The following is a 57671-nucleotide window of genomic DNA, read 5'->3' on the forward strand; positions in this document are numbered from 1 at the left end:
AGAACTCCTTCTGACAGTTTCGGCTTCATCTAAATTGAAAATAGCCTTAAAACCTGAATAGTTAAAAGTATCTTCCAATGTCCGCTGGCTAAGTCTTTCATTGTCGAGAATAGCATACAAAAGCAGGTAAAATACTTTTTTACCATGAAGCACTTTTGAATAGTGATCCACTTTAGTGCTAGTGGAGAGATGTGATAAGAGCGCTTCAGGAATAAAACCTAGCAGCTCATTTACGGATACTTTGTGATCTTTAAAATTCGCCATAAATTACTGATTTATAGCAATAAATATACAAAACCTCCATAAAATAAACAAGAAAAATCTTGTTAAAATATATAAATAAAAATGAATTATTTTGAAAATATAAAACAAAAAAAAGTCGGAAGAAAAATCTTCCGACCATGACTACCCATCTGGGAGCTTTTTTTGTAGTTATTAGTACTTGCTTAATTTAGCTTTGTGCATAAAATCTTCCGCTTTCTCTACCATATTATAGCTTCCACAGAAAAAAGGAACGCGTTGATGCAATTCTGTAGGTACAATTTCCATTATACTTCCAAAACCATCAGAGGCTTTACCTCCAGCCTGCTCTACAATAAATGCCATCGGGTTGCATTCATATAACAGACGTAATTTCCCTTTTGGAGCTTTGGAACTTGTCGGATAAATGTAAATTCCACCTTTTATCATGTTTCTATGAATATCCGAAACTAAACTTCCTATATAGCGTGAAGTATAAGGTCTCTCTCCCTCTTCAAGCTGGCAATATTTTATATAATCTTTTACTCCTTGTGGGAAATGAACATAGTTTCCTTCATTAATGGAATAAATACTTCCATCCTTGGAAAACTGCATGTTTGGATGTGATAAGTAAAAGGTCCCAATTGCCGGGTTTAATGTAAATCCATTTACGCCATGACCTGTAGTATAAACCAACATCGTTGATGTACCATAAATCACATAACCGGCTGCAACTTGATTGATACCTGGTTGCAAAAAATCTTCAATTGTAACCGGAGTACCAATTGGGGTAACGCGTCTGTACACTGAAAATATTGTTCCCACGGAAACATTCACATCAATATTAGAAGATCCATCAAGAGGATCCATTAATACCACATACTTATTGTTGTGACTTTTATCACTTCCTTCAACTGTAATAAAATCATCATTCTCCTCAGAAGCGATTCCGCACACAATTTCTCGGTTGATTAAAGTTTGAATAAAAATATCATTGGCATAGACATCCAGTTTTTGCTGATCTTCCCCCTGGATATTTTGTTCTCCAGCGGCACCAATTATATCTACTAATCCAGCTTTATTCACTTTGTAGTTAACCACTTTTGCAGCTAAACGGATGGAATTGATAATCCGGGATAATTCGCCTGACGAATATTGAAAAGCGTTTTGGTTTTCGATGATAAATTCACCTAGTGTTCTGTTGCGTTCTTCCATTAAGAAATCGTTGTAGTTAGTTTGAAGTCACAAATATCGGATTTTTTGTGAAAATGAATTGAATAATATTTACTTAGTTTACCAGTATTGTATATTTGCTAATAAAATAGTTGAATAATGAATGGAAAATGCTTTATTTTGAGCAATTCAACCATTTAAAATAAGAATCCATGAATATTAGAAAAGGAAATCGGGAAGACATGCCAGCAGTTCTAGGACTTATTCAAGAATTGGCGGACTTCGAAAAAGAACCTGACGCAGTCCTTATAACTGTGGATGATTTAGTGCGTGATGGTTTTGGCACAACTCCTTTATTTCATGTTTTTGTTGCCGAAGTAGATTCAGAAATTGTGGGTATTGCGTTGTATTATTATCGCTATTCTACTTGGAAAGGAAAAATAATCCATCTGGAAGATTTAGTGGTAAAGGACAAGATGAGAGGTACAGGATTGGGCTATGCTTTGTATTCTGAAATCATCAAACAAGGCAAGAGAGACAATGTCAGAAGAATTGACTGGCATGTTCTTGACTGGAACACTCCTGCTATCGAATTTTATGAAAAATCGGGTGCAAAGGTACTAAGAGATTGGTATGTAGCACAAATGGACGAAGCGGGAATTAACAATTTTGTAGATAATAGATTAAAATAGAATTACAAATTTTTTTGTTTAAAAAATTATGAGAGTATTCAAATTTGGTGGTGCTTCTGTAAAAGATGCAGCAGGAATTAAAAACGTATATGACGTTTTACAAAAAGTAGGTTATGAGGATGTATTATTGGTCGTTTCTGCAATGGGAAAAACCACGAATGCTCTAGAATTAGTAATAAAAAACTATTTCGACAAGTCAGCTGAATTAAATTCATCTGTTCAAGAAGTAAAAAAATACCACAATCAGATTCTGATGGATTTGTTTGAAGAAGAAAAGAACGAAGTTTTTGCTGCTGTAAACGCTCAATTTTCCGACTTAGAATATTTTTTAGCTCATAATAAATCTCCAAATTATAATTTCGTTTACGATCAAATCGTAAGTTATGGAGAATTAATTTCCACTACTATTCTGAGCCATTTCATGAGCTTTATGGGAATAAGAACGCAGTGGTTAGATGTCCGAAATTTCATAAAAACAGATGCAAATTATAGAGATGCAGAAGTAGATTGGGAATTGACACAAAAGAATATCGCCAAAAATGTAAAAAGAAAAATTTTAAATATTACGCAAGGATTCTTAGGTTCCGACGAAAACAATTTCACCACCACTTTAGGCCGTGAAGGCTCTGATTATACTGCGGCTATTTTTGCATATTGCTTAAATGCGGAAAGTGTAACCATCTGGAAAGACGTTCCTGGAGTTATGAACGCTGACCCTAGATATTTTGAAAACGCAAGTTTGCTAAACCAAATTTCGTACCGCGAAGCAATTGAGTTAGCCTTCTACGGAGCAACTGTTATTCACCCAAAAACCCTACAACCATTACAAAAAAAAGAAATTCCTTTGTTTGTAAAATCGTTTATTAATCCTCTTTTACCAGGAACACGTGTTGCCAAAGGCGCAGATTTAGAGCCTTATTTACCTTGCTTTATTGTCAAAAGAAACCAACTCTTGATTTCGCTTTCGTCAATAGATTTTTCTTTCATAATGGAAGAAAATATCAGTGAAATCTTTGCTTTGTTTCACCAATTTAAAATAAAAGTAAATCTGATTCAAAATTCAGCCATTAGTTTCTCGGTGTGTGTGGAGGACAAATTTGAAAATTTCAAAGCTTTGAACGCTATCCTTTCGAAAAAATTTAAAGTTGAATTTGACGAAAATGTTACTTTATATACCATTAGACATTTCAATGATAAAGCGGCACAAACTGTAGAAGAAAATAAAGTTGTTTTATTAAAACAAGTAAGCCGCGAGACGATGCAGGTCATAACGAAAGAAAGTTAAAAATTCTTTTTATCGTTAAATTTTGAGTTGTACCTATTGTTTTACAGAATACACTACTTTTGATGCATAGACGTTTATACCATCTATGTTGAAAAAAGTAGTGTTTTTGTTTCTAACGATGTGTTTTTCCGGACTACATGCCCAGGAAACTAATCCGCTATACAAAACCAAAAAAGAACCCGCTACGCGCGACACTCTCTATCTTGAAAATCAAAGTATAAATTCCAGCTTTTTTGAAGTGCTTGACACCAATGACAAACCTATTGACATTGCTTCTTATAAAGTAGATTTCCAAAAAGCTATTTTAATCTTCAATGAAAATTTCACTCAACAGTCCGATTCCATAACGATTAATTATCTCAAACTTCCTGAAATTCTAACCAAAGAGTATCGCATTTACGACTCGAGCCGAGTGGTCAGTAACGAAGCCGCTTTAGGGAATTTATATAAAATAGAGGCGGATATTGCTAAGAAAAACCTCCCATTTGACGGACTAAACACTTCTGGAAGCATCACACGTGGAGTTACTATTGGCAACAATCAAAATACCGTTTTAAACTCTAATCTAGATTTGCAAATTACAGGAAGACTATCTGAAAAAGTAAACCTTCGGGCTTCATTACAAGATAGTAATATTCCACTGCAAGATGGAGGCTATTCGCAGAAGTTAGATCAATTTGACAATGTTTTTATGGAACTTTTTAGTGATAAATGGAACATTAGAGCCGGGGATATCTTTCTTGAAAATAAAAAAACGCAGTTCCTCAATTTCAACAAAAAAGTACAGGGACTCGCTACCAATTTCGATTTTGAAACTGAAGATAGTAAAACCAATATTTTCGCATCGGCAGCTCTAGTCAAAGGGCAATATGCTAGAAGTAATTTTATAGGCCAGGAAAGCAATCAGGGTCCCTATAAATTAAAAGGTCAAAATGGCGAATTATATGTTCTAGTTATTTCAGGTTCAGAACGGGTTTATATAAATGGAGTTTTATTAAAGCGAGGAGAAAATAATGACTACACCATCGATTACAATGCCGGCGAAATCTTGTTTACCCCACTTTTCACTATTACTTCTGAAATGCGTATTACTATAGAATACCAATATTCAGATCGAAATTATTCTCGATTTGTTACTTATGCCGGGGGATCACATGAAAATAAAAAATGGAATTTCGGCGGTTATTTATACTCCGAAAGTGATTTAAAAGGCCAGCCTCTACAACAAAACCTTTCTCCAGAACAAGCTCAAATTTTAGTGCATGCTGGCGACAATACCGACTTAATGACGGCTCCTTCAGCTTACGCAGATTCCTATTCAGATAACAAAGTATTGTATCGAAAAACTACTATTAATTCGATAGAAATTTTTCAATATTCAAATAATCCGGAGGAGGAACTCTTTAATGTTCGATTTAGTTTAGTGGGAACGAATATCGGAAATTATATTTTGAAAAACTCGGCGGCTATTGGTCGAATTTACGAATATGTTGAACCCATAAATGCAATTCCTCAGGGGAATTATAATCCTATCATACAATTAATCTCGCCCACAAAAATTCAAGTAGCAACATTCTTAGGAAAATATAAACCAACAGAAAAAACATTTTTTGACTACGAAATAGGAATCAGCAATAATGATCGAAATCTTTTCTCTTCAATAGACGATTCTGACAATCGTGGTTTGGCTGCAAAAATAAATGCAAAACAGCGCTTATTTTCGAAAAAATGGAATGTTGATGCCTTTGCCAGTTACCAATTTGTTCAGAAAAATTTTCACTCAGTTGAACGTCTTTACAGCATTGAATTTGATCGAGACTGGAATTTAGGAACCGCAGTCATCGGAAATCAAAGCTTATTGGTCTCAGGACTACATTTCGACTTAATTCCAAGTGTGAATCCGCAAAATAAAGGACTCCTAAACTATCAATTTGAAAAACTGGATTTCTCAGAAAGTTTTTCCGGAAGCAGACATAGTCTAGACTCAGAGTTCCATCTGAAAAATTGGATCATTCAAAATCAGGGGAGTTTCTTAAAAAGTGATGGAACCGAATCCTCTTCTAAATTTTACAGGAATCAAACACAGACCCGCTATCATTTTGGTAAGAACTGGATTGGCACGAGCCTCAAATTAGAAGACAATCAGGAAAAAATAAAAACTACCAATCAATTTTCGGCTTTGAGCCAAAAATTTACAGAATATAGTCTTTTTACTGGTCGTGGAGACAGTACTAAAGTTTTTGTCGAATTAGGATATTTGAGACGAAAAAATGACAGCCTACAAAATGGATTGATCCAACGTGTAAATGCATCTCAAACGTATTTTCTAAAATCAAGACTAATACAATCAAAGAAAAGTGATTTAACTGCTTATATAAACTACAGAGTACTTGATTTCGCGGATGCAACTAAGAAAAAAGAATCTTCATTAAATTCCAGAATAGTCTATTCAGACCGTTTTTTTAATCAATTGATTCAAAGCACGACTGTTTATGAAACCAATTCAGGAAGTATTCCGCAACAGGAATTCACCTATCTTGAAGTTCCGGCAGGGCAAGGCATCTATACCTGGAATGATTACAATGCCAATGGAATTCAGGAAATACAGGAGTTTGAAGTTGCACCATTTATTGACCAGGCTAAATATATTCGAATATTTTTACCTAACCGAATTTATGTAAAAACACATCAAAATAAGTTTTCACAAGCGGTAACCTTAAATCCAAATCAATGGCAAAATGAACTTGGAATAAAAAAACTGCTGTCTTATTTTTATAATCAGACTTCTTTTATTATAGATAGAAAAATAAAAAATGAAGGCGATAATTTTGAATTAAATCCTTTTAAATCTGACAGAACGAATGTGTTAGGATTGAATTCCAGTTTCAGAAATAGTTTGTTCTATAACCGAGGAAAACAAAACCATTCTATTACGTATTCCTATTTGCAAAACAAAACAAAAAACTTGTTATCCATTGGGTATCAGGAATCCGATAACGATTCTCATCAGTTGCAGTACGTCCATTTACACAAGAAAAGTTGGCTGTTTGGTTTTTTTGCCAAAACAATAAAGACAACTATAAAATCTGAGAATTATCCCGAAAAAAACTACCGTATTGATGGCTATTCATTAATTCCAAAAATCAGCTACCTGTTTTCAAAAAACACTAGTTGGGATTTATTTTATGAATTACAAAATAAGGAAAATAAAATTGGAAATTCCGAAAGCCTCCTTCAAAATCGATTAGGAACTTCCTTTTCTTATGCGGGTGAGAAAAAAATAACCCTCAATGGAGAAGTTTCTTTTTACCAAAATAAATTCACAGGAAATGAATTCTCTTCTATAGGATTTCAAATGCTCGAAGGTTTACAGACAGGCCAAAACATGACCTGGAGATTGCTATTGCAAAAAAACATAACCCAATTTTTGGATATAAACTTAAATTATCAAGGCAGAAAAAGTGAATCCAGCCAAACTATTCATACAGGAAATATACAATTAAGGGCTTATTTTTAATTTAGTATTTAAAACTATTTTACGACATTTCGTTTTTTTAGAAAAAGACAAAAACAGGAATAGAAATATAAATCTGCCAGAATAAATTAATAGTTTGGTAATGCCTTAGAAATATGAAAAACCACATCATTGAGTAACTTTCAAATTTAAATAACGAATATATACATCGCCAAATGGATTTGAATGCTAACAATAAGACTATTTTAATTGCTCCTTTGAATTGGGGTCTAGGACACGCTACCCGCTGCATTCCGATTATTAAGGCTTTGCAAGAGAATGATTATTCACCTATAATCGCTTCAGATGGTATTGCATTGGAATTACTGAGAAAAGAATTCCCTTACTTAAGAACACTGGAACTACCGTCATACGAAATAGAATATCCACAAAACGGCAAAAATTTTAAATGGAAATTATTGAAGAATTGCCCAAAAATGATTGAAGCCGTTTGGAATGAGAAAAAGTTAGTAAAGAAATGGATTAAGAAATATTCCATTGACGGTTTAATATCTGATAACAGGCTTGGGGTCTTTAGTCAAAAAGTACCTTCAGTATTCATTACACATCAATTGAATGTAATGACTGGCAATACGACATGGATTACCAGTAAACTCCACCAGCATATTATAAAAAAATACAAAGAATGTTGGATTCCAGATTTAGAGGAAACTCCAAATTTGACCGGTAAATTAGGACATATGAAAAAAGCCGATTTTGTAACAAGATATATTGGACCGTTAAGCCGGATGCAAAAACGTGACATTCCAAAACAATATGATTTGATGATTATTTTATCTGGACCAGAACCTCAGCGAGGCTTATTAGAAGATAAATTAAAGATTGAAATATTGAAATATCATGGGATGGTGGTTTTCATAAAAGGGGTCATAGAAAAAGACCAGATCAAGGAGCAAATTAATAATGTGACGTACTATAATTTCATGAATACGCGCCAACTTGAACAAACTTTTAACGCAAGTGATAAAGTTTTGTGCAGATCCGGATATACTACCATCATGGACCTGGCAAAACTGAACAAGAAGGCATTTTTCATTCCTACTCCCGGTCAATATGAACAGGAATATCTGGCAAAAAAATTAAAAAAAGAAGGATTGGTTCCTTATGCTGAACAAAACGATTTCAGAATAGAAAACCTTGTAGAAATTGACTTGTACAAAGGTCTGCCACGATTAGATACGGCATTAGATTGGAAAACATTGTTTCAGGTTTTTGAAAACAATTAATAATTATCCTTAGGCAAGTTCCTTGTAATCTTTTACAATCAAAAAGCACCCTGATTACCTTACTTTCAAAGTATGTAATCAGGGTGCTTCTCTATAAAATCCACAATTAGTTGCAAATTATTTTTATCCAAATTAATTATCTTATTTCTTATCGCCAAATTTTTCGTGTTTGATAATTTTGGCATTAATCATAAAATATACATACTCTGCTATATTTGTACAATGCTCAGAAACACGTTCTAAATGTTTTAAAACAATAACAAGGTTTGTTCCTGAAACCACCGTCTTAGAATTAGACTTCATTTCGTCGATGATATGATGTATTGCACCATCGCATTCGTTTTTTATGGTATTGTTCAAAATAAAGATCTCACCAATAGTATTTTCATTACGAGTCAAAAAACATTCATTCGTTTTTATGGTAATAACCTCAACTTGTCTGGCTATATCCGCAATATTAAATTTTACAATTAAGTCATGTTTATCTTTTATATTCTTAGCCTTCTTTATGACACTAATCGCCAAATCGCCAATTCTTTCTATCTCATTGCTAATTTGCATTGCTGACATAATAAAACGCAAATCAGAAGCGACCGGCTGTTGCAAAGCAAAAATACTTTGACAAATTTCATCGATTTTCACATCTAGTTTATCAATCTTATTTTCTGTTTTCCTTACTTCTTTACCTTCAGCAACGGGTTCGGACAGTAAAGCGTTTACGGATTCACTCACTTGAATTTCCGCAAGCTTCCCTATTTTTTCAATTACATTTTTTAGTTTTTCTAATTCTATTTCAAAGTGTGATGCCATGTTTTTATATTTAAAAATTTAAAAGATTAAAAAATCAAAATACACTTTTTAGTCTATTTCCGTTTTTATACCTTTTATCCGAATCTTCCTGTGATATAATCTTCAGTCTGTTTTTGTTCTGGTTTGGTAAATATAGCATTAGTTTTACCCATTTCAATCAATTCACCCATATAAAAAAACCCTGTATAATCACTTGTTCTCGCAGCTTGCTGCATGTTATGGGTAACAATTATTATTGTGTACTGCTCTTTCAACTCATGAACTAATTCTTCAATTTTTGAAGTAGAAATAGGGTCCAATGCACTCGCAGGTTCATCCATAAGAATAATGTCCGGGCTTACGGCCAATGTTCTAGCGATGCACAAACGCTGTTGTTGTCCTCCTGAAAGCCCAAGTGCCGAATCATCCAAACGATCTTTCAATTCCTCCCAAATTGCGGCCTGACGTAATGAAGTTTCAACAATTTCGTTTAACTGTGCTTTGTCTTTTATCCCATTAATTTTCGGGCCGTAGGCAATATTTTCATAAATAGATTTTGGAAAAGGATTTGACTTTTGAAAAACCATTCCAATTTTTTTTCTAATATTTACTACATCTACGTCTTTATTGTAAATATCCACACCTTCAACAAGCATACTGCCCGTAATTTTCACACTCGGAATAAGGTCATTCATCCTATTGATACATCTTAAAAAAGTAGATTTACCACAACCCGAAGGTCCTATTAATGCCGTCACTTTATTCGCCGGAATTTGCATTGAAATTTCCTTTAAGGCCTTTTTATCGCCATAATATAACGATAAATCCTTAACCTCTATTTTTACATCTCTCATTTTTTCTTTATTAATTCTAATATAATTTGCTGTTATCTTTGAACCTATTTCGCTCTTCTTCTAATTCTTGATCTGATAATTACTGCCACCAGATTTAATGATAAAGTAAGAATTAACAAAACTAATGTAGTTGCGAACTGGATTGGCATTGTTTTCTCTACATCCGAAGATTGTGTGGACATAATATAAACATGGTATCCTAGATTCATAAACTGATCGCTCAAAGACTCCGGAAGGGTGGCTAAATAATAAGCCGCTCCTGTAAATAAAATAGGTGCTACCTCTCCCGCACCTCTGCTTACAGCAAGAATAGTTCCTGTCATAATTCCAGAAATAGAACCTGGAAAAACTATTTTTTTAATGGTTTGCCATTTTGTAGCTCCCAAAGCCAAACTGGCCTCCCTTAGTTCTCTCGGGATTGTTTTTAACGCTTCTTCCACAGAAACGATAATCACTGGAAGAGTAAGCAAAGCCATAGTCAAACTTGCCCAAAGAATATTTGGCTGTCCCCAATGTAATTCCCCATCATTGAAAGCGGAATCCATTCCTGTTCCAACAAATTGGATGAAAAATCCAAGTCCGAAAAGACCAAAAATAATAGAAGGTACAACTGCTAATGTTCTAATTGAAAATCGTACTGCTGCAGCAAATTTCGAATCTTCTTTGGCATACTCCGTTAAATAAATGGCCGTTATAGTTCCGAAAGGCACTGCCGCTATCGACATGACAATAACTAATATAAAAGTCCCTATCAGAGCAGGAAAAATACCTCCTTTGGTCATACCATCGGTTGGAAAAGAACTTATAAATTCCCATGAAAATTTTTCACGCCCTTGGTAAATAATAATACCTAAAATTACAAACAAGATGGCAATAATTATAAAAACTGCGATTTGTGTCAATCCGACAACTGCGCTTTCTTTTATATCTCCACCCTTTTTTTTAGTCTTAAAAAATGGATTTTCTGATACACTTATAGCTTTTTCCATGTTTACTTACCTTGGAATTTTTTAATTAATTTTCCTTTGACATAAAATTCTGCCACCGCATTTAATATAAATGAAAAAATGAAAAGCAAAGATCCAATAAAAAATAACACACTGTAGTGAGTTTCCCCAAAAACAGTCTCCGCCATTTCTGACCCAATCGTTGCCGCAAAAGTTCGCACACTTTCAAAAGGATTTGCAGACAAAAGCGCTGCATTCCCTGTTGCCATTAATGCAATCATTGTTTCGCCAAAGACTCTACCTATGCCTAACAATATAGCGGCAAAAATACCGGGAGTTGCAGCGGGAAGAATGACAAAAAATGCAGTCTGTGCCTTACTTGCTCCCAGTGCTAAACTGGCCTCGGTAAACGTTTTAGGAACTGCCGACAAAGCATCTTCTGAAATGGTGTAAATAATTGGAATAGCTGCCAATGCCATAGCAACTCCTCCTATAAAAGCATTCAAACGCGAATCATATCCAAAAATATCCTGAAAAAAAGTAGCCAAAACCATCATAGCAAAAAAACCGATTACAACTGATGGAAATGCCGCTAACATTTCGATAATAGGCTTTATGATTTCTTTTCTTCGATTAGAAGCAAAACAAGAAGTGTAAACCGCAGCTAATATTGCTAAAGGACCTGCAATCAACATGGCAATTATAGTAACTTTTAAAGTCCCGATAAGTAATGCTATCAAACCAAAACGTGGATTATCGGAAACCGGAACCCATTCTGTTGAGAAAAAAGTGCTCCAAGTTTTATCAGCGCCCTCCTTATTCTCTGTGATTTTTTCGTCAATAACAACTTCCTGATCCGTTGTTTTTTCAGGATTCAAATCTTCGACTGGAGCTCCATAGGTTTCAGGCTCTAGGTCTTCTGTAGGGGCTCCGTATGTCTCTGGCTGAATTACTTCTGTTGAAGTTTCCGCTCCGTCATAGGTTTCTACTTTTACATCTGAAGTTGTTTGTATTTCGGTCTTCACTTTGTCTTTTTTACCAAAACTAAATAATGGCAGTGATTCTTTGAAAACAAAAATAAATATCAAAAAGATAATAGCTATCGACAAGAAAGCTACTAAAGAAATGACTTTCTCAGCTAGGAACTCTGAAAACCTGAATTGTTTTTTTAAACTCTCTTTGGTGAAAGTTTGTTTACTTGGAAGTGGAGAATTCATTTAATTAATTTAAGAATTCATAAATTTTTAAAAAAAAATATCCCTCCATAATTAAAGAGAGGGATATTTTTATGCTTTTTTATTTTACAGGAAAATAACCTACTTCTGTAATCATTTTTTGTCCTTCTGGTCCCAAAACCCAGTCAATAAAAGCTTTAGTCTCACCTGTTGGCTTAGATTTCAAATACATATACAAGTATCTTGAAATAGGATATGTTTTGTTTTTTATTGTTGCTGCGGTCGGCAAAACACCTTTACTTTTAGCATCTTTCTTCACTTTACAATCTTTCACACCTTCAGCATAAGCCGCACCACCATAACCAATGCTATATTTATCTTTTTTCACTGCATTTACAATAGCAGCTGTTCCTGGCAACGTTTGACACGTTGGAGAAAAATCACCTTTCACTACATGCTCTTTAAAGAATTCAAAAGTACCTGAACTACTTTCTCTACCATACAATTGAATTTTCGCATCAGCTCCGCCGACTTGCTTCCAGTTGGTTATTTTTCCAGAGAAAATAGCACCTAACTGTTGTATTGTCAATTCTGAAACTGAATTTCCTTTGTTCAAGAAGACAGACAAACCATCTTTTGCACATGCAATCTCAACACCACTTTTTTTGTATTTCGCTTTTATTTTTTCTAATTCAGACGGCTTTATAGGACGACTTGAATTTGCGATATCAGTAGAACCATTGATTAATGCCGCAAGACCAACTCCTGATCCTCCACCAGTCACTTGAATAGTTGTTCCCGGGTGTTTTTTCATATAAGCTTCAGCCCATTGCTGTGACAAAATCACCATCGTGTCTGAACCTTTGATTGTTATTTTACTCAAAGAAGTAAATGAATATCCAATAGCCATTACGACTAACAAAATTGCTGCTATTTTTAATTTACTTTTATTCATTTTAAAGTTTATTTAAATTTTCGACAAAAATACATATCCTATATTAACTGTATGTTAAGCTAGTATTATTCAATCTTTATTATTTGAACGTTTTTTTCCTAATTAAAAGTTGAACTGCGCTTGTAATCTCAATAAATTTCCACGCTGTCTATTATTTGGAAGCGCGCTGTCTTCAAATGTTCTATCAGCAATTACCCATTCTGCTACTAATTCAAATGCTTTGATTGGCTGCCATTCTATTCCTAATTCGTAGTCTCTTACCACGTAACTTCTGGCATCTTTCTCAAATTTCTTTCCACCGTCATAATATTGGAATTTGGCAAAAGGATAAATATATTGATGTTTAGGTAAATCCCATTTGTAATTTAAAGTTATATAACCGCCCTCTAAATCGGAAGACTCTACAGTATTAGTCATTTTATCATAGCGAGGTCCTTTTCCAATATTATATTCCGCTTGAACTCCAAAAGGTTTAGGGTAAAGTATAAAAGAGGCTGCGATGCGCTGGTCCACTGTATATAGTTTATCTGATGTAGTCACCCCTGAAGAAAGTTCATTAGTAAAAGCCCATTTTCCAGTATAAGCTTGCAAACCTGGCTCTATAATTTGACCTCCAACCTCAAAAGGGTAACTTACTCTTGTCACCACATGTAAGTTTCTATTTGCTTCAGACTTGTTGGCTGTTTGACCATTATAGGCCCCAAATGCAAATACTCCATAATCTCCAGAACCTTTATATCCATCTTTTACCAGCATTGCAAAACGATCTCTGATTTTACTTGGAGCCCAGTAAAAAAACACTCCTAAATCTCTCTCGTTAGCCACAGCACTATTCAACCCATCATTACGATCTAATGTCAAACGGTTTTGACTGGATTGTAGGTTTTCAAATCCAAAAGGCACTTTGCTTTGTCCAATTCTCAAACGAAACTCTTTCTTGGCATCGAATGATAAATCAAAATATGCATCTCTAATTTGAGCGAAATTATTCACACCGGATGTCGGAGAACTTGCAAAGTCCGGCTGTATGTAGAAATATACGTTGGGATGAATTTGTCCCGAAAATACGATACGTGCTCGTCTTATAAAAAGACCATTATTCGATTTTGCATCAACATCTGTTGAAGTTGTACCCCATGATTTGTCACATTGATCGCAGGAAACTTTATCATTAGAAGAAAGCAACCCATTATAGCGTACCTGTACATAACCTCTAATTCCTATATTATCGTACCAATGTTCTTTCTTAACCTTCGTTTTTTCTTCTGCTACCTTTACTTTATTTATAGAGTCCAAAACACGAACTACTTCTTTTGTTACTTCATCTTTCTTTATATCTTGCGCATTGACAACACTTGATAGAACAAAAAAACCTGCAAATAAAATTTTTTTCATCTTTGTTATATGATTTATTTTTTTGCAAAGGTGAAGCTGTTATGTTAAGTTAATGTTAACATAGTGTTATGTTGATAATAAATTATCGTTTCGTAAAGATTAACTACCTAGTTTCGTAAGATTTTTTTTAAAATTTATTAAATTAATTATAAGATTTAAACTTTTGATATAAAGCAGTTTAACTTGCCTTTTGTTCCAATTCCGGCTTTTTCAATCTGGCCTTTTCAATTGTAAAGGAAAATTCAGATCCAATACCAAACTCACTCTCTACATATATTTTTTCTTTATGTGCTTCTATGATATGTTTTACAATTGCCAATCCTAAACCTGACCCTCCTTCTGAACGCGAACCACTTTTATTTACCCTATAAAAACGCTCAAAAAGCCTTGGGATATTTTGTTTCTCTATTCCTTCACCGTTATCTGTTATTCGAACTAAAACCTTTTTCTTCGTCAAATTAACTATAGCAACTTCTGTAAGTCCGGCTTCTTTTCCATATTTTATGGAGTTTACAATTAAATTCTCTACAACCTGCTGTACCTTATCTTTATCTCCACGCACTAGAATAGGTTGTATCCTATCATTTTCAAAAGCCAATGTTATTTTCTTTTTATCCGCTTTCATTTCCAATAAATCGAAAACGTTTTGAATAACTTCCACAATGTCAAAATCAGAAATCTCCAGATTCAAATCACCAGATTCTAATTTTGTGATCATATCTAAATCTTCAACAATGTAGATTAATCGTTCCACGCCTTTTTCGGCACGTTTTAAATATTTTTTCCGAACTGCTTTATCATCCATCGCTCCATCAATGAGAGTAGACAAATAACCTTGTACTGTAAATAAAGGTGTTTTAAGTTCATGGGAGACATTGCCAAGAAATTCTCTTCGATATTCTTCTCTAACCTGCAACATTTCTATTTCCAATTTTTTATCCGTGGCAAATTTCTTAACCTCCCGAGTCAGCGTTTCCATATCAGTCGTAATGGGCTGATTTATAAATGAACTGGATTCCAGCAAGGAGACATCATCGTATATTTTTTTGACACGTCTGTAAATAAACCTTTCAACACGGTATTGTAAAACCACAAAAGAAAACAAATAAATGATGACAAGAGAAACGATTCCAAACAACAGTAAGTTATTAACTTTAGATCCAAAGAATAGCAACACCATTAATAGGACGAATCCAGTAGCAAAAAGACTAATGAACAAAGCAGATTTTATGGCAAATTTATAGGTTTTCTTAAAATTTATTTTCATCACATTTATGCCTCACTTTTGCAGAAATTCGTATTCTTGTAAAAAAGTATATTTAGTTATACTTCAAATTTATAACCTACTCCTTTAATCGTTTTGAAAAAATCTTCTCCAATTTTTTCACGTAATTTCCTAATATGAACATCAATTGTTCTTCCGCCAACTACAACTTCATTTCCCCAAACTTTATCCAGAATCTCATCGCGTTTGAACACTTTTCCCGGTTTTGAAGCCAACAAATAAAATAATTCAAACTCTTTTCGAGGCAAAGCTATTTCAACACCGTCTTTTCTTATTTTATACTCTTCCCGATTGATCTCAATTCCTCCTACATTAAGTGTTTCACTATTTTGTTCCTGCTCTTTCAAGCGTCGCAATAATGCTTTCACTTTACTAACCAATAATTTTGGCTTAATTGGTTTTGTAATATAATCATCCGCACCAGCATCAAAACCGGCTACTTGGGAATAATCTTCGCTTCTTGCTGTCAAGAAGGTAATAATCACATTATTTAATTCAGGAATTTTTCTAATATTTTCACAAGCTTCCATTCCATCCATTTCTGGCATCATTACATCCATGATAATAAGGTCAGGCAATTCCTTTTTTGCTTTTGCTATTGCTTCTTTTCCGTTTGCAGCTGTAAATATCTGATATCCCTCCTGAGTAAGATTATACCCTACAATTTCTAAAATATCTGGTTCATCATCAACTAGTAAAATCTTTGTATTTCTTTTTTTCATAAATAGAAAAATTATTTAATTTAATTGAATTCACACCTGACAATACTCAGTGATTTTCAATTCCGATTGTAAATATAACAATAAAAGAATCGTTTAAAAATCACATTCACCGTAATTTAATATGTTAACGATTTATTAATATTCACGAAACTAAATGGTAATGATCAAGTAACTTTTACTTTACAAATCGGACTTTACTTTGCATAAAAATTAAACACACAAAAAATGAAATTTAGAATATTGTTTATAGCGTTGTTAATAACAGCTATTTCTTTTTCACAGAATAAAGGTACGATTTCTGGAATCTTAACAGACAAAGACTCAAACAATCAATCATTGCCATTTGCAAATGTACTTATTAAAGGAACAAGTATAGGGACTAATACTGACATTGATGGTAAATACGTTTTAGCAGTACTACCCGGAAACTACACGCTTCAATTTAGCTTTGTTGGTTATGAATCTGTAGAAATCCCTGTAACTGTAACTGCAAATGAAACTGTAAATTTAAATCAAGCAATTGGCTCAGGAAGTTACAAACTCGAAGATGTTGTTATAAAAAACACCGCAAGTAGAGAAAAAGAAACAGCATTACTGCTAGACCAAAAACAAGCTGTGGTAATCAAACAAAGTATTGGGGCTCAGGAAATGGCCCGTAAAGGAGTCAGCGACGTTGAAGAAGGTTTGACAAAAATAACCGGAATTACCAAAGTAGACGGTAGAGGATTATTTATTAGAGGACTAGAGGACCGATACAATAATCTATTGATAAATGATTTACAATCTCCCTCAAACAGCCCTTTCAAAAAAATCATCCCTTTGGATTTATTCCCAACGGATGTAGTGGGCGCTTTGAATATTTATAAAACTTTCAACCCTAACATTTCAGGAGATTTTGCTGGAGCAACAGTTAATATTGAAACACCTCAACCAAAAAACATCACTAAATTAAATATTGGTTTTGGTTACACTACAAACAATAATCTAGAGAAATTTCTACTGTCAAGCGATGCTAATTCCACAAACGGAGCTTTAGGGCTTATAGGTAAGGATAGAGAACTGCCAAGTGTTTTTGGATCTGTTCCAGGAGGAAAAAAACTGTCTCCATCTGAATATGAAAATGCATACGGTAAAAATTCTTTTGATGTTGACCAGACAAAAAGCCCTCTGAATTCCAGTATTGGATTTTTACATGCTCAAAAATTTAATTTGGAGAATGAAAGAAACATCAGCTACATCATGTCTTTCAATTTTGACAACAAATACTCTTTTAGAGAAGGTGTTGACAGAACTTTCAATCTTGGACAAGGGAATTACGACAACAATCTTTACAATACACAATACAGCTATCAAACGACTTTTTCCGGATTAGCAGGATTGAAATATAAAACAAAACGATTGAATGTAAACTTAAATACATTTTTAATTAAAGCTACTGAAAGTAAAATTCAAGACCAATTAGGATACACCAATAGCTTAGCGAATCAAACCAATAATCTTATTAGGTTAAACCAATATGAAGAATCAAACTATTGGAACACCCAATTATTCGGTGACTATAAATTGACTGAAGATGGAAAACATACTGTTAAAGCTGGAGGTTCTTACGTAAAAACATCTTTTCAACAGCCAGACAGAAAATTCATCACAGGCGCTAAAGTAAATGACGACGAAATAAATATGTCCTATGGTGGTAATAATTTGAATCGTCAGTATCTTGATGTAAAAGGAAATTTTTATTATTCTTCTTTTTTAGAATACAATTTGAAATTTGGAAACAAAGAAGAATTGAATAAATTATCAATAGGATACAACAGTTTTCTTAATGACATGCAATCCAGCTACCGTTTCTTTTCCGGAAGAAAAAATATTGAAAAAAACTATACGGCTAACTTAAACACTATAAGCGAGAACATCAATAACGATGTCAATAACGGAATTGTTTACGTACAAGAAGAATCGAATGGCGATTACAAAGTGAAATTAAATCAGTTCGTAAATGCCGGATATTTCAATTTATTCTTGAATCTTGGAGAAAAATGGGATGTGAATACAGGAATTAGAGCAGAAAGTTCTATTCGTGAAATAAAATACAGAGAACAAGGTGATCCTTTTGGAAGTGCTTACCGCAAAAAATCTGATGATAAAATTGACCTCTTACCATCGATAAATGCTAAACGTATTTTAAATGACAACAGTAATTTAAGACTTTCTTTGGCAAAAACCATAACTCGTCCTGTAGCCATGGAGTTGTTACCAATAAATTACATCAATGCAGATGGGACTTCAGAAAGTGGAAATCCAAATTTAAAAGATAGTGAGAATTATAATGTGGATTTCAAATATGAATTATTTCCAAACAACAAGGAATTGTTTGCTGTCGGATTATTTGGAAAAATGATTAACAATCCAATCGAGCGAGTTTTCAAACCAACTGCAAATAGTGGTGGACAAATCACAACCTTTAAAAACTCAGAACAAGCAGTTATTTTTGGAGCAGAAATTGAAATGTTATTTCAATTGGATAGAATCAGCGAATCCCTTTCTAACTTTTCTTTCGGTTTCAATACTTCATTGATGAGCACTGATGTAAAGATTGATCTTAATAAGCAAGGAAACGAATTAGAGAACGGCACAAATCGTAAATTACAAGGCGCTTCAAGCTGGTTAATAAATTCAGATTTGAAATATGATTTTATTCTAAACAAAGATTGGAAAAACTCCATGACATTAGTTTATAACGTTTATGGAGATAGAATTTTTGCGGTAGGTTCATCAGGAATTGATCACATTTATGAAAAATCTTTCAGCAAGTTAGATTTTGTCTGGTCTAATTCTATTTCAAAAAACATTGAACTTAAATTCAGCGTAGACAACATATTGAATCCAAGTTATAAAAAAGAACTGGGAAGCAAAAGCACGCTGAATATTACAGAAGATTCTTTAATTGTAAGAGAATACAAAAAGGGCGTCGGGTTCTCTGTTAATTTAGGATACACATTTTAAAAAGGATAAGAAAAGAGCTAATAGGGCTCTTTTCTTATTTTAAACAAGTAACATAAAATTTACATGAAATTCATTGTTATATAATACTTTAATAACAATTAGGTAACTGAAATAAAAAAGGTATGAAGTACTTTTGAATATAATAATTAACAAAAAAAATTATAATTTTAAAATCATTAAAAATGAAAAAATTAGTATTCAGCCTTGCCTTATTAAGCTTAGTTTTTACAAGTTGCACATCAAGCGACGACGAAGTAACAACTACTCCTCCAATAGCAACAGGTAATATAACGGGTGACGTTACAGCGGCTAAAACTTATGCAAAAGGCGTTTATACAATTAGTGGAACAGTTAGAGTAAAAAGTGGCATAACATTAACCTTTGAAGCTGGTTCAGTAATAACTGCGGATGTAACTGATGGCGCAGATGCTTTATTAGTAGAAAACGGAGGAAAATTAAATATTTCAGGTACTGCAGCAGAACCAGTTGTATTTACTGAAAAATCAAAAACTGCAGGTTCTTGGGGTGGAATAATCATGTTTGGAGACGCTCCTATCGTATCTGGAAAAACTACTACTGGAACTCCAATAGCAACAGCTACCTCTGAAGATGGTACAAACATTGTTTATGGTGGCACAAATGCAGCTCACAACGGTGGCTCTTTAAAATATGTTCGTGTAGAGTATGCAGGTAAAAAAATCCTTGATGGAAATTCTGAAATGAATGGATTTTCATTCTACTCGGTAGGTTCAGGAACAGTGTTAGAAAACCTTGTAGCTTACAAAGGAGCAGATGATGGTTTTGAATTTTACGGCGGAACCGTAAGTGCAAAAAACCTTATTTCTTATGGAAACACAGATGATTCTTTTGACTGGCAAGATGGATGGCAAGGTCAAGCGAATACTAACTGGTACGCTTATCAAACTGGAGCTGGTAATTTTGGAATGGAAATCGAAGCAAAAAGTGTGAATAATGACTTTTTTCCAAAAGTTTCTAACATCACTTTAAGAAGAGCAGCCGGAACGGTTACTGAAGCTGGAAACCCTACTGAAGTAGATGCAGTTCAATTCAAAAAAGAAGGTAACGGCGAATACACTAATATAGTAATTTCCGGATATACTTCAACGACTCCAGGCGCTGTTGCTGTTAGAATACAAGATGCCGCTACAAATACAAATCAAGTCCTAACTGGTAAAATAAAAATGCTAAACGTTAGAATCGCAGATAGCACTCCGTTAACTGGTGCTGGTGCAAGTACATTCACGGTTGCATTCCCTACTGCAAATTTCACAACAAGTACAACCGCAACTGGAGCTGCATTGACTCCTGGAGCTTGGGCTATAGTTGATGGTGTTAATTTACTAGGAAATCTATAACAAAAACTAAATTATTTTATAGCAAACATCCTGAATTTCAGGATGTTTTTTTTTGTGGTACAGTATTTGAAATATTTTTTATATATTTACAATAACAAATCAAAATCATGGCAAAAAACTACTTTTATATTATTATCTTATTGGTTTTTTTCTTTTCTATGAGCCTCACCGCTCAAGAAAACAAGCAACAGCCAAGAACACAAGAAACTGCTTCGATAGAGGGCCTAAGTTTGTACCCAAACCCCGTAAGCAATGGTAAGGTCTACATTTCTTCGAAAAACGACTTAGATAAAGAGATAATTATCTTTGATGTTTTAGGAAAAAAAGTACTCCAAACAATGATTAGTTCAAGAGAACTAAATGTCTCAAATCTTACTTCAGGTGTTTATATCATAAAAATAAATGAAAATGAAGCATCGGCAACAAGAAAATTAATTGTACGATAATACTCCATACAAAAAATTTAAAGCTCCAATAAAATTGGAGCTTTTTTTATAAAAAAATACCCTAGCATTCATTAAATTCAAGAAATTCGTTTCCAAAGCGTTTCTGTTTCTAAGTGCTAACATTTTTTTTACTTACTTTTGTAAAAAACATTTCTTGATTCCAGCTACTGATATATTTTCCATTTCGAGCCAAAAGCAATTTGAAAAAATAGCGTTAAAAGTGTTCCGTTTCCAATACGAAAACAACTTGGTCTATCAAGAATTTTGTGTTTTTTTAAAAACAGACCCGCACAAAGTAAAATCATTATCTCAAATTCCCTTTTTACCCATTCAGTTCTTCAAGAGTCATCAGGTAGTTTCTAATACAGACGCAATTGAAGAAACCTTTACAAGTAGTGGAACAACCGGGATGATTACCAGTAAGCATTTAGTCACTGATGCATCCTTGTATGAAGAAAGTTATCGCAAAGGATTTTCTCAATTTTATGGAAACATTGAAGATTATGTTATTTTGGCTTTACTTCCTTCTTATCTTGAAAGAGAAGGATCTTCGCTGATTTATATGGTCGAGGATTTGATTACACTTTCTAATCATCCGGAAAGCGGTTTTTACCTTCACAATCATGACGAGCTTATAGCCAAACTCACTGCCTTAGATCAAGCTGGACAAAATGTCATTTTAATAGGAGTTACTTACGCTTTACTAGATTTGATCGAAAAACATTCTTTTCAACTGCAAAATACCGTTATCATGGAAACAGGTGGAATGAAAGGCAAGCGAAAAGAAATGATTCGAGAAGAATTACACGAACAATTGTGTAAAGGATTTGGTGTTTCAGCTGTTCATTCTGAATATGGAATGACAGAATTACTTTCCCAAGCTTATTCTTTAGGAAATGGCGTATTTGAATGCCCTTCTTGGATGCAAATACTAATTCGCGATACCGAAGATGCTTTGACATATATTCAAGACGAAAAAACAGGAGGAATTAACATAATCGATTTGGCTAATATCAATTCTTGTTCTTTTATTGCAACTCAGGATTTAGGCAAAAAAAATCCCAACAACTCTTTCGAGGTATTGGGACGTTTTGATAATTCTGATATTCGAGGTTGTAATTTGATGGTGATTTAATATTTTAGCAACTAATTCATAATCTTTTTATTAGAACTATTACTCTTTTCTCGTTTTGAAATCAGAACCGAAAATTAACTTTTAATTTCGATGACTATATCAATCTAAAGTATTTTTATTATTGATGATTTTTATAGGTTTTCAGCAATTAGGTTTATTTAAAAGAATCTAAGGCTACTGATGGTTTTCCATCAGATTGCCACGCATTTAATTGATAGCCACTCCAACTTTTCGCTCCTTGAGGTTCCCAATAAATTACTCCAAGCCCCCTGTTTTTTGGCACATTTTTTACCGCATCAATAACGGCAACTAACATATCATGGGTGTTTTGGACTAAAGTAAAATCCCCTCCAACCTCAACAACCATAACATCTTTATTGTATCTGGAAACCATATCATTTAGATTATTGGCTAAATCTGCAATAGTCTTTGTATAATCAGTTTTTATCCAATATGGATAATAAGATAAACCAATTACATCATACTTTACGTTATTGACTTTTGCATTATCAAAAAAGGTTCTAAATCTTGCATTATTATTTCCTTCATCAAGATGGACAATAACTTTAATAGATGAATTGATTGCTTTTGTTGCTTCGTATCCTTTATTAAGCAATTGTGCCAATTGAGTCCAATTTGAAGTACTCCCTTCTGGCCATAACATTCCTCCTGGAATTTCATTTCCAACCTGTACCCATTCCGGAGTTACGCCTGCAGATTTTAGCGCACTCAAAACATCAAAAGTATGTTGATAAACATCATTTAATAATTCTAAAAAACTATGTTTGACCCAAGCTGCTGGTTTGGTTTGTTTTCCGGGATCAGCCCAAGAATCACTGTAATGAAAATCAATCATGATTCGCATTCCCATTTTTTGAGCACGCACAGCCATCGCTACAGTTTCTTCTTTACTACAATGCCCACTAGCTTTGTCATTTGAAGGGCTGACCCAAACCCTGAGACGTATAGTATTAATTCCTCTGTCTTTTAACAGTTGTAAACAATCTTTTTGAGAACCATCCGCATCATAAAATTTATATCCTGTAGCCTCCATCTGGGGCAACCAGCCAACATCAGCTCCTTTTGAAAAGGCTAAAGTTGTTGTCGCCGTAGGCACTATTACAGGATTTTCTGAATTTTGCGCAGTACTGCAAGAAAAAGTTGTTATCGTTATTAATGCTACGAAAATCAATTTAAATTTTACAAGTATTTTCTTCATATCTATTTATTAAAAGCCAACAATACAGGCAAATATTTTACTAAAATTATTGAAATCCTAATTTTAAAAACTATAACTATCACAAAATAAATTGGTTAGTAGGCATCGCATTTGAACGAAATCCATAACTGACCGCAATTCGTCTTTCCTGTTTACAGGATTTTTGCAAATTGCCGAAATTATAATTCGTTCAGACTCGTAATCTGATTGCGTTCTTCTTTGCAAATCGAAAGCCACTCAGGGCTACCTTTCTGTTCTTCAGCTTCCTTGAGGTTCTGCCTCACGATAGCTCTCTTATTATTGGCTAGCTATCTCCCATTGGCAGTCTCGTTCGGGATTTACACCCTGTAGATATGAGATCCGAAGCACACATAAAAATCCCAACAACTCTATTTCGAGATGTTGGGACGTTTTGATAATTCTGATATTCGAGTTTGTAATTTGATGGCGCTTTAAACTATACCACTCTCACTACAAAATAATTTTTCTTACCACTTTGCAACAGGACAAATTGGTTGTTAATTAAATCTTTGGCGGAAAGCACAAAATCTTCGACAACCTTCTCTTTGTTTACTGAAATCGAATTTGCAGTCAAAGCACGTCTCGCCTCGCCATTAGATTTTAGAAATCCTGTTTTTTCATTCAAAACAGCAACGATAGTAATTCCCGCTTCAATTTCATTTCTAGTAATTTCCGCTTGAGGAACACCATCGAAAACATCCAAAAAAGTCGATTCATCCAATTGTTTCAAATCCTCCGAAGTAGAATTTCCGAACAAAATATTAGACGCTTTAATAGCATTTTCTAAATCTTCCTCAGAATGCACCATCACCGTAATTTCTTCTGCTAAACGTTTTTGCAACAAACGTAAATGTGGTGCCTCTCTATGTTTTTCAGTTAAAACCTCTATTTCTTCTTTTGATAAGAAAGTAAAAATCTTAATGTACTTTTCCGCATCAACATCCGATGTATTTAACCAATATTGGTAAAATTTATAAGGAGAAGTTCTGGCGGAGTCCAACCAAATATTTCCCCCTTCTGACTTTCCAAATTTTGTTCCGTCCGCTTTTGTAATTAACGGACAAGTCAATGCATAAGCCTTTCCACTTGCTATTCTACGCACTAATTCTGTTCCTGTGGTAATATTTCCCCACTGATCACTTCCACCCATTTGTAGTGTACAATTTTTGTTTTTGTACAAATGTAAAAAGTCATATCCTTGAACCAATTGGTACGTAAACTCTGTAAATGACATTCCTTCAGCAGCTTCAGAAGACAAACGTTTCTTTACCGAATCTTTCGACATCATATAATTTACTGTGATGTGCTTTCCAATATCCCGAATGAAGTCAAGAAATGAAAAATTCTTCATCCAGTCATAATTATTCACTAACTCTGCTGCATTTGACGCATCAGAAGTAAAATCGAGAAAACGGGATAATTGCCCCTTTATAGCTTCTTGATTGTGACGCAATGTAGCTTCATCAAGTAAATTTCTTTCATTCGATTTTCCTGACGGATCACCTATCATTCCTGTTGCACCACCCACTAAAGCTAATGGTTTGTGTCCGGACAACTGAAAATGTCTCAATAACATTACTCCCACTAAATGTCCTATATGCAATGAATCGGCAGTTGGGTCAATTCCCACATACGCCACACGCATTTGTTCCATCAAATGTTCTTCTGTACCAGGCATAACATCGTGGAGCATACCTCTCCAAGTTACTTCTTCAATAAAATTCTTCATTTTTTTAATCAATTTGCACAAAGATAAAATTTATTGTGGATTCGGTTATTTGTTTATTAGGTTATTCGAAAAAAATTATTCGTATTTTCGTAGCATGATTTTAGTCACAGGAGGAACAGGTTTAGTGGGCGCACACTTATTGCTTCATTTAATTGAAAATGGAGAAAATGTCCGTGCTATTTTTCGCGATGCAAAAAGTATAGAAAAGACTAAAAACCTATTTGATTTATACAAAAAATTGGATTCATTTAGTGCTATCGAATGGATTCAAGCTGATATTACTGACATTCCTGCTTTAGAAAAAGCTTTTGAAGGAATCGATTACGTTTATCATTGTGCCGCTTTGATTTCTTTTGATCCAAAAGACGAAGATTTAGTTCGAAAAACTAATATTGAAGGAACCGCAAACATTGTCAATTTTTGTGTGGCAAACGCTGTAAAAAAACTGTGTTTTGTGAGTTCAATCGCCGCTCTTGGTGATTTAGCATCTCACGAAAAAATTATCACAGAAGAAACCGAATGGAATCCTGAAAAGCCTCATAGCGATTATGCCATTTCTAAATATGGCGCAGAAATGGAAATATGGCGTGGACAACAGGAAGGATTGCAAGTGATAATTATAAATCCAGGTATTATTATTGGCCCTGGTTTTTGGGAACAGGGAAGCGGGCGACTTTTTATAAAAGTACAAAAAGGATTGTCATTTTACACTTTGGGAAGTTCTGGATTTGTTGCCGTCACTGATGTAGTACGAATTGCAACTCTATTAATGGAAAGTAAAATTCACAATGAACGATTCACATTACTTGCAAAAAACATCCTATTCCGTGATCTATTGAACAGCATTGCCGATTCTCTTCACGTAAAAAGACCTACCATTCATGCTAGACCTTTACTTATGGAAATTAGCTGGAGGATTGAATGGATACTTTCGAATGTTTTTAGGAAAAAGAGAGAGCTGACGAGCGCTACTGCAAAAGCATCTTATTCTAAAAATGAATATTCTAATGAAAAAATTACGACGGCTTTAAAAACTGATTTTTTGGATATTCACCAATACATTAAAGAAATTTCAGCTTTATAACTAAAGCCTTTTCCTTTGATTGATTTCTAATGAATCTATTAGTTTGGTTGTTGGCGAAGCTGGTTTTTTCTTATTCTTATTCTTTTTCTTATTCTTATTCTTTTTTTCTTCAGCCTTAATCAAAGAGGCTATCTCTTCCTTCTTTTTAGTTAACCTATCTTCTAATTGAACAACAATAGCTGTATACTCCTCATAATTCGAAGCATAATAGGTATTGCTTTTAGCAAATTGCAGACTGTCAATTTTATATTTTTTATAAATATATTTTTTCGGATTTATTTTAAAGGTATCCATAGAAGCCGGATTCTGGTATTTAATAGCATCCAGCAAGGATAAATCATACATAATATTGAGCATCACTTCTTTTTCTATAAGACGATCCGGTTTTTTTAAAACTTCCTCCTTACAGCTAACAAATACTGAGATAATCGCTAAAAGTGATATTATTTTCTTCATTTTTACCTTTTATCTGTCAAATAACAATCTTTTCCCTGCACGAATTTCTTTCACTTTAAAAGCGGTATAGACTAATTGCCCGTTTACAAAAGTATGGGTTATTCTGGACTTAAAAGTAAATCCTTCAAATGGCGACCATCCGCATTTAGCAAGAATATTCTCTTTTTTAACACTCCATGGCAAACCTGAATTTATTATAACTAAATCGGCATAATACCCTTCTTTTATAAAACCACGTTTCTCTATTTTAAAAATCTTAGCAGGATTATGACACATTTTTTCAACAATTTTTTCAATGCTGATTTTACCTTGATGGTGCGCTTCAAACATTGCCACAACAGCATGCTGCACTAAAGGCCCGCCAGAAGGAGCTTTAAGATATGGTAATTTTTTTTCTTCCAGTGTATGTGGTGCGTGGTCCGTCGCAATCACATCAATTCTGTCATCAAGCAGCGCTTCCCATAATACTTTTCGGTCATTGGCTGTTTTTACCGCTGGATTCCATTTTATTAAATTTCCTTTGGTTGCATAATCATCATTGGTAAACCATAAGTGATGAACACAAACTTCAGCAGTAATTTTTTTGTCTTCCAATGGGATTTTGTTTGTAAACAAATCCATTTCTTTGGCAGTCGAAAGATGAAAAATATGCAAACGTGCTCCAGTTTTTTTAGCCAGAGCAATAGCTTTCGAAGATGAAATATAACAGGCTTCTTCACTTCGGATAAGATGGTGGACCGTTACGGGAACATCTTCGCCAAACTCTTCTTTGTATTTTTCTAAATTATTTTTAATGGTGGTTTCATCTTCACAATGAACCGCAATAAGCATTGGTGTACTTGAGAATATTTTTTCTAGAGTAGCTTCATTATCCACCAACATATTTCCCGTTGATGATCCTAAAAAGATTTTTATCCCTGCAACATTCTTTGGATTTGTTTTAAGAACCTCTTCCAAATTATCGTTTGTTGCGCCCATCATAAAAGAATAGTTTGCATAGGATTTTTCCGCAGCAATTTGATATTTTTCTTCTAAAATCTCTTGAGTTACAGCATTAGGAACGGTATTGGGCTGCTCTATGTAAGAAGTAATTCCTCCCGCAACTGCAGCTCTAGATTCTGATTCTATATCGCCTTTGTACGTAAGACCCGGCTCTCTAAAATGAACCTGATCATCTATCGCTCCCGGAATTAGATAATTCCCTTCGGCGTCAATGATTTTACATTGAGAAGATTTTGCACTGATGCTTTCTGCAATTTCAACAATTAAGTCATCTTCAATTAGTACATCGCCTTCAAAAATCGTTCCTTCATTTACTATTTTGGCATTCTTAATTAAAATCCTGTTCATCGTATCTTCTTCTTATAATGTGTTGACTAATTTTTTTAATCTAAGTGAAATAACCCCAAAAACTGCTTCAACAATTATAGAGTTACTCATTTTTGATTGTCCTTTTGTTCTATCCGTAAAAATGATGGGAACCTCGACAATTTGGAATTTCTTACAGTAGGTTCTGTATTTCATTTCAATTTGGAAGGCATATCCAACAAATTTTATCTTATTTAAATTGATACTTTCCAGCACTTGTCTTTTATAGCAAACAAAACCTGCGGTAGCATCATGAATCTTCATTCCGGTTATTAACTTAACGTAAACAGATGCGAAATAGGACATTAATACACGGCTTAAAGGCCAGTTAACCACATTTACACCCGTTACATAACGGGAACCAATTGCTAAATCAGCATCCCCAAAACGACATGCATCATATAATTTCTCTAAATCATTTGGGTTGTGCGAAAAATCTGCATCCATTTCGAAAATAAAATCATATTTACGATCCAAAGCCCATTTAAAACCATGAACGTAAGCGGTTCCTAACCCCGATTTCTTAGCTCTTTTTTCTAAAAACAATCTGTCTTTAAATTCAGACTGAAGCACAACTACTTTATCGGCAGTACTATCAGGCGAATTATCATCAATAATAAGAACATGAAAAGGCTTGTGTTGAGAAAGCACTGTTCTGATAATGCTTTCTATATTTTCAATTTCGTTATAGGTAGGAATTATAACAATACAATCGTTCATATTTTGAGTAATTTCAACGCAAAAGTAAACTTTTTATGCCATTTGATTCATAATAAATTTATAATAAAAAAGAATGATGCAAAAAATTAGTAATTTTGTATCACTATGATTGAATATGTACTTCATCCAAGAATAACCGAAAATAAAGACTGGGCCACACTTTTATTTGTGTTATCTTTTGCTATTATTGCTATTACCAAATCCGTTTTTGAAAATCGTTTTGGTGATTTTGCAAATTTAATTTTTTCAAATAAATATACCAAAATATATAGAGACAGCAGTCACCTTAAAAGCGGCTTTACCGTTGCCTTATTTTTTGTTCAGGTTATTTCCTTTGCATTTTTTATTCAACTCTCTCTGAGTTATTTTGGATTTGCTTCAAAAACAGATTGGATTTTATACATTCAAATAATTACTTTCCTTATGTTTTTTGTTTTATCAAAATATCTAATAGAAAAAATTATTGGAACAGCCTTCAATATGGAGGAATTTGTAGAACAATTTAACCTTCAAAAAGTAACGTACAGGACCTATATTGGATTATTTATACTTCCAATCAATATCATTTTGTTCTATTACGACTCAATATCAAGAAATATTCCATTATTTATTATTTCTATTGTGCTGATAACGAACGTATTGACGTATTTAATTTCAATAAAAAATTATCAAAACTTAATATTCGGTAAGTTGTTTTATTTTATTTTATATCTTTGCGCACTTGAAATAGCCCCCTATTATTTTATGTATTATTGGTTTACAAAAGGGAGTGCGTAGAAAATGTTAAAATATGAAAGTGAAAACAATTTTGGTGTCACAGCCCGAACCTAAAGTGGAAAATTCCCCTTACTTTGAGCTTCAACAAAAGCATAAAGTTAAAATTGATTTCAGACCTTTTATTCATGTAGAAGGCGTTAGTGCAAAAGAGATTAGACTTCAAAAAATTGATCTTAATCATTACACGGCAATTATTTTAACAAGCAAAAATGCTGTTGATCATTTCTTCAGAGTTGCTGACGAAATGCGTTTTAAAGTTCCTGAAGGATTAAAATATTTTTGCCAATCAGAAGCAATTGCTTTTTATCTGCAAAAATATGTAGTGTATAGAAAACGTAAAATTTACGTAGGTCCTAAAGATTTTGCCGATTTATCTCCACTGATAAAAAAATACAAAGACGAAAAATTCTTATTACCTGCTTCAGATCAATTGAACGCTGATGCGCCAATAACGCTAAATGCATTGAAAGTAGACTGGACTCCAGCCGTTTTTTATAAAACAGTCATGAGTGATTTATCTGATTTAGCTGATGTATATTATGATGTTTTGGCTTTCTTTAGCCCAACGGGAATAAAATCACTGTTTAAGAACTTTCCAGACTTTGAGCAAAACAATACCAGAATTGCAGTTTTTGGAAGTACAACTCAGAAAGAGGCTTTAGAGCATGGACTACGTATAGATATTATGGCCCCAACTCCGGGAACACCATCTATGACAATGGCTTTAGAAAAATATATCGCAGAAGCAAATAAAGGTAAATAGAAAATTACTCTTGAAAATAAAGTTAAAAAAGCCACAATTATGTTGTGGCTTTTTTAATGCTCCATTTTTAATTAAAACTACTTATTTCTATTTACTTACTGTTTTTTACTTAATTTTGATTATCAATCCAAACTAAATTTACTTTTTTAGTTTAAAATAGCAACTTATGAAAATCAACTCCTTAATAGTAGAAATCGACGGTATCGATAAAGAAATTTTACGTGACCTAATGGAAGATGCTCGAAAACCAATCCTGCAAATCGCCAATAAGATAGGAATTTCGGGAGCCGCTATTCATCAGCGATTGCGAAAACTAGAACAGTCCGGGGTTATTTCGGGCTCTAAGTTTACTGTAAATCATAAGATTTTAGGCTATAACACAATGGCGTTTGTTGGAATTTACTTAGACAAAGCTGCCAGAAACCCAGAAGCCGTAAGGGACTTAAAGAAAATTCCCGAAGTATTAGAATGCCATTATACCACTGGAAACTGGTCTATCTTAATCAAGATTATCTGTAGGGATAACCAACATTTAATGCATTTACTCAATACAAAAATCCAAGCTATAGAAGGTGTTTCCAGAACAGAAACCTTCATCTCGCTAGACCAACAAATCGACAGACAGATTCAACTTTAGTTTTTTGGACTAGCCGTTAATTTACAAAAAAACCGCCCTGTTAAAATGAACAAGACGGTTTATATAGTTACAAAACTTAATCTCTTCTACTGCCGCCCATATAAATCGAAACGTAATACAGTAGTGTTGCAATTGACCCTAAAGCAGCCACGACATAGGTTCTGGCAGCCCATTTCAGCGAGTCTTTTGCACCAGCGTGTTCTTGTTGTGTCAACATTCTTTTATTTTCCAACCAAGCTAATGCGCGATTGCTCGCGTCATATTCTACAGGCAAAGTAACAATCGAAAATAAAGTTGTTGCAGCAAAAATTATAATTCCGATCAATAACAACGATGGAAACGTTTTTATCATCAAGATCCCTGCAAGCAAAATCCATTGCATATAAGTCGATGCTACATTTACAACCGGCACCAATTTAGATCGCATAGTCAACCATTGATACCCTACGGCATGCTGAACAGCATGACCACATTCGTGTGCCGCAACAGCAGCTGCAGCTGCATTTCGTTGGTTGTATACCGCCTCACTTAAATTTACTGTTTTATTAACCGGATTGTAATGGTCCGTTAATTGCCCCGGTGTAGAAATAACTCTTACATCTCGAATTCCATTATCGGCAAGCATTTTCTCGGCGATTTCAGCTCCGGACATTCCGTTTTGCAATTGTAATTTAGAGTAATGTTCAAATTTGCTTTTTAGTCTTGAACTAACTAACCAGCTAAAGAGCATAATTGCTCCAGCAAGAATTAAATACCCCATTCCCATATTTTCCTTTTTTTAATTTTAAAGTTTAAAGTTATAAAACAATCATCAAATTCTGAACCATTTTTTTACAATGTCAATTTGGCATCCATGAAATCCAAATAAAAAAATCCAAATCCCAAAAATGATTTTGGATTTTGGATTTTGATGCATGCAGTGAAATAACAGAATTTACTGAACCAAATTGATAATTTTCCCTGGAACAATAATCACCTTATTTGGTGTTCTGCCTTCTAATTGTTTGATTGTTCTTTCATCTTTCATTACAATTTCCTCGATTTCTTCTTTGGTTAAGTCCAAAGGCAAAACCATAGTGAAGCGCATTTTTCCGTTAAAAGAAACCGGATACTCTTTATTACTTTCTACCAAATGTTGTGCATCAAATATTGGAAAATCAACCGTTGCAATCGAACCTGTGTTTCCCAATAACGACCATAATTCCTCAGCGATATGAGGTGCATACGGAGAAATCAAAATCACTAATGGTTCCAAGATTGCACGAGAATGACAATTTTGAGCCGACAATTCATTCACACAAATCATAAACTGACTTACGGAGGTATTAAAAGAGAAACTCTCAATATCTTCCGCTACTTTTTTGATAGTCTTATGTAATGATTTCAGGTTATCTTTTGTTGGTTCGTCATTGGTAATAATCAAACCATTATCATCAAAATACAAACGGCACAATTTTTTTAAGAAACCAAAAACCCCTGATATCCCTGCTGTATTCCATGGTTTAGCTTGTTCCAAAGGTCCTAAGAACATTTCATATAAACGCAACGTATCCGCCCCATATTCGTTACAAATATCGTCTGGTGTTACGACATTGTATTTGGATTTTGACATTTTTTCAATTTCACGACCGACTATAAATTTTCCGTTTTCTTCACAAATAAATTCAGCATTAGCGTAATATTCTCTCCAATTTCTAAATTTTTCTATATCAAGTTCATCGGAAGTATTAATACTACTAACATCGGTATGAATCGATGAAAAAGATATATTAATTTTGATTAGAGACGGTAAATCTTTATTTATGCTTTTGTAAAACTCTTCTATCTTATCTCTGGTATACTTGTCTCCTTTATCAATAATTTCTTTTGAAACAAAAATCGTTAAGTCATCAGTAGACATTAGTTGATACGAAATTGCACTCATCCCCAAAATCATCCCCTGATTAATCAATTTTTTGAATGGCTCTTCAGTTGGCGCAAAACCTTTGTCTTTCAAAAATTTGTTCCAAAAACGGGAATATAATAAATGTCCTGTAGCGTGTTCGCTTCCGCCAATGTATAAGTCAACGCTTTCCCAGTATTTCAAAGCTTCTTTGCTCGTAAATTCGTTTTCATTTTGTGCATCCATATAACGCATCCAATACCATGAACTTCCTGCCCAACCTGGCATGGTGTTCAATTCAAGAGGATGAATTGTTACATTGTCTACTAAATCTGTATTAACAACTGTATTCGTTTCGCTATCCCAAGCCCATACTAAAGCGTTTCCTAAAGGTGGCAAACCTTCTTCTGTTGGTAAATATTTCTCTACTTCTGGCAAAATGATTGGTAAATATTTCGCATCAATCATTTGCGGTAAGCCATTCACATAATAAACAGGAAATGGTTCTCCCCAATACCGCTGACGAGAGAAAACGGCATCTCGCAAACGGTAATTCGTCTTTCCTTTTCCTTGGTTTAGTTTCTCGAGTTCCACGATAACTTCTTTGGTCGCTTCTTTGTAGCTCATTCCGTTTAGAAAATCAGAATTAGCGATAATTACATTGTCTTTGGAACCATGAGCAACTTTCGAAATATCCACATTTGCAAAAATATTTTTGATCTCTTGCATGCCGTTTTGACCTTTGAAGAAGTTCGCGAAAGCATAATCTCTTTCATCACCACATGGAACTGCCATAACTGCGCCTGTTCCGTAACCCGCCAAAACATAATCCCCAATCCAGACCGGAATTGGTTCTTTGGTGAAAGGATGTTCTGCATAAGCACCTGTAAATACTCCAGAAATGGTTTTCACATCAGCCATACGTTCTCTTTCGGAACGTTTTGCAGTTTTTTCTATATAGGCCTCAACTTCTGCTTTTTGTTCCGGACTGGTGATTTGTGCAACCAATTCATGCTCTGGTGCCAATGTCATAAACGTAACTCCAAAAATAGTATCAGGCCTTGTCGTGAAAACCGCAATTTTAGCTTCTGAATTTTGAACAGTGAATTCCACAGTTGCTCCAACGGATTTTCCAATCCAGTTTCTTTGACTCTCTTTGATACTTTCACTCCAATCGATATCATTCAACCCTTGTAATAAACGCTCTGCATAAGCTGAAATTCGCATACTCCATTGTGTCATTTTTTTACGAACAACAGTAAAACCGCCACGTTCGGAAACACCATTTACAATTTCATCATTTGCCAAAACCGTTCCTAATCCGGGACACCAGTTCACTTCAGTCTCAGCCAAATAGGTCAATCTGTATTGCAGTAAAATTCTCTCCTGCTGTTCTTTTGTGAAAGCATTCCATACATTTGCTGCAAACGTTTCAATATTTTCATCACAAACTGCATTGACCTTCGCATTCCCATCTGTTGAAAAAATGGAAACTAAAGTCGAAATATCTTCGGCTTTATCACTGTCTTTATTATACCAAGAATTGAATAATTGGATAAAAATCCATTGGGTATGTTTGTAATAATCCGGATTTGAAGTACGGACTTCTCTGCTCCAATCGAATGAAAATCCAATTTTGTCCAGTTGTTTTCTGTATCCGGCAATTTTATTTCCTTCTTTATCGGTACCACCATCAATATTCACCGAAGTTGTATCCTCAGGACGTTGACCCGTCTGGATAGCGTATTGTTCCGCTGGTAAACCAAAACTGTCGTAACCCATCGGGTGCAAAACATTAAAACCCTGGTGTCTTTTATATCTAGAATAAACATCAGAAGCGATATATCCAAGCGGATGCCCTACGTGCAATCCCGCTCCAGATGGATAAGGAAACATATCAAGTACGTAATATTTAGGTTTTGCTGAGTTGTTTTCGGCTTTAAACGTTGCGTTTTCTAACCAATACTTCTGCCATTTGGCTTCTATTTCGTTCGGATTGTATTTCATTTTTATAAAAGTTGCAAAGTTGCAAAGGAACAAAGTCTCAAAGGCTTTCTCACGATGACTATTTTTAGGTGCCAAATTTACGTTTATTGTACGAAAGTTGAAACTTTGAGCGTTATTAACTTTAAATAAAGAAATTCTTTATTATTTTTACCCAATAATTTCAGCAAACTATGAGTTCTTCCTTTGATAATTTTCAAAAACGCCGGTTAATCTCCTCGTATTTTTCAGTAGTACTAAGTGTATTCTTAGTCTTATTTTTATTAGGAATATTGGGTCTTTTCATTATAAATTCTAAAAAACTAGCCAACGATTTCAAAGAAAATATCGCCATGACGGTTTTTTTCAAAAATGAAGCGAATGACAGTATTTTGAAGACTTTTGGATCCGAATTAAAATCAAGTCGTTTTGTAAAATCATATGATTACGTAACCAAAGAAGCTGCAGCTAAACAACATACCGATATTATTGGGGAGGATTTTATGGAATTTCTAGGTGAGAATCCATTGCAAAATTCATACGATATTCACTTAAAAGGGGATTATGTAATTAAAGACAGCATTGCAAAAATTGAAGCCGGTTTACGCAAAAACGTTATGATTTCAGATATAGTGTACGATAAACAATTAGTGAATTTAGTCAATGATAATATCAAAAAAGTAAGTATGTGGATTCTAATAATTAGCGGATTCTTAGCCTTCATTGCCGTACTACTGATTAATAGTTCGTTGCGTTTATCAATACATTCCAACCGATTTATAATTAAAACCATGCAAATGGTGGGTGCCACTAAAGCTTTCATCAGAAAACCATTTGTAATGCGAAGCATAAAACTGGGGATGATTGGCGCAGGACTCGCAGTTTTCGCGTTAATTGGCGTTTTGATTTACGTTGAAACAAATTTTCCTAATCTTGGTATATTGGAAGACAAAGCTTTAATTGGATTGGTCTTACTAGCTGTTTTGGGAATTGGTATCTTAATTACTTGGTTAAGCACGTATTTTGCCACACAACGTTTCTTGAATTTGAGAACAGACGACCTTTACTAATTTCAGATAACGATTTCAGATTTAAATACACCATTACAATTTAGCCTAAATGAAAGATAACAACCAAAAACATGAATTCCTTTTTGATACAATAAATTATAAAATTCTCTTAATTGGAATTGGAGTAATCGGCTTGGGATTTATACTAATGTCTGGAGGAGGAAGCAATGATCCAAATGTGTTCAGCGAAGACATCTTTAGTTTCAGAAGAATTAGATTAGCACCCACTACCGTTTTAATCGGTTTTGGAATTACCGTTTATGCCATTCTAAAAAATCCAAAGAAAGCGTAAATGAATATATTGCAAGCATTTTTAATTGCCGTTATCGAGGGATTAACGGAATATCTTCCGATTTCTTCAACGGCGCATATGGTTTTTGTCAGTTCTTATTTTGGAATCCAGGAGGACGATTTCGTAAAACTTTTTCAAGTATCCATTCAATTTGGAGCCATTCTGGCGGTTGTTGCTTTGTATTGGAAGAAATTTTTTAATTTCTCTTCCCGAAGTGTAGCCATCAGCTTCTATCTCAAGCTTATTTATGCGGTAATTCCAGCTTTAGTTCTGGGGAAACTATTCGATGATAAAATTGAAGCTGTTTTGGGAGACCCGATTCCTATCGCCATTGTATTAATTCTGGGTGGAATTATTTTACTTTTTATTGACAGTCGTTTTCAAAGCCCAACTATTATTAAAGAAGAAGATATAACTGTAAAAAAAGCCGTAGCCATTGGTTTTTGGCAATGTTTAGCGATGATGCCGGGAACAAGCCGTTCTGCTGCTTCTATTATTGGCGGAATGCAACAAGGATTAACAAGACATGCCGCGGCTGAATTTTCTTTCTTTTTAGCAGTTCCTACAATGATGGCGGTAACATGTTATTCTGTGTTCCTGAAAACCTATGAATCTTCACAAATGAAAGGCTACGAATTGATTCTAAAGTCTAACGAAAACATACAACTGTTCCTGATAGGAAATGTTGTAGCCTTTATTGTTGCTATTATAGCTATTAAATTCTTTATCGAAATCATCAAAAAATATGGTTTTAAACCTTGGGGCTGGTACCGAATAATAGTAGGTGTGTTTTTATTAATTTACTTTTCATACCAAAAATAACTTCCTTTGAAAACACCCGAAGATTTCAATAACGGACAAATTTTACTCATTGACAAACCATTGCATTGGACTTCATTTCAGGCCGTGAACAAAATGAAATGGGCTTTAAAAAGCAAACTAGGTCTAAAGAAAATAAAAATTGGGCATGCCGGAACTTTGGATCCTCTGGCAACTGGATTACTATTGGTTTGCACCGGAAAATTTACCAAAAGGATTACAGAACTGCAGGGCCAAGCCAAAGAATATACTGGAACTTTCTATATTGGAGCCACTACGCCTTCATACGATTTAGAAACCGAAATTGATCAAACTTTCCCAACAGAACATATCAATGAAGCTTTAATACACGAAACCTTGAAGCTATTTTTGGGAGAAATAGACCAAAAACCACCTATTTTTTCAGCTATAAAGAAAAATGGCATACGCTTGTACGAACATGCCCGTGCTGGAGAAACGGTAGAAATTGCCACAAGAAAAACGACCATCCATGAATTTGAAATTACTAGAATTGAACTTCCTGAAGTTGACTTCAGAGTGGTTTGCAGTAAAGGAACCTATATCCGCTCTTTAGCTTACGATTTTGGAAAAGCTATGTTTTCAGGTTCTCATTTAATCGTTTTACGTAGAACAAAAATTGGAGATTATGATGTAAATGAGGCTATGGACGTGACTTTATTCGAGGAAAGTCTAACACCTCGATTATAATAAAAAAGCAAAAACACATGACAAATACTAAATGAATTTGCGATGTGTTTTTTCTAAAATTTAAAGTAGTTTTAATCCATACTCTTTTGTCTACTTGGCTTTGCCATTGGTTTAATAATGAGTTACGTTTTTACCTCCAAACAGTAAACGCGATAAATAATCATAAACCCTTTCAAATAGCTTTTTCATGACGATGTTTTTTTTTTAAATTGTGACACAATATTAAACACCCTAAAAAAAGTAAATTAAATAAGATAGACTTGGTTAGCAGTCACCAATTTACAATTATTTTTTCAATACACAAAAAAAATAATCCCAAAAAAAACTTAACTATTTGATAAAAAACTTTTATCAATATATGGTTTTTACATTAAAGATTTTGCATTAAATTAAGTATTTCCTGCTGAACACCCAATCCTTTATCTTTCAAATACCACAATTGCAAGTTGGTTTTTATCGTTTCATCAATTACACCGAATTCTTTTTTGTAGGCATTAATCAAATCAGTAGCGCCCTGAGGTCTTGGCCCCCAACTTCCAAGCACACCTCCCGTTGCTTTATTAATTACAATTAGTTTAGGAATTGCTTTCTTTTTATTTGTTAAAAACAACTCCATCAGTTCCTCATTTTCATCACGCAAAACAATTTTCATTTCTATTTTATCTTCAGAAGCAATAGCCATTTTATTGAGAATCGGTAGTACTTGCGCTGCATCTCCGCACCACCCCTCAGAAATCACTAACCAAATGTATTCCTTTTCTAAATTTTTTAATTTTAGACTATTTTCCTCCGTAATTTTCATCGTTTTATCCAAACGATCCATACGCGTTTCATTCAAGGAACTGTAATGTGTCAAATCCTCAGATTGTTCATTACCGGTTGATTTACCTACAAGTAATAAATCTGAAACTAGTTTTCTATATTCAGAATAGGAGTGACTCTTAAACAATGCTTTAGCTACATGGATTTTCATAATGAATTATTTATTTTCACAAAGTTACCATAAAATCAAGCTATAAATATGACATATATCACTTTGAATTCCGCAAAAAGAGTAATTTTATAACAAATAGCAAAGATGGATTTAAAAACAAAATCGATAGGGCTGGTACTTTCTGGCGGAGGCTCTAAAGGTTTAGCGCACGCCGGGGCCATTAAATTTTTAGAAGAAAAAAACATTTATCCTACTCGAATGGCCGGAACAAGTGCCGGATCAATTGTTGGTGCATTGTACGCATGGGGAAAAACACCTGAAGAAATCCTGGAATTTTTTAAGTCCATATACCTTTTTCATTGGAAACATTTTACTTTCAAGAAAGCGGGCCTAATCGATTCCGAATATTTTAAAAGTTATTTTTATACTATTTTTCAAAATGCGGAATTGGGAGACCTAAAAATCCCAATTCAAATTACAGCAACGGATATGATTAGAGGAAAACTAAAAATATTTGGGCCTGAAACAAAAATCATTGATGCCATTTTAGCCTCTTCAGCATTTCCGGGAATTTTGTCACCCTTTGAAATTAAAGGAAAACTATACAGTGACGGTGGCATATTAAATCATTTTCCAACCGACATTCTACAAGGACAATGCGACACCATTATCGGAGTTTATGTGAGTCCGATTCAAAAAATTGAAGCCAAAGACCTAAGTTCCATTAAAGCAGTTACTACACGAGCTTTTGACATCCTTTCGGCGAATTCAAATATGCATAAATTCAATATTTGTGATTGGGTCATAGAACCAAAAGATTTGTGTCTTTACAGTACTTTTGAAACCAGCAAAATAAAGATGGACGCAGTATTCAACATTGGCTATGAAGCCGCAAAAAAATCCTACGAAAAACTTAATTTATAAAATTTAAGCAACACTTTTTTTAAAAAACAGAATATGTCTATATTTGCACCAATCAACTCAATACAAAAATGAAATACAAAAGAATTCTTCTAAAACTAAGTGGCGAAGCTTTAATGGGCGACTTGCAATACGGAATTGACCCAAAAAGACTAGCTGAATATGCCGATGAAATCAAGCAAATTCATGCAAAAGGAGTAGAAATTGCTATCGTTATTGGTGGTGGAAATATTTTTAGAGGTGTAGCCGGAGCAAGTGCAGGTATGGACAGAGTACAAGGCGATTATATGGGAATGCTTGCCACTGTTATTAACGGAATGGCATTGCAAGGAGCATTAGAAGACAAAGGAATGAAAACACGTTTACAGACTGCCTTAAAAATGGAGTCTATAGCGGAACCTTATATTAAAAGAAGAGCGGTTCGTCATCTTGAAAAAGGTAGAATCGTAATTTTTGGTGCAGGAACTGGAAATCCTTATTTCACAACGGATACAGCTGCCGTTTTACGTGGTGTGGAAATCAACGCCGATGTAATTCTGAAAGGAACTCGCGTTGATGGTGTATATGATTGTGATCCGGAAAAAAACGCATCAGCAATAAAATTCGATTTTATCTCCTTTGACGACGTTCTTAGAAAAGGATTGAATGTAATGGATACAACTGCATTTACCTTGAGCCAGGAAAATAAATTACCAATTGTAGTTTTTGACATGAATAAAGTAGGTAATCTGTTGAAAATTTGCGACGGAGAAAATATAGGAACTGTAGTAAATATATAAAAAGACAAATTAGATTGTTAGCCTTTTAAATAACCAAAAGCTAAGAATCTAACAATCAAACAATCAAGATTATGACTGAAGAAATTGAATTTATATTAGATAGCACTAAAGAATCTATGACAGGTTCTATTGCGCATTTAGAAAAAGAATTTTTGAATATTCGCGCAGGAAAAGCATCACCAGCAATGCTAGGAAGTGTTTTTGTAGATTATTATGGCTCAGCTACACCGCTTTCACAAGTGTCAAAAATTAGCGTTCCTGACGCAAGAACAATTACATTACAGCCTTTTGAAAAAAATATGCTACATGTAATTGAAAAAGCAATTATGGTTGCAAACATTGGTTTTAATCCAATGAACAACGGTGATGTAATTATCATAAGTGTTCCTGCATTAACTGAGGAAAGAAGACGTGAACTTGCCAAACAGGCCAAAGTAGAAGCAGAAGATGCTAAAGTTGGTATTCGAAATGCCAGAAAAGATGCCAATTCAGATATTAAAAAACTAGAAAAAGAAGGAACATCCGAGGACATTTGTAAAAGTGCTGAAGAAGATGTTCAAAACTTAACCAATAGTTATATCAAGAAAATAGATGAACTTCTGGTTCAAAAAGAAGCTGAAATCATGAAGGTTTAAGTTTCCATAAATCAATATCAAAAATCCGCTTCGTCAAAATAACGAAGCGGATTTTTTATTCTTATTTTTGCCGCAACAAAATGAGACCGTACCCGTTTTGTAATAAACCGTATTTATGAAGCAATTATGTTTGTTGTTCTTTTTTTTAACGCTTTCGCTTCATGCGCAATTTCAGATAAATGGAATTATAAAAGAATCTGCAACCAATAAACCACTCCCTTTTGCAACGATTACCACAAATAATGGAATAAACATAATATCAGATGTTGACGGCAAATTTAGTATTTTATCTACAATCGTTATTTCAACCTTCGATGTTTCGTATATTGGTTATAACAGATCTAGCGTTTCCGTTGAAAAAGATAAAAATTTTTACCTGGTGGTGCTTTCCCAAAGAACAAATGATTTGAATGAAGTTATTGTTCCAAATGAAAACCAGGCTTTGGCAATTATAAGAAAGGTAATTGAAACCAAAAACAACAATAACCCACAAAAAAAGCTAACTAGTTTTGAGTTTAAATCGTACAACAAGCTTATTGTAACTGCTAATTCTGACTCTATTGACGGAAGAATTGATTCTATTTTTGTCAAAAAATCCTTCGGGACAATATTCACTAAAATCGACTCTTCTGACTATAAATTTAAAGAAATCATAAAACAACAGCATCTGTTTCAAACAGAAAAGGTATCGCAATATCAATTCAATAATACTAAATTAAAAGAAACAATATTGGGTACAAAAATGGCCGGTTTCAAACAACCTGTTTATGAAATCATCGCTTTTAACTTACAGTCATTTTCTGTTTATGATTCCCGATACGAGCTTTTTGAAACCAAATACAATAGCCCTATTGCCAATGATGCACTACAAGATTACAATTATAAACTACTGGATTCTTTACCTATAGAGGGAAGAAACACCTATATGATTTATTTTAAAAACAAAAAGAAAAGAAAATCATCCGGACTAGAAGGAGTACTTTATATTGACAAAAATAATTTTGCTGTAGCTAAAGCGATCATGCGAATAAAAGGAGTCCTTGACATTAGTGGAATACATGATTTTAAGTACATTTCTACTGAAGATTTATGGTTTCCATCGGATAAAACTTTTAAAATTGTAAAAGGCAAAAATGATGATGATATAAAAATACTTGGCGGAACCATTCAATTTGATGGTGATGTGGAAAAGGATTTCAAAAAAAGAAAAAAGGAAGCATCTGATTACACGTATCTGCTTTCACAAAGCAACAACTTCGATATTCATTACAATATCCCTGTTCAAATTAAAAAATCAGCTGTTGCGATCGAAATCAATGATGATGCGATTAACAAACCCGAAAGTTTTTGGAATTCCTATAGAAAATACAGTTTAGACAATCGAGTCCAAAAAACATATTTGGCTCTTGATAGCATTTCTTCCAAAAAACGAATTGAAAGCCGCATCCGTTTCGGCAGAAAAATCATCAATGGATATTTACCCCTGGGAAAATTTGATTTAGACTTACGTAAATTATTTAGCTACAACAATTATGAAGGATTTCGATTGGGAATTGGCGGAGTCACGAATGAACAATTTTCAAAGAAATTTAGAATCGAAGGCTACTCTGCTTATGGGACAAAAGATGGGAATTTCAAATATAATTTGGGAATGGCCACACGAGTAGGCAAATTTTCGAATTCCTGGATTGGAGTTTCCTATACTGATGACGTTCGAGAAATTGCAAGTACCGTGTTTGCTATTGATAAAAAAGCTTTTAAAATTTATGACCCAAGACCCATAAACATAAGTACATTTTATAATTATGTGAGTTGGAAAACATTTCTAGAAACGAAAATAATCCCAAAAACTGAAAGTATCTGGGAACTTTCCCGTACTTATGTTGAACCCAAATTCGATTATATATATAACGTGAACGGAAAGCTTTATTCCAATTACATTATGACAACGGCCATGATTTCTTTACGTTGGAATCCATTCAGCGATTATATGCAAACCCCCACAGGAAGAATCGAAGTAGAAAAACGTTTTCCAAAATTTACGTTTCAATACACTCAATCCTTGCCGAAAATATGGAAAAATGATTTTGAGTTTAGCAAAATAGATTTCAAAACGGAGTATGAAAAAAAATATTTGAACGGTCAAAAAACAAGCCTGCTTTTTGAAGCAGGATATGCTTTTGGCGATGTTCCGTTAACCCACTTGTACAATACTTCTCCAAATAATATTACTAAAGAAACCATTATTCAGAGAATGACTTTTTCGGGCAAAAATAGCTTTGAAACGATGTTTTTTAATGAGTTTTTTTCCAGTGAATATGCATTTTTTCAGTTCAAACATGGTTTTAGTCGAGTGACCTTATTCAAAAAAATAAAACCTTCCTTGATTCTTGTCTCCAGAATGGCTTGGGGAAATTTACAAAAACCGGAACAACACATTGGATTGGATTACAAAACGCTGAACGAAGGTTATTTTGAATCCGGAATTGAACTCAATCAAATTTATAAAGGTCTGGGATTAAGCGGATTTTATCGTTATGGCCCCAATCAACTTCCTAAATTTGAAGATAACATAGCTGTTAAAATAAGTTATGTACTCAATTTAGGGCTTTAAACTAAAACAAATTTCTCCAGATTTTTATACAGTTATCAGACTTTAGTTTGTATCAGTTGAATATTCTTATGGCTTAATAATTAATACCGACGGTGTATTATTGAGCCAAATACTATGGGAATCAAGTAGTTTTTTCCAACTTTCCAAACTAATGATCATCAAATCCTGATGCTCTAAAAACTCTTTTTTTATTGTTCTGTCCTGCATCATCATAATGTGATTAGGTGCTACTTGTTCTATGGAACGGATCCCCTCTTGAATTTCTCGGTTGCTTCTTATATGACCAACAGCATCCAAAACTGTAATTTGAGAGCCATTATTGTGTATCAATTTTTGAGCAAATTGAATCAAAAAAGCATCCTCCTCACTAAAAATTGGTATGAAAACCTGATTAATTTCTTCTAATTCTTTGTCGACCAGAATCCCAACTGGCATTTTACTTTTAGCAATAATTTGCCTTGTTCTTTCATCAAAAGGAGAATTTTCAAACAGGCCTTCTTTCCCTGTAAATTTATCAATTAAGCGATCCGGATTAATGATTCTTGTTGTAAAACCAAGTACTTTACCCAGTAATGTTCCTTCAAATATAGATTGCCCCAAACCAACTAATAACAAATCATACTCACCATGATTAGCCGTATCAGCTATATCAGAATCAATGTCATTTGATGCTTTAAAAAGGGTGATGATTTTTTGATTTAAATTTTCCGATTCCGAAATAACCGGTAAAAATATTTCTCTTTCGTAATCTTTGATATCAAAGGAATGTAACTCTGAACTTAGTGACAAATGCATTGCGGTAACGATCGTATTCCCACTTTGTTTTTTAACTAAGCTATTAGCCACTTTTAGCAACGTTTTCCCTTTGTCTGCAGTGGCAAAAGAAATTAGAATTTTATATTTACTTCTATTACTTATCTCTTCTGGGACACTACTGCTTTTAGTTTTAAAAATATAATTAATTAAATCCAAAGCCGGGCCGGTCATAAAAGTGGTTGCCAATGCCATAATAACCATCATCGTGAAAATTTGGGTTGACAAAACACCTAAATCATATCCAATATTCAGCACCACTAATTCCATCAGACCTCTTGTATTCATTAATGTACCTATAGACAGACTGTCCTTCCAGCTATGTCCAACGAACTTTGCCGCAAGTGCACTGCCAAAAAACTTACCGACTACTGCAACCAAAATAATCAATCCGGTAATTTTCCATAAATAAATGTCGTCAATTAACCCTATTTGGGTTCTTAGACCTGTAAAAACAAAAAACAAAGGAAGTAGGATTACAACTGAAACATCTTCCACTTTTTCGATAAAAATAGTACGAAATTTATTGTTTTCCGGCATAATTGCTCCAGCCAAAAATGCCCCAAACAAAGCATGAATCCCTATCAGCTCAGATGCGTAAGAAGACAATAGCAATGTCAGAAAAAAAATCGCAACAACCGGTTTATTGAGACTTTCTCTTGTGGAATTCAAATCACCAACTCTTTTTAGAAAAGGCCTAACCACTTTTAACATCACAATTACATACAGTATAGCTAGTGCAATAACATACAAAGAACTCATGAAAGATCCTGCTTTTACAATAGCAATTACTGCTGCCAGAATACACCATGCCGTGATGTCATCGGCGGCGGCACATGTAATTACAATTGCTCCTAACTTAGTTTTATGAATTCCTCGTTCACGAACTATACCAGCCAAAACCGGAAATGCAGTAATACTCATAGCAATCCCCAAAAACAATCCAAAAGACAGGAATTCAACACCTGGAGGAGCAAAAGAATGGTAAATAAAATAGGCAAGTCCTAAACCTAAAGTAAACGGAATAATAATACTGGCATGACTGATAACAACAGCATCATGTGCTTTATTCTTAAGCACTTTTAAATCCAATTCCATCCCAATAACATACATAAAAAGGATTAATCCAATTTGACTCAAAAACTGCAAGTTGCCTAGCGAATCTTTTGGAAACAACATTGCCGAAAATTCAGGAAAGTACATGCCGATTAAAGAAGGGCCTAAAACAATCCCCGCTATCATCTCCCCTATTACTGTTGGCTGGCCAATTCTTCTGCAAACCCATCCAAAAAATCGAGCCACAAAAATAATAGTGATGATTTGGACCAGAAGAATGGCTAACGGATGTTGCAAATTGTGATTCATCGACGTTAGAAAATCATTCCAATGTCCATTTTCTATATGATGAGAAACAATATTTCGTCCTTTCTCCAACACTTTCCCTTTCAGAATAATCCAATACATCAAGGCGGAAGATCCACCAATAATTATCAAATAAAAAAACGAATTTCTAATACTTCGCATACAACTCTTTTTTAAATTACCTTCTTTTACGATGCAAATATGGGAAGCGATTTTTGAGAAATAAAAAGAAATACAGAGTAATTTCTGCCGTATGTAACAAGATTGGAAAACTTTGTAATAAGTTAGATTTTGACTTTTATTAAAAAATCAGAACGATAGGTTTCTCTTAAAATTAATGTGGTGACTTTTCCGTTTTGATCGTGATGGTTCAGCGTAATTTCATTATGATTGAAAAACTTAACAGCGGTAATCGCAATAATTTCCCTTTTATTCACTCTACAAAAATCAGCCTTTGGCAGCTGACTTAAAAGCGAATCAAAGTTAATATTTTTTAAAATCAGCGAGCTGCCACCAACAAGAAACACTTCTTTATCTCTACTGTCAGTCGTTGCAGTCTTGATGTATACAATCAGATGAAAATACAACAATGCCTTTCCTTTATCAGTATTTAAATGAATATATTTTTTAATATTCGAAGGTTTATCAAATCGTTCTAAAGCCTTTGCAACTGCTTTTTGTAAACGCTCCTTTGTAACCGGTTTTAGAATGTAATCAACCGCATCAATATCAAATGCTTGGGCAGCATAATTTTTATAGGCAGTGGCAAAAATGACTAGTTTATTCTGTAGTAAACCCGCAAGAGTCAAACCATCAATTCCGGGCATTTCAATATCTGAAATACACAAATCAAAATCGAGTTTCGGAATTTCGGCCAGTAATTTTTCTGGATCATTAAATACTTTTACAATTTCTATTTCTGGAATTTGCTCGCATAGCATTTTCAGATAGGTCAATCCTGGCAATTCATCGTCCAGCAGCAAGCATTTGAGTTTTGTATTCAAGAAGATTTATTTTTAGGTGCGCAATATAAATGTCATTCTCTACAAATTTATCGAGTTTAAACTGATTTTTGTATATAATTTTCAACCTTTGCTCCAACGTGGCAGCCCCAATGCCACCTCGTTCTTTTTTCAATGTCTTTTTATCTGATATTTTATTTGAAACGGTCAAATAAAAACAATTGTCTTTGAATTCAAATAAAACCGAAATAAAGGCATCTGCGCTTTGCAAATCAGCATGTTTAAACGCATTTTCTATTAAATCAATCGAAATTAAAGGTGCTAAAAGACGTTGTTCATAGAGTATTTCACCTTCACTGATTTTAGTTTTTACTTTCAATTCAAAAAGCGGACTAACTTTAATTTTATTGATTTCTATAAGATTCAATGCAAACTCGATTTCTTCTTTTGGGGAAACCAATTTTTTTTGACTTTCATATAAAATATAATCCAGCACATTCGCCAATTTATCTAAGGCAAAATAGGTCTGATATGCATGTGACTGAATTGAATTGAGAATATTTTTAAAAAGGTGGGGATTGAGTTTGGATTCCAATGTTTCCAACTGTAACTTATTTACTTTCAATTCAAGAAAACGAAACTTTTCTTCTGCTCTTTCTTTCGCTTTTCCCGATTGAATTACACGATAAACAAGATAGCAAAGCAGTATTATCAGTATCATGATAATCGTAAGAAACATATAAATCACACCATTATTTTCTTGAATTCTATTCATCTTTCAGGTTTAAAACTACTTTAAAAAAAACAATTTGATATTTAATGACTCGACACAAATTTGAGCCCAATAATCGAACTGATTAAAGTAGTGATAAAGAAAATTCTCCAAAAATCAGCCGGCTCTTTAAAGACAAAAATTCCAACCAGAACTGTTCCCACTGCGCCAATTCCTGTCCAGACTGCATAAGCCGTTCCTATTGGCAATGTTTGTGTAGCTTTATAAAGCAACAACATACTTATTGTTAAACAAATTAAAAATCCGCCCAACCACAATGTTGCTGTAGCACCTGAACTTTCCTTGGCTTTACCCAAACAAGTTGCGAAACCGACTTCAAAAAGTCCACCGATAATCAATAAAACCCAGTTCATATTAGTGCTTTAAAATTAAAACTGAAGGAACTCCACTCAACCAAACACTTCTAGAATCCACGAGTTCTTTCCAACTTTCGAGACTAATTAACATTAAATCCTGTTTGGCTAAAAATTCTTTTTTAATTGTTTTATCCGTAACCAAACCAATGTTATTCGGATATTTTTGTTCTAAAGAATCTATAGCACTTTTCAAGACAAAATTACTTTCTACATATCCGTTTACATCCAAAATGATAACTTTAGAATTGTTGTTGTAAATTAATTTTTGAACATAATCAATCAAAAATGAATCCTCAGCGCTAAAAATCGGAATAAAAACCTGATTAACATTTTGCAATTCTTTGTCAATCAAAATCCCAATTGGCATTTTAGTTTTAGAAATAATCTGTCTGGTTCTTTCATCAAAAGGGGAATTTTCGAATAATCCTTCTTTTCCAGTAAATTTATCAATCAATCGATCCGGGTTAATTATCCTTGTTGTAAAACCAATCACTTTTCCGAGAATTGTCCCTTCAAAAATAGATTTCCCTAAGCCTATCAACAATAAATCGTAATCGCCCTGATTAGCGACATCAGCAATTTCGGTTTCAATATCAAGGGTCGCTTTAAAAATAGTGGTAATATCTTGATTCAACAGTTGCGATTCTTCGACAATTGGATAAAAACTATTCTTTTCTTTATCTTCCATATTGAACGTATGCACCTCATCACTTAATGACAAATGCATTACTGTTATACTAGATTTTGCTTTTTGTTTCTTTATAAAACTGTTAGCCATTCGCAACAGAGATTTCCCTTTTTCGTTATTGCCAAACGAAATTAAAATTCGGTATTTTTTATGGTTTGCTTGTTCTAAAATTTCGACACCATCTTTAGTTTTGAATACATAATTGATTAAATCCAATGCTGGCCCTGTCATAAAAGTTGTTACTAATGCCATGATAACCATCATTGTAAAAACCTCAGGAGTCAAAACTTTAAGCTCTAACCCAATATTCAACACGATCAACTCCATTAAACCACGCGTGTTCATCAAAGCACCAATAGTCAAACTGTCCCGCCAACTTTGACCTACAAATTTAGCGGCTAATGCGCTTCCTAAAAATTTTCCTACTACCGCAACCAAAATAATAAAACCGGTAACTTTCCATAAATACGGATCATTGATAAGGCCTATTTCGGTTTTTAAACCGGTAAACACAAAAAACAAAGGCAGTAAAAGAATCAACGCAACGTCCTCTACCTTTTCTATGAATATTGTTCTAAATTTTGGAACATCGGGCATAATAGCTCCAGCCATAAAAGCACCGAACAACGCATGTATACCAATCACTTCAGTAGCATAAGACGAAAGAATAAGTACCAGAAAAAAAATCGCCACGACAGGTTTTACTATACTGTCTTTAGAGCCATATAAATCCCCTATTCTTTTCAAGAATGGTTTTACAATAAAAATCATGGCCGCAACATAAATTAAAGCCAGCAAAATAATGTATAAGGAACTAACAAAAGTTCCCGCTTTTACAATCGCGATTACGACAGCTAAAATACACCAGGCGGTAATATCATCGGCAGCTGCACACGTAATAACAATAGCTCCTAGTTTCGTTTTATGAATCCCTCTTTCCTGAACGATTCTTGCCAAAACAGGAAATGCAGTTATGCTTAGTGCAATTCCCATAAACAAACTAAAAGCAAGGAACTTCACTCCTTCAGGAGCAAATCGATTGTAAACAAAATAGGCTAATCCAATTCCGAGGGCAAATGGAATGACAATACTCGCATGACTTATCACCACCGCTTCATTAGCTTTATTTTTCAACACTTTAATATCGAGTTCCATTCCTATGACAAACATAAAAAGAATCAATCCTATTTGACTTAAAAACTTTAAATTTCCTAATGATTCTACGGGAAACAAAGCGCTTGAAAATTCCGGAAAATACATTCCCAATAAAGAGGGTCCAAGAACAATCCCTGCAATAATCTCTCCTATAACGGATGGCTGCCCTATTTTTTTGAAAACCCAACCAAAAAAACGAGCCACAAGGATTATCGTAATAATTTGCGCTAAAAGAATAGCCAGCGGGTCCTGAAAATTGTGTTGCATCGAAGCTATAAAATCATTCCACGAACCATTTCTACTGGCACGCATTACAATAGTTTCACTTGCTTCTAATTTTTCTCCCCTACTTATAATCCAATATATTAATGCGGTAAAACCACCTGTTACACCTAAATAAAATATTGTGTTTTTATAATTCTTCATATATAATTTTCTGTGGACTTTCCTGTCTTTAAATAAACAAAGATGAGAAATTCAAATGTATAATTTATATCCCATAAAATTAATATATTATAAAATAAAAAACCTCCAGAATTGAACGGATAACACCCCAAAAAGTTTTATTTAAAACAAATGATTTAAGGCGGTTTTGACTACCTTTACCGCCGTTAAATATGTTTTATGATTAAATGGTTTAGTTTAGGATTTTGGGAATTAATAGCTCGAGTTGTCCTTAGAAATAGAATTTTAATGTTATCCGTTATTGTAGCGATAACAGCCCTTTTAGCGATGCAATGGAAGAATATCCATTTCACTTTTACTGAAGCCAACTTATTACCGGACGACAATATTGTAAATATAGAATACAATGCCTTTTTGAATAAATTTGGCGAAGAAGGAAATCTAGTCATCCTAGGCGTAAAAGACAATGCTATTTTTACTCCAAAAGCCTACGTTTCCTGGAGTAAACTAATGAACAGCCTTAAAGAAGACAAGGCGGTTGATTTGGTTATTTCCTTAAACGACTTAAAGAAATTACAGAAAAACGATTCGCTCCAAACCTTCGAATTGGTTCCTTTTGTTGATCAAACCAAAACTGTTGACAAAGTCTATCTCCAGAAAATAAAAAGAGAACTTTTCAACGATTTACCTTTTTACGAAGGATTACTTTTCAATAAAAGATCGGGAAGTATTCGTTCCGCAGTTTACCTGGACAAAAAAATTGTAAACACTGCTGAGCGAAAAGAATTTATTCTCGGCAAATTAGTTCCTGCAGTAGAAACATTTGAAAAAGAAACCGGAATTGATCTTCGTGTTTCTGGAATGCCATACATAAGAACACTAAATGCACAAACGATATTAAACGAAATAGGAATTTTTATTGGAGCTTCATTATTGGTTACCTCATTGCTATTCTTTTTCTTTTTCAGAAGTTTTAGAGCGACCTTAATTTCAATGATTATTGTAATCATTGGTGTCATGTGGTCGTTTGGATTTTTAGGATTATTAAATTACGAAATCACAGTTTTAACTGCTCTGGTTCCTTCTCTAATCATCGTTATCGGGATTCCAAATTGTATTTTCCTAACCAATAAATACCATCAGGAGTACAAAGTCCATCGAAATAAAGTCAAAGCTCTCCAACGTGTTACTACTAAAGTAGGAATGGCAACACTGATGACTAACCTTACTACAGCCATTGGTTTTGCTACATTTATTGCCTCAAATAATCAATTATTATTAGAATTCGGTGTCGTAACCTCGATAAATATCATGGCACTTTTCTTTTTGTGCATTATTGTTATCCCTATTTTTCATAGTTACATCCCACCTCCAAAAGACAGACATATTGAGCATTTAGATCGAAATTACGTTAAGGTTTTTATGGATTGGATTCTGAGAAACGTAAAATATAATAGATTTTCGATATACGTGGTTGCAGTTATCCTTTTGGTAATTAGCATTATTGGCATTTACAAAATGCGCATTTCGGGTAGCTTAATTGAAGACATGCCCAAAAAAGAGGCGTTTTTTGAAGATATTGTTTTCTTCGAAAAAGAATTTGATGGCGTTATGCCCCTGGAAATAATGATTGACACCAAACGTAAAAAAGGAGTCATGAAATTGTCCACGCTTAGGCGAATGGAAGAACTAGAAGAAACCATTGACGAAATTCCGGAACTGTCAAAACCCATTTCAATTGTCAATTTAGTTAAATATTCTAAGCAAGCATATTATAATGGAAATCCAGAATATTATGAACTGCCGACCTCACAAGAACAATCGTTTATATTGTCGTATGCAAAAAATGCCACTAAAAATTCGAAAGACAATTTAATGAAAAGCTACGTGGATGCGACAGGACAATATGCGCGGATTACCACTTTTATGCGCGATGAAAGCGGGGACAATATTGCCAAAATTGAAGCTGAGATTCGCAAAAAAGCCGATAAAATTTTCCCTTCAGACCAGTATAAGGTTACCATTACGGGAAAAGCACTGGTTTTCCAAAAAGGAACCGGCTACCTACTGGACAATTTACTTTCTTCTCTGCTTTTTGCCTTTTTCCTGACAGCACTTTTGGTCGCTTTTATGTTCCGTTCCTTAAAAATGGTTCTGGTTTCCATTATCCCGAATCTATTACCATTAATGTTAACCGCCGGGATTATGGGCTTTCTGGACATTCCGTTGAAACCGTCAACAATATTGGTTTTCGGTATCGCATTTGGGCTTTCGGTTGATGACACGGTCCGATTCTTGTCACAATACCGCGAAGAATTAAAGAAAAATAAATGGAAAATACGCAAATCCGTTTACGCTACATTTACGGATGCCGGTTTAAGTATGTTTTATACTTCCATCGTATTATTCTTTGGTTTTTCTGTATTTATGCTGTCCAGTTTTGGAGGAACAATCGCTCTTGGCGGATTGATCTCGTTGACTTTATTATTTGGAATGCTGTCAAATTTAATGTTGCTTCCTGCTTTGGTGCTGACCTTGAATAAAACATTGGCAAACGAACAGGATTTCATCGAGCCAAAAATTGACATCATTGAACCAAGTGATGAGGAGATTGATGCTTTAAAGAAAAAATAGCATTTTATTTTTCGAAACTTTTTCTCGCTATCCGTTGCTGTCTTTGTGTAAAAAAAAACAAAGGAGCTGTACTACTATAATTGCGTAATTCTTTAGCAAGGAGTCAAATCTTTCCATTGCGCTACTTCCGACTACAGCTTTATCTTTTTTGAGGTCATTTTCATTAACTAAAAAAGGATAAAGCCATAAAGCGGGAAATAGTTCCTAAATAACTGAATAGTCTTAGTTATTTGCCTTCTCCAATATGTTTAAACCCATATTATACAGAGTAAATGCCTGAATATCTACATTTTCCTGAATGGTTGCCGCTACAGATTTTCCTGCACCGTGACCTGCATTGATATCAATTCGGATTAGGGTCGGGTTGCTTCCAGTCTGTTTTTCTTGTAATTCGGCAGCAAATTTAAAACTGTGCGCCGGCACTACTCTATCGTCATGATCGCCAGTAGTAATCATCGTTGCTGGATATTGTATTCCTTTTTTTATGTTGTGTACAGGAGAATACCCCCTAATATAATCAAACATTTCCTTACTGTCTTGTGATGTTCCATAATCATATGCCCAACCTGCACCTGAGGTAAAAGTATGGTAGCGCAGCATATCCATGACACCTACGGCTGGCAAAGCGACTTTCATCAACTCCGGACGCTGGCTCATAGTGGCGCCCACCAACAACCCTCCGTTTGATCCGCCACGGATGGCAAGAAACTGAGAGGAAGTGTATTTTTGAGCAATCAGATATTCTGCAGCTGCGATAAAATCATCAAATACATTTTGCTTTTGCATTTTGGTTCCTGCATCATGCCATTTTTTTCCATACTCGCCTCCACCACGCAAGTTTGGAACCGCGAAAACGCCTCCGTTTTCCATCCATACGGCATTAGCAATACTGAAACTTGGTGTTAAACTCACATTAAATCCACCATAACCATACAGCATTGTTGGATTTGTCCCGTCGAGTTTCAATCCTTTTTTATGGGTGATAATCATTGGAATTTTGGTCCCGTCTTTAGAAGTGTAAAACACTTGATTGGACTCATATTCTTCGCTCTTGAAATCTACTTTTGGTTTTTGATATACCGTAGAGATTCCCAATTTTTGTTCAAACGAATAGACAGAGCCTGGAGTGACGTAATTGGTAAACGAATAATAGAGTATTTTTTCTTTTTTCTTTCCGCTAAAACCAGCTGCTGTTCCTATACCCGGTAATTGAATCTCACGAACCAGCTTTCCAGAATAATCGTACTGTTTCACAACTGAAACGGCATCTTTCATATAATTAGCAAAGAAATATCCTCCGCCTGTGGATGGAGATAATACATTCTCCGTTTCTGGAATGAAATCTTTCCAGTTCTCCGGTTTTGGGTTCTCGACCTGAACGGTAACAATGCGTTTGTTAGGTGCATTCAAGTCAGTTACAATGAATAATTTTTCACCTTCGTTATCAATTATATAGTTAGAACCCTTGAAGTTATCAACAATAGTCACAAGAGGACTGTTGGGTTTTGTCAAATCTTGTATATACAATTCATTTCCATACGTGGAAGTTGATGCTGTAATGACCAAATAATGATCATCCTCCGTAACGCTGCCATCTACATAACGTCGTTTTTGCTCGGCACCAAAAATAATCTGATCCTCTTTTTGCGAGGTTCCTAACTTATGGAAATACAATTTATGTTGGTCTGTCTTTGCCGACAATTCGCTCCCTTTTGGTTTATCGTAACTGGAATAATAGAACCCTTCATTTCCTCTCCAAGATATGCCACTGAATTTAACATCAACTATGGTATCTTCAATTATTTTTTGGGTAATTGCATCCATGATTATGACTTTTCTCCAATCACTTCCGCCTTCTGAAATGGCATATGCCACTTTAGAACCGTCTTTGGAGAAATCCAGTCCGCCAAGGGAAGTGGTTCCGTCTTTAGAAAAAGTATTGGGATCCAAGAAAACAGTTTCTTTTCCTTTCTTGTCTTTTCTGTACAACACCGATTGGTTTTGTAGGCCATTATTTTTGGAGTAATATGTAAAATTACCCTCGATAAAAGGCGCACCTATTTTCTCATAATTCCACAATTTTTCCATCCTTACTTTTAACGCATTGCGAAATGGAATTTTAGCTAAATAATCGTAGGTTACTTCATTTTGAGATTTTACCCAGGCCCCGGTTTCGGCAGATTTATCATCTTCGAGCCAGCGATAGGGATCAGGAAGTTTCGTATCAAAATATACATCGACCGTTTCTCCCTTATTTGTAGTTGGATATTTTATTGGGTTTTGGTTTTGACCAAAAGATGAAATAGTAGTTGAAACTGCCATTATTAAAAAAAATTTTTTCATTATACGTGCTTTAGTTCATTATAAAAATAGACAAATAATTTAGCGTTTTATATCAAGGAAAGTAGTAAGATAATAGTAGTCTATGAAATTGCTTTTTTGTTACAATATTCTTGCTGCAATGTTCTTATAAATTATTCCTATGAATTGCATTCCATAAATTTTCAAAAAACGCTACTCTAGAATAGCGTTTTTATGTTTTCCTTATACTGCAGTGTTACAAAGTAAAATTTAGCCCAAAAACAAAGCTTCTTCCTATATTAGGAATTCCATCGGTTTTCAATCTGGAAAGGTGGGCGATATATCTTTTGTCCAGTAAATTATTACCATTAAGGTTAATATCAAAAGCTGTTTTACCTAGTTTCACCTTTCCTCCAAAACCGATATTCACCAAGGAATAACCATTGGATTTCGTCTCAAAACCACTTACATTACTTTGATTGAAAGTAGTAGAAAAATTCAAAGTGGCAAAACCATCTTCGAGCCAGTTTTTGATTTTAAACTCTGTTCTAATAGTGTTATTCCAATTGTTAGCCGGAATTAAGGGCAAATACTCACCGTTTTGCTTCTTCCCCGTAACGGTTTCGAAACTGGTTTCATAATGCAACCAATCCAAAGGATGCGGATGAAAATGCAATCCAATTTCACCACCGTACAATTTGGCATCATTCTGAATGTAATCAAAAACCGCGTTTTCATCGATCACAACACCGGTTGGTGATGTATAAATATAATTGTTGATATGATTATAAAATCCGTTTACAAAAAACTCGAAATGATCCGTTCTGTATTCCAAATTCAAATCAGTTTGTATGTTCTGCTCGGTTTTCAAATCACGATTTCCGACTTCATAGCGATTCGTTCCTTCATGAACACCATTGGAAGTTAGTTCGGCAAGGTTTGGCGCTCTAAACCCAGAAGCAAGATTCAGTCGTAAAGTCAAATCATCGGTCAGATTCGTTTTGTATCCTAACGAAGCATTAAAACTGTCATATGATTTTTCGATAGCTTCAAAAGAGCCTTCCGTTCCAGCAATACCATATGCTTCGGTGCTGATTTTTCGATTATCAAAACGTAAACCAGCCTGGAGCACATTCGTTTTCCATTGGTAATAAGCGGTTCCAAAAACACCAAAATCATTTATAATCGCATCCGGAATTAAATATTCTTCTCCTGAGTTGGCGTTGGTTTGGTGCATTCCCTGAATTCCAAAAATAGTTTCTACTTTCCCAATTACAGGCAGATGATATTTTGCGTCGTAATTAAATGTTTTTAGTTTCATATGCAACACTGCAACATCGCTATCTTCAAATTCGCTTCGATCATTGACAATATAACCCAAATCGACATCCAGTTTTGAGTTCTTGAAAAAGAAAACATTGTTCAAACTCAGCAAATGATTAAAGACGCCTTGTTTTGGAAATTCTGGTTTTTTACTACTGGTTTGTACTGTAATACCATCTTCTGGAATCCCTAAATCGAGTTTATTGTAATTGTAACGCAATACACTTGAAAATTTGGCGTTGTTGAGCCCAATTCCTGTTTTAAAATCCGTCTCATTGTAGCGGGTATTAAGTACCCGCGCACCGTCTGCAATTTTATAATCGGAATGTGTATTGTAGCTTCCTCGAGCAAGAAACTTCCAGTTATCACTAGATGTTTTCACTCCCAATGAAGAATTACTGCCTAAGGTATTCGAGAAATATTTTTGACTGAAATTAGCTTTAAACGTATTGGCATCAGCAAATTTTTCGGGATTAAAATATAAAACGCCCCCCAAAGCATCCGAACCATACAACAAAGAAGCTGGTCCTTTTATCACCTCAACACTTTCTATTCCTGAGTCATTTAATCCCAATCCGTGTTCGTCACCAAACTGTTGATTTTCTATACGAACTCCTTGAGAATAAACTAAAACACGATTCCCACTCAAACCTCGAATCACCGGTTTACCAATAGAAGTTCCTGTAGAAACCTGTGAAACACCTGGAATAGTAGCCAGTCCCTCTATCAAAGTTGCGGTTCCTTTTCGCTGCATATTTTTGATGCTTTCGTGTTCCACCTTCATCACATTTTGTGATTGTATTTTATTGAAAGCAGTCGAAACAATCACTTCATCCATCTCAAATATTGTTTCTTCGAGCACTACATCTAGTATGTTTTCTTTTTGCAAACTGCTTATGGTTTTATGCTGCGTTCCAAATCCTATAAAAGCAAAGGTGAGTTTTAATTTTCCGTTAGGGAGATTGGTAAATGCGAATTTTCCATTCTCATCGGTTGTTGTTCCTTTATGCAATTCTGATGCATAGACCGAAACTCCTTTTATAGGATGATTTGCACTATTAATTACGACACCTGATATCGAATTTTGCGCTTGAAGCATCGCCGAAAACCCCAAAAATAGGGCTATAATAAATTTTTTCATTGAAAATTATTGTATTGTTCCATTAGCCAACGTACTCAAAAGAGATAGTGTCGAGCCTGGAATTATTTAGTAAATAAAAAATACATCCATA

At 34.3% G+C, this 57671-nt stretch carries 45 protein-coding genes and 1 pseudogene; 21 read left to right on the forward strand and 25 right to left on the reverse strand.

The window, feature by feature from the left end:
* Both ACNQGN_RS10380 and fbp read right to left on the reverse strand, forming a co-directional pair.
* Positions 1-264, reverse strand: a pseudogene (locus ACNQGN_RS10380) (IS4 family transposase); the annotation flags it as partial.
* A gap of 171 nt (positions 265-435) precedes the next feature.
* Positions 436-1455, reverse strand: a complete 1020-nt coding sequence (gene fbp, locus ACNQGN_RS10385) for a class 1 fructose-bisphosphatase (protein WP_417987763.1) — start codon at positions 1453-1455, stop codon at positions 436-438.
* A 170-nt stretch (positions 1456-1625) separates the two neighbouring features.
* Between fbp and ACNQGN_RS10390 the strand changes: the two genes are divergently transcribed.
* The 4 genes from ACNQGN_RS10390 to ACNQGN_RS10405 all read left to right on the forward strand — a co-directional run bounded on the left by ACNQGN_RS10390 (position 1626) and on the right by ACNQGN_RS10405 (position 8151).
* Positions 1626-2105 carry a GNAT family N-acetyltransferase gene (locus tag ACNQGN_RS10390; RefSeq protein ID WP_417987764.1) on the forward strand — a complete coding sequence of 160 codons (480 nt, stop codon included), beginning with the start codon at positions 1626-1628 and terminating at the stop codon, positions 2103-2105.
* Between the two features lie 28 nt (positions 2106-2133).
* Positions 2134-3390 (forward strand): aspartate kinase, encoded by a 1257-nt coding sequence (locus ACNQGN_RS10395; protein ID WP_417987765.1) that lies wholly within the window; start codon positions 2134-2136, stop codon positions 3388-3390.
* An 85-nt stretch (positions 3391-3475) separates the two neighbouring features.
* Positions 3476-6907: a hypothetical protein gene (locus ACNQGN_RS10400; RefSeq protein ID WP_417987766.1), complete on the forward strand. Its 3432-nt coding sequence runs from the start codon at positions 3476-3478 to the stop codon at positions 6905-6907.
* Between the two features lie 173 nt (positions 6908-7080).
* The gene (locus tag ACNQGN_RS10405; RefSeq protein WP_417987767.1) at positions 7081-8151 is read left to right on the forward strand and encodes a glycosyltransferase; all 1071 of its coding nucleotides are present in this window, start codon (positions 7081-7083) and stop codon (positions 8149-8151) included.
* A gap of 141 nt (positions 8152-8292) precedes the next feature.
* On the opposite strand, the gene phoU is transcribed toward ACNQGN_RS10405, so the two are convergent.
* The 8 genes from phoU to ACNQGN_RS10445 form a co-directional block, all read right to left on the reverse strand.
* Positions 8293-8961, reverse strand: a complete 669-nt coding sequence (phoU, locus tag ACNQGN_RS10410) for a phosphate signaling complex protein PhoU (RefSeq protein ID WP_417987768.1) — start codon at positions 8959-8961, stop codon at positions 8293-8295.
* A gap of 74 nt (positions 8962-9035) precedes the next feature.
* Entirely contained in the window at positions 9036-9794 is a 759-nt protein-coding gene (pstB, locus tag ACNQGN_RS10415) for a phosphate ABC transporter ATP-binding protein PstB (RefSeq protein ID WP_417987769.1), read from the reverse strand.
* Between the two features lie 44 nt (positions 9795-9838).
* Complete coding sequence (gene pstA, locus ACNQGN_RS10420; protein ID WP_417987770.1) at positions 9839-10783, reverse strand: phosphate ABC transporter permease PstA; 945 nt, start codon at positions 10781-10783, stop codon at positions 9839-9841.
* 2 nt (positions 10784-10785) lie between these two features.
* Positions 10786-11958, reverse strand: a complete 1173-nt coding sequence (gene pstC, locus ACNQGN_RS10425) for a phosphate ABC transporter permease subunit PstC (RefSeq protein ID WP_417987771.1) — start codon at positions 11956-11958, stop codon at positions 10786-10788.
* Between the two features lie 79 nt (positions 11959-12037).
* On the reverse strand, positions 12038-12871 hold the full coding sequence (locus ACNQGN_RS10430) for a phosphate ABC transporter substrate-binding protein (protein WP_417987772.1): 834 nt from the start codon (positions 12869-12871) through the stop codon (positions 12038-12040).
* A gap of 102 nt (positions 12872-12973) precedes the next feature.
* Positions 12974-14266, reverse strand: coding sequence for a porin (locus ACNQGN_RS10435; protein ID WP_417987773.1), 1293 nt, complete (start codon positions 14264-14266; stop codon positions 12974-12976).
* Positions 14267-14444: 178 nt separating this feature from the next.
* Positions 14445-15533, reverse strand: a complete 1089-nt coding sequence (locus ACNQGN_RS10440) for a sensor histidine kinase (RefSeq protein ID WP_417987774.1) — start codon at positions 15531-15533, stop codon at positions 14445-14447.
* A 56-nt stretch (positions 15534-15589) separates the two neighbouring features.
* On the reverse strand, positions 15590-16273 hold the full coding sequence (locus ACNQGN_RS10445; protein ID WP_417987775.1) for a response regulator transcription factor: 684 nt from the start codon (positions 16271-16273) through the stop codon (positions 15590-15592).
* A gap of 225 nt (positions 16274-16498) precedes the next feature.
* On the opposite strand from ACNQGN_RS10445, the gene ACNQGN_RS10450 reads away from it, so the two are divergent.
* From ACNQGN_RS10450 to ACNQGN_RS10465, 4 genes are all read left to right on the forward strand, one after another.
* Positions 16499-19279 carry a TonB-dependent receptor gene (locus ACNQGN_RS10450; protein WP_417987776.1) on the forward strand — a complete coding sequence of 927 codons (2781 nt, stop codon included), beginning with the start codon at positions 16499-16501 and terminating at the stop codon, positions 19277-19279.
* 182 nt (positions 19280-19461) lie between these two features.
* Positions 19462-20655, forward strand: a complete 1194-nt coding sequence (locus ACNQGN_RS10455) for a hypothetical protein (protein WP_417987777.1) — start codon at positions 19462-19464, stop codon at positions 20653-20655.
* Between the two features lie 107 nt (positions 20656-20762).
* A complete protein-coding gene (locus ACNQGN_RS10460; protein ID WP_416851840.1) occupies positions 20763-21101 on the forward strand; it encodes a T9SS type A sorting domain-containing protein in 339 nt (112 codons plus the stop codon).
* 154 nt (positions 21102-21255) lie between these two features.
* Complete coding sequence (locus ACNQGN_RS10465; protein WP_417987778.1) at positions 21256-22236, forward strand: LuxE/PaaK family acyltransferase; 981 nt, start codon at positions 21256-21258, stop codon at positions 22234-22236.
* Between the two features lie 154 nt (positions 22237-22390).
* Here the strand turns inward: ACNQGN_RS10465 and ACNQGN_RS10470 are convergent, their stop codons facing one another.
* Together ACNQGN_RS10470 and tyrS are read right to left on the reverse strand one after the other, a co-directional pair.
* Entirely contained in the window at positions 22391-23455 is a 1065-nt protein-coding gene (locus ACNQGN_RS10470) for a glycoside hydrolase family 53 protein (RefSeq protein ID WP_417987779.1), read from the reverse strand.
* Between the two features lie 457 nt (positions 23456-23912).
* Positions 23913-25205: a tyrosine--tRNA ligase gene (tyrS, locus tag ACNQGN_RS10475; RefSeq protein WP_417987780.1), complete on the reverse strand. Its 1293-nt coding sequence runs from the start codon at positions 25203-25205 to the stop codon at positions 23913-23915.
* Between the two features lie 94 nt (positions 25206-25299).
* Here tyrS and ACNQGN_RS10480 point away from each other — a divergent pair, with 94 nt between their 5' ends.
* Positions 25300-26289, forward strand: coding sequence for an NAD-dependent epimerase/dehydratase family protein (locus ACNQGN_RS10480; protein ID WP_417987781.1), 990 nt, complete (start codon positions 25300-25302; stop codon positions 26287-26289).
* Here ACNQGN_RS10480 and ACNQGN_RS10485 read toward each other — a convergent pair whose 3' ends face one another.
* The 3 genes from ACNQGN_RS10485 to ACNQGN_RS10495 are packed head-to-tail and all read right to left on the reverse strand — an operon-like array spanning position 26290 to position 28833.
* Positions 26290-26745, reverse strand: a complete 456-nt coding sequence (locus ACNQGN_RS10485; protein ID WP_417987782.1) for a DUF4296 domain-containing protein — start codon at positions 26743-26745, stop codon at positions 26290-26292.
* A gap of 9 nt (positions 26746-26754) precedes the next feature.
* Positions 26755-28095, reverse strand: coding sequence for a dihydroorotase (locus ACNQGN_RS10490; protein ID WP_417987783.1), 1341 nt, complete (start codon positions 28093-28095; stop codon positions 26755-26757).
* 12 nt (positions 28096-28107) lie between these two features.
* On the reverse strand, positions 28108-28833 hold the full coding sequence (locus ACNQGN_RS10495; protein WP_417987784.1) for a polyprenol monophosphomannose synthase: 726 nt from the start codon (positions 28831-28833) through the stop codon (positions 28108-28110).
* A gap of 105 nt (positions 28834-28938) precedes the next feature.
* On the opposite strand from ACNQGN_RS10495, the gene ACNQGN_RS10500 reads away from it, so the two are divergent.
* From ACNQGN_RS10500 to ACNQGN_RS10510, 3 genes are all read left to right on the forward strand, one after another.
* The gene (locus ACNQGN_RS10500) at positions 28939-29610 is read left to right on the forward strand and encodes a DUF4271 domain-containing protein (RefSeq protein ID WP_417987785.1); all 672 of its coding nucleotides are present in this window, start codon (positions 28939-28941) and stop codon (positions 29608-29610) included.
* 13 nt (positions 29611-29623) lie between these two features.
* The gene (locus ACNQGN_RS10505; protein WP_348813159.1) at positions 29624-30373 is read left to right on the forward strand and encodes a uroporphyrinogen-III synthase; all 750 of its coding nucleotides are present in this window, start codon (positions 29624-29626) and stop codon (positions 30371-30373) included.
* Positions 30374-30539: 166 nt separating this feature from the next.
* Positions 30540-31010 carry an Lrp/AsnC family transcriptional regulator gene (locus ACNQGN_RS10510; protein ID WP_417987786.1) on the forward strand — a complete coding sequence of 157 codons (471 nt, stop codon included), beginning with the start codon at positions 30540-30542 and terminating at the stop codon, positions 31008-31010.
* Positions 31011-31086: 76 nt separating this feature from the next.
* Here ACNQGN_RS10510 and ACNQGN_RS10515 read toward each other — a convergent pair whose 3' ends face one another.
* Both ACNQGN_RS10515 and ACNQGN_RS10520 read right to left on the reverse strand, forming a co-directional pair.
* Entirely contained in the window at positions 31087-31776 is a 690-nt protein-coding gene (locus ACNQGN_RS10515) for a zinc metallopeptidase (RefSeq protein ID WP_417987787.1), read from the reverse strand.
* A gap of 168 nt (positions 31777-31944) precedes the next feature.
* The gene (locus ACNQGN_RS10520; protein WP_417987788.1) at positions 31945-34899 is read right to left on the reverse strand and encodes a leucine--tRNA ligase; all 2955 of its coding nucleotides are present in this window, start codon (positions 34897-34899) and stop codon (positions 31945-31947) included.
* Positions 34900-35069: 170 nt separating this feature from the next.
* On the opposite strand from ACNQGN_RS10520, the gene ACNQGN_RS10525 reads away from it, so the two are divergent.
* The 4 genes from ACNQGN_RS10525 to truB are packed head-to-tail and all read left to right on the forward strand — an operon-like array spanning position 35070 to position 37764.
* Positions 35070-35945 carry a cell division protein FtsX gene (locus ACNQGN_RS10525; RefSeq protein WP_417987789.1) on the forward strand — a complete coding sequence of 292 codons (876 nt, stop codon included), beginning with the start codon at positions 35070-35072 and terminating at the stop codon, positions 35943-35945.
* Positions 35946-35994: 49 nt separating this feature from the next.
* Positions 35995-36237 carry a DUF3098 domain-containing protein gene (locus ACNQGN_RS10530; protein ID WP_417987790.1) on the forward strand — a complete coding sequence of 81 codons (243 nt, stop codon included), beginning with the start codon at positions 35995-35997 and terminating at the stop codon, positions 36235-36237.
* A complete protein-coding gene (locus tag ACNQGN_RS10535) occupies positions 36238-37059 on the forward strand; it encodes an undecaprenyl-diphosphate phosphatase (protein ID WP_417987791.1) in 822 nt (273 codons plus the stop codon).
* Positions 37060-37065: 6 nt separating this feature from the next.
* Positions 37066-37764, forward strand: a complete 699-nt coding sequence (gene truB, locus ACNQGN_RS10540) for a tRNA pseudouridine(55) synthase TruB (protein WP_417987792.1) — start codon at positions 37066-37068, stop codon at positions 37762-37764.
* 370 nt (positions 37765-38134) lie between these two features.
* On the opposite strand, the gene ACNQGN_RS10545 is transcribed toward truB, so the two are convergent.
* A complete protein-coding gene (locus ACNQGN_RS10545; protein ID WP_417987793.1) occupies positions 38135-38737 on the reverse strand; it encodes a thioredoxin family protein in 603 nt (200 codons plus the stop codon).
* A gap of 105 nt (positions 38738-38842) precedes the next feature.
* Between ACNQGN_RS10545 and ACNQGN_RS10550 the strand changes: the two genes are divergently transcribed.
* The 4 genes from ACNQGN_RS10550 to ACNQGN_RS10565 all read left to right on the forward strand — a co-directional run bounded on the left by ACNQGN_RS10550 (position 38843) and on the right by ACNQGN_RS10565 (position 43647).
* The gene (locus ACNQGN_RS10550; RefSeq protein ID WP_417987794.1) at positions 38843-39622 is read left to right on the forward strand and encodes a patatin-like phospholipase family protein; all 780 of its coding nucleotides are present in this window, start codon (positions 38843-38845) and stop codon (positions 39620-39622) included.
* A gap of 68 nt (positions 39623-39690) precedes the next feature.
* Positions 39691-40398 carry a UMP kinase gene (pyrH, locus tag ACNQGN_RS10555; RefSeq protein ID WP_417987795.1) on the forward strand — a complete coding sequence of 236 codons (708 nt, stop codon included), beginning with the start codon at positions 39691-39693 and terminating at the stop codon, positions 40396-40398.
* Positions 40399-40469: 71 nt separating this feature from the next.
* Positions 40470-41033: a ribosome recycling factor gene (frr, locus tag ACNQGN_RS10560; RefSeq protein WP_417987796.1), complete on the forward strand. Its 564-nt coding sequence runs from the start codon at positions 40470-40472 to the stop codon at positions 41031-41033.
* 115 nt (positions 41034-41148) lie between these two features.
* Entirely contained in the window at positions 41149-43647 is a 2499-nt protein-coding gene (locus ACNQGN_RS10565) for a DUF5686 family protein (RefSeq protein ID WP_417987797.1), read from the forward strand.
* A 66-nt stretch (positions 43648-43713) separates the two neighbouring features.
* On the opposite strand, the gene ACNQGN_RS10570 is transcribed toward ACNQGN_RS10565, so the two are convergent.
* From ACNQGN_RS10570 to ACNQGN_RS10590, 5 genes are all read right to left on the reverse strand, one after another.
* Positions 43714-45984, reverse strand: coding sequence for a cation:proton antiporter (locus ACNQGN_RS10570; RefSeq protein ID WP_417987798.1), 2271 nt, complete (start codon positions 45982-45984; stop codon positions 43714-43716).
* 122 nt (positions 45985-46106) lie between these two features.
* The gene (locus tag ACNQGN_RS10575; protein ID WP_417987799.1) at positions 46107-46826 is read right to left on the reverse strand and encodes a LytR/AlgR family response regulator transcription factor; all 720 of its coding nucleotides are present in this window, start codon (positions 46824-46826) and stop codon (positions 46107-46109) included.
* Entirely contained in the window at positions 46789-47559 is a 771-nt protein-coding gene (locus tag ACNQGN_RS10580; protein ID WP_417987800.1) for a sensor histidine kinase, read from the reverse strand. The genes ACNQGN_RS10575 and ACNQGN_RS10580 overlap by 38 nt, the downstream gene beginning before the upstream one ends.
* Before the next feature lie 41 nt (positions 47560-47600).
* A complete protein-coding gene (locus tag ACNQGN_RS10585) occupies positions 47601-47930 on the reverse strand; it encodes a DMT family transporter (RefSeq protein WP_417987801.1) in 330 nt (109 codons plus the stop codon).
* 1 nt (position 47931) lies between these two features.
* A complete protein-coding gene (locus tag ACNQGN_RS10590) occupies positions 47932-50202 on the reverse strand; it encodes a cation:proton antiporter domain-containing protein (protein WP_417987802.1) in 2271 nt (756 codons plus the stop codon).
* A 198-nt stretch (positions 50203-50400) separates the two neighbouring features.
* Between ACNQGN_RS10590 and ACNQGN_RS10595 the strand changes: the two genes are divergently transcribed.
* Complete coding sequence (locus ACNQGN_RS10595; protein ID WP_417987803.1) at positions 50401-52815, forward strand: efflux RND transporter permease subunit; 2415 nt, start codon at positions 50401-50403, stop codon at positions 52813-52815.
* 222 nt (positions 52816-53037) lie between these two features.
* Here the strand turns inward: ACNQGN_RS10595 and ACNQGN_RS10600 are convergent, their stop codons facing one another.
* Together ACNQGN_RS10600 and ACNQGN_RS10605 are read right to left on the reverse strand one after the other, a co-directional pair.
* Positions 53038-55158: a prolyl oligopeptidase family serine peptidase gene (locus ACNQGN_RS10600; RefSeq protein ID WP_417987804.1), complete on the reverse strand. Its 2121-nt coding sequence runs from the start codon at positions 55156-55158 to the stop codon at positions 53038-53040.
* 214 nt (positions 55159-55372) lie between these two features.
* Positions 55373-57580 (reverse strand): TonB-dependent receptor, encoded by a 2208-nt coding sequence (locus tag ACNQGN_RS10605; RefSeq protein ID WP_417987805.1) that lies wholly within the window; start codon positions 57578-57580, stop codon positions 55373-55375.
* Positions 57581-57671: the final 91 nt, after the last annotated feature.

This window comes from Flavobacterium rhamnosi (genome assembly GCF_048286515.1).
Lineage (GTDB): Bacteria > Bacteroidota > Bacteroidia > Flavobacteriales > Flavobacteriaceae > Flavobacterium.

What these genes read in the sequence shown, in the direction of transcription:
- ACNQGN_RS10570 (WP_417987798.1), bottom strand. Translation starts at nt 45,984, where the DNA reads ATGCGAAGTATTAGAAATTCGTTTTTTTATTTGATAATTATTGGTGGA.
- pstC (WP_417987771.1), bottom strand. Translation starts at nt 11,958, where the DNA reads ATGAATTCTCCACTTCCAAGTAAACAAACTTTCACCAAAGAGAGTTTA.
- ACNQGN_RS10505 (WP_348813159.1), top strand. Translation starts at nt 29,624, where the DNA reads ATGAAAGTGAAAACAATTTTGGTGTCACAGCCCGAACCTAAAGTGGAA.
- ACNQGN_RS10500 (WP_417987785.1), top strand. Translation starts at nt 28,939, where the DNA reads ATGATTGAATATGTACTTCATCCAAGAATAACCGAAAATAAAGACTGG.
- ACNQGN_RS10525 (WP_417987789.1), top strand. Translation starts at nt 35,070, where the DNA reads ATGAGTTCTTCCTTTGATAATTTTCAAAAACGCCGGTTAATCTCCTCG.
- ACNQGN_RS10495 (WP_417987784.1), bottom strand. Translation starts at nt 28,833, where the DNA reads ATGAACGATTGTATTGTTATAATTCCTACCTATAACGAAATTGAAAAT.
- ACNQGN_RS10605 (WP_417987805.1), bottom strand. Translation starts at nt 57,580, where the DNA reads ATGAAAAAATTTATTATAGCCCTATTTTTGGGGTTTTCGGCGATGCTT.
- frr (WP_417987796.1), top strand. Translation starts at nt 40,470, where the DNA reads ATGACTGAAGAAATTGAATTTATATTAGATAGCACTAAAGAATCTATG.
- ACNQGN_RS10445 (WP_417987775.1), bottom strand. Translation starts at nt 16,273, where the DNA reads ATGAAAAAAAGAAATACAAAGATTTTACTAGTTGATGATGAACCAGAT.
- ACNQGN_RS10550 (WP_417987794.1), top strand. Translation starts at nt 38,843, where the DNA reads ATGGATTTAAAAACAAAATCGATAGGGCTGGTACTTTCTGGCGGAGGC.
- phoU (WP_417987768.1), bottom strand. Translation starts at nt 8,961, where the DNA reads ATGGCATCACACTTTGAAATAGAATTAGAAAAACTAAAAAATGTAATT.
- ACNQGN_RS10455 (WP_417987777.1), top strand. Translation starts at nt 19,462, where the DNA reads ATGAAAAAATTAGTATTCAGCCTTGCCTTATTAAGCTTAGTTTTTACA.
- pstB (WP_417987769.1), bottom strand. Translation starts at nt 9,794, where the DNA reads ATGAGAGATGTAAAAATAGAGGTTAAGGATTTATCGTTATATTATGGC.
- ACNQGN_RS10565 (WP_417987797.1), top strand. Translation starts at nt 41,149, where the DNA reads ATGAAGCAATTATGTTTGTTGTTCTTTTTTTTAACGCTTTCGCTTCAT.
- ACNQGN_RS10435 (WP_417987773.1), bottom strand. Translation starts at nt 14,266, where the DNA reads ATGAAAAAAATTTTATTTGCAGGTTTTTTTGTTCTATCAAGTGTTGTC.
- ACNQGN_RS10470 (WP_417987779.1), bottom strand. Translation starts at nt 23,455, where the DNA reads ATGAAGAAAATACTTGTAAAATTTAAATTGATTTTCGTAGCATTAATA.
- ACNQGN_RS10600 (WP_417987804.1), bottom strand. Translation starts at nt 55,158, where the DNA reads ATGAAAAAATTTTTTTTAATAATGGCAGTTTCAACTACTATTTCATCT.
- tyrS (WP_417987780.1), bottom strand. Translation starts at nt 25,205, where the DNA reads ATGAAGAATTTTATTGAAGAAGTAACTTGGAGAGGTATGCTCCACGAT.
- ACNQGN_RS10510 (WP_417987786.1), top strand. Translation starts at nt 30,540, where the DNA reads ATGAAAATCAACTCCTTAATAGTAGAAATCGACGGTATCGATAAAGAA.
- ACNQGN_RS10530 (WP_417987790.1), top strand. Translation starts at nt 35,995, where the DNA reads ATGAAAGATAACAACCAAAAACATGAATTCCTTTTTGATACAATAAAT.
- ACNQGN_RS10595 (WP_417987803.1), top strand. Translation starts at nt 50,401, where the DNA reads ATGATTAAATGGTTTAGTTTAGGATTTTGGGAATTAATAGCTCGAGTT.
- ACNQGN_RS10545 (WP_417987793.1), bottom strand. Translation starts at nt 38,737, where the DNA reads ATGAAAATCCATGTAGCTAAAGCATTGTTTAAGAGTCACTCCTATTCT.
- ACNQGN_RS10485 (WP_417987782.1), bottom strand. Translation starts at nt 26,745, where the DNA reads ATGAAGAAAATAATATCACTTTTAGCGATTATCTCAGTATTTGTTAGC.
- ACNQGN_RS10535 (WP_417987791.1), top strand. Translation starts at nt 36,238, where the DNA reads ATGAATATATTGCAAGCATTTTTAATTGCCGTTATCGAGGGATTAACG.
- ACNQGN_RS10440 (WP_417987774.1), bottom strand. Translation starts at nt 15,533, where the DNA reads ATGAAAATAAATTTTAAGAAAACCTATAAATTTGCCATAAAATCTGCT.
- pyrH (WP_417987795.1), top strand. Translation starts at nt 39,691, where the DNA reads ATGAAATACAAAAGAATTCTTCTAAAACTAAGTGGCGAAGCTTTAATG.
- ACNQGN_RS10580 (WP_417987800.1), bottom strand. Translation starts at nt 47,559, where the DNA reads ATGAATAGAATTCAAGAAAATAATGGTGTGATTTATATGTTTCTTACG.
- ACNQGN_RS10460 (WP_416851840.1), top strand. Translation starts at nt 20,763, where the DNA reads ATGGCAAAAAACTACTTTTATATTATTATCTTATTGGTTTTTTTCTTT.
- ACNQGN_RS10480 (WP_417987781.1), top strand. Translation starts at nt 25,300, where the DNA reads ATGATTTTAGTCACAGGAGGAACAGGTTTAGTGGGCGCACACTTATTG.
- pstA (WP_417987770.1), bottom strand. Translation starts at nt 10,783, where the DNA reads ATGGAAAAAGCTATAAGTGTATCAGAAAATCCATTTTTTAAGACTAAA.
- ACNQGN_RS10490 (WP_417987783.1), bottom strand. Translation starts at nt 28,095, where the DNA reads ATGAACAGGATTTTAATTAAGAATGCCAAAATAGTAAATGAAGGAACG.
- ACNQGN_RS10400 (WP_417987766.1), top strand. Translation starts at nt 3,476, where the DNA reads ATGTTGAAAAAAGTAGTGTTTTTGTTTCTAACGATGTGTTTTTCCGGA.
- ACNQGN_RS10390 (WP_417987764.1), top strand. Translation starts at nt 1,626, where the DNA reads ATGAATATTAGAAAAGGAAATCGGGAAGACATGCCAGCAGTTCTAGGA.
- ACNQGN_RS10585 (WP_417987801.1), bottom strand. Translation starts at nt 47,930, where the DNA reads ATGAACTGGGTTTTATTGATTATCGGTGGACTTTTTGAAGTCGGTTTC.
- ACNQGN_RS10590 (WP_417987802.1), bottom strand. Translation starts at nt 50,202, where the DNA reads ATGAAGAATTATAAAAACACAATATTTTATTTAGGTGTAACAGGTGGT.
- ACNQGN_RS10515 (WP_417987787.1), bottom strand. Translation starts at nt 31,776, where the DNA reads ATGGGAATGGGGTATTTAATTCTTGCTGGAGCAATTATGCTCTTTAGC.
- ACNQGN_RS10520 (WP_417987788.1), bottom strand. Translation starts at nt 34,899, where the DNA reads ATGAAATACAATCCGAACGAAATAGAAGCCAAATGGCAGAAGTATTGG.
- ACNQGN_RS10405 (WP_417987767.1), top strand. Translation starts at nt 7,081, where the DNA reads ATGGATTTGAATGCTAACAATAAGACTATTTTAATTGCTCCTTTGAAT.
- ACNQGN_RS10395 (WP_417987765.1), top strand. Translation starts at nt 2,134, where the DNA reads ATGAGAGTATTCAAATTTGGTGGTGCTTCTGTAAAAGATGCAGCAGGA.
- ACNQGN_RS10450 (WP_417987776.1), top strand. Translation starts at nt 16,499, where the DNA reads ATGAAATTTAGAATATTGTTTATAGCGTTGTTAATAACAGCTATTTCT.
- fbp (WP_417987763.1), bottom strand. Translation starts at nt 1,455, where the DNA reads ATGGAAGAACGCAACAGAACACTAGGTGAATTTATCATCGAAAACCAA.
- ACNQGN_RS10430 (WP_417987772.1), bottom strand. Translation starts at nt 12,871, where the DNA reads ATGAATAAAAGTAAATTAAAAATAGCAGCAATTTTGTTAGTCGTAATG.